The sequence below is a fragment of the Cellulomonas sp. ICMP 17802 genome (genome assembly GCF_041295535.1).
GTDB lineage: Bacteria > Actinomycetota > Actinomycetes > Actinomycetales > Cellulomonadaceae > Cellulomonas.
Genome location: NZ_JBGFQZ010000013.1, coordinates 1 through 55,114 on the forward strand (window position 1 = coordinate 1; position 55,114 = coordinate 55,114).

The following is a 55,114-nucleotide window of genomic DNA, read 5'->3' on the forward strand; positions in this document are numbered from 1 at the left end:
CCCCCAGGCGCCACCCGTCACCCGCCCGACGCGCCGCCGCCGCGGCAGCTGGGTTCCCTACGCGTTCGTCGCTCCCGCGATGGTCGTCCTGGTCGCGTTCGCCGTCCTGCCGATCCTCGTGGCGGGGGTGGTGAGCACCACCGACATGGACATCAGCGGCCTCGCCGACCCGTCGACCGTCTCGTTCGTCGGTCTGGACAACTACCGCCGGCTCGTCTCGGACCCCCAGTTCTGGAACGCGCTGCGTACCACCGGCCTGTTCACGGTCGTCGGCGTGCCGGTCATCGTCCTCGCCTCGCTCGCGGTCGCGCTGCTGCTGCACCGCAGTGGTGGACGGCTCGCCGCGACGCTCCGCGCGTTCTACTTCCTGCCGGCGATCACCGCGATCGTCGCGGTCGCCCTGGTGTGGGGCTACCTCTACAACAGCCAGTTCGGCCTGCTGAACTACCTGCTCTCCCTGGTCGGGCTCGGCCCGGTCCCGTGGTTGTCCGACCCCGGCTGGGCGAGGTTCTCCGTCGGGCTCGTCGCCGTCTGGCGGGCCACCGGCCTGAACATCATCATCTTCCTGGCCGCGCTGCAGGGGATCCCGCACGAGTACGACGAGGCCGCCCAGCTGGACGGGGCCACCGAGCTGCAGCGCACGCGCCGCATCACCGTGCCCCTGCTGCGGTTCGCGATCTTCTTCGTCACCGTCACGACGGTCATCAGCTGGCTGCAGTTCTTCGACGAGCCGTACGTGCTGACCCAGGGCGGTCCGAACGACGCCACCACGTCGATCTCCCTGTACATCTACGAGCAGGGCTTCCGGTACAACCAGTTCGGGTTCGCCTCCGCCGGGTCGCTCGTCCTGTTCGTGATCATCGCCGTGGTGACGGTGGTCCAGCTGCGCCTGCGAGGCTCCGATGACCACTGACACGCGTCCCGTGCAACCGCGGCGGACCACTCGCACCCCGTCCCGGCTGGTCACCAACCTCGTGCTGATCGTCGGTGCCGCGGTGACCGCGCTGCCGTTCTTCTGGATGATCTTCAGCGCGGTCAAGCCCCGCTCCGAGGCCGTCGCCTACCCGCCACGGCTCCTGCCCGCCGAGCCGACCCTCGAGTTCGTGCGCTACCTGTTCACCACGCTCGACTTCGGGCGCTACCTGGTGAACACCCTCGTGGTGGTCGCGATCGGCTTCGTGGGGCTGCTGCTCATGGCGATGGCCGGCTACGCGTTCGCCAAGTTCCAGTTCCGTGGCCGCGGCCTGCTGTTCGCGCTGGTGCTCAGCACGATGATGATCCCGATCCAGGTCACCATGATCCCGACGTACCTGGTCCTGGCCCGGATCGGCCTGACCAACACCCTCGTCGGCATCGCGCTGCCCACGCTGGTCAGCGCGTTCAGCATCTTCCTGTTCCGGCAGTTCATGAGCACGATCCCCGACGAGGTGCTCGAGGCCGCGCGGATCGACGGGGCCGGCGAGGTCCGGATCTTCCTGTCCCTGGTGCTGCCCATGTCCGGCCCGATCCTCGCCGTGCAGACGGTCCTCACGTTCATCGCCGGCTGGAACAGCTTCCTCTGGCCGCTGGTCATCGCCGGCGACCAGTCGCGCTACACGCTGTCCGTGGGTCTGGCGCTGCTCAACCAGCAGGTCGCCACCAACCCGTCCCTGCAGATGGCGGGCGCGGCCGTGATGGTCGTGCCGATCCTCGTCGTGTTCGTCATCTTCCAGCGCTACATCGTGCAGGGCTTCACCTTGTCCGGGCTCAAGTGAGCGCCCCCACCACCTCGTCCGGGAGGACACCCATGACCACGCCCACCCGACGCGGGCCGGCCACCTACGACGGGTTCGTGCGCGCCCGCGGGGGAGCGCTGGTCGACGGCGCCGGCCGGCCTCTGCTGCTGCGCGGCGTGGGTCTCGGCACGTGGCTCCTGCCGGAGGGGTACATGTGGGGTCTCGACGGCGGCCCGCAGTCTCCCCGCGAGATCGAGGCGCTGATGCGGGACCTCGTCGGCCCCGACCGGGCAGAGGAGTTCTGGCGGAGGTTCCGCGACGCCTTCATCACGGAGGCCGACATCGCGACGATCGCCGACGAGGGGTTCGACCACATCCGCCTGCCGATCAACTCCCGGCTCATGCTCGACGACGAGGGCGCCCTGCGCGATGACGCCTTCGCGCTCGTCGACCGCACCATCGCCTGGTGCCGGGCGCACGGCCTCTGGGTGATCCTCGACCTGCACGGCGCGCCCGGCGGCCAGACCGGCACGAACATCGACGACTCCCCGAACAACCGGCCGGAGCTCTTCGAGGACGACCGCTACCGCGCCTGGACCGTCGACCTCTGGCGGGCGATCGCCACCCGCTACGCCGGCGAGACGGTCGTCGCGGGCTACGACCTGCTCAACGAACCCCTGCCCAACGAGTGGCAGGACCTGTATGCGGACCGGCTGGTCGGCCTCTACCTCGACCTGACCGCGGCGATCCGCCAGGTCGACCCGGCGCACCTCCTCATCTACGAGGGCACCCACTGGTCCACGAACTGGGGCATCTTCACCGAGGTCTGGGACGACAACTCGATGCTGCAGTTCCACAAGTACTGGTCCGCCCCCGACTTCCCCAGCATCGAGCGGTTCGTCCGCACGGGTCGCGAGCTCGGCCTGCCGGTGTACATGGGGGAGGGCGGCGAGAACAACCCGGCCTGGCTCGCCACCGCGTTCCAGCTCTACGAGGACCACCGGATCTCGTGGAACTTCTGGACCTGGAAGAAGATCGACACGGCCACGTCGCCGTACTCGATCACGCCGCCGGAGGGCTGGGCCGACGTGGTGGCCTACGCCGCCGGCACGGGTCGCAAGCCCTCGCCCGACCAGGGGTGGTCGACGCTCGAGCAGCTGGTCGACGCGATGCGGCTGGAGTCCTGCGTGCACCGCCCGACCATCGTCAACGCGCTGCTGCGACGCGTGCCGGTCCAGCTGCCTGCGATGGGCTTCTCCTTCCGCGGCCCGGGCATCTCGCACCACGTCCGCGCGCGCACGACGCTGACGGGGCTCCGCGAGGACGACGGCGTGGCCCTGCGGTACGACTCCGACGCCGACCTGCACTTCGACCTGGTCGAGGGGCGGCCCGGCGCCGTCGAGCACGACGTCGTCGTCGACCTGGACGCCGGCGAGTGGGTCGCGTACGACATCCACGTCGACGAGGGCCGCACTGCGACGGTCGAGGTCACGGCCGACGGTTCCGCGCCCGACCTGGACCTCGACGGCGTGTCACTGGGGTCGGCCTCCGCCGCGCCCGGGCGCTGGGAGGGGCTCGCCCTGACGGCGGGTCGCCATGTGCTGCGGGTCCGAGCCACCCGGGAAGCCAGCTCCCTGCGGGGGATCTCCGTCCACTAGCCGAGGGACGACGACCTCTCGTGGGTCGGGCGACCCGAGCGATGCGTGCTGTCCGTGCCTCCGGCAGCACGGGGCGAGGGTGGGGGCCTGCGGACGCCCCCACCCTTTCCCTCGGCGGGGTCAGGACGACGTGCTCGCGAGGGCCGGGACCTCGGTGGTCATCACGCAGTTGCCCTTGCCCTTGGGGCGCTGGTAGGTGAAGCCGAGCTCCTCGTACATCGTCCGCGTGGCGTTGTAGAGGAACGACGCCGAGGTCTTCTTGCCGGGCGGCAGGTCGTGCGGGTACGACTCGACCAGCCCACCTCCCGCTGCGGCGATCAGCGCGAGCGCACCCCGGACCGCGACCGAGGCCATCCCCTTGCGCCGGTAGTCGCGGTCGACGAACAGGCAGGTGATCCGGAAGTCCGGCCGCCGCTGGAGCCCCTGCTCCCACTCCTTGCGGTGGTGGATGTTCTGCAGCTCGTCGACCGTGCCGTACTGGGCCCACGCCACCGCGACGTCGCCGTCGAACACCAGCGCCGCGTGGGCTCGGCCGGCCTCGACGAGCTGGCGCTTGAACTCGCGGTGGCCGAGCGCACGGCGCTCCTCCGTGGGGTCGGGGTACAGGTGGAAGTAGGTGCACCAGCATCCGCCCCAGACGCCGTTGTGCCGTTCCGCCAGGTCCGCGAACGCGTCCCAGGTCGCGGGACTGAGCGGCTCGATCCGATAGCCGTCGACCACGACGTCCCGATCGTCCATCTCGCGACGATAGCGGCGCCGAATCGACCCGACAACGCTGTTCCCGGGCTGACCCACTCGGCGTCCTCGAGGCAGGTCCGCGGTGGGCATGGCGTCCCATACTGGGAGATGTCGGACACCGGACCAGCAAAGGAGCTCGCCATGTCGCACTACTTGCTCATCTACCGGGCGGACCCGGCGGCGATGGCAGCGATGCCGCAGCCGACGCCGGAGCAGATGCAGGAGATGTCGGCCGCGTGGTTCGGCTGGCGGGACCGGGTGGGGTCGGCGATGGTCGACTTCGGCGATCCCACCGAGCCGGCGAGCGCGGACGCCGATCCGACCGTCGGCGGGTACTCGATCATCGAGGCGGACAGCCACGACGCCGCGCAGGCGCTCCTCGCCGGTCACCCGCACACCGCGATGGGCGGCCAGATCGACGTGTACGAGGTCACTCCCTTCGCGATGGGATAGCCGACGAGGCCGCCGTTGCGGCTCCCCGCGGCGCGGGACTCGCAGGCGTGTGGAACGCGTCACACCGGCGCGGAACACTTGTACCTACAACTATTGAAGCGTACGGTTCTTAGTTGTAGGTACAAGTAATCCACACGAGCGAGGAGCAAGACCGTGGCGAGCTTCAGCATCATCGGCACCGGCAGCATGGCGAACGCGATCGGCGGGGTCCTGGCCGACGGCGGCAACGACGTCTCGTACATCACGCGTGAGGACGTCGGTACGGCGTCGCTGGGCGACACCGTGATCCTGGCCGTGCCGTACGGCGCCGTCGATGCGATCGTCGCGAGCTACGGCGACCAGCTCGCCGGCAAGACCGTCGTCGACATCACCAACCCCCTGAACTTCGAGACGTTCGACGCGCTCGTGGTGCCCGCGGGAAGCTCCGCCGCGGCGGAGATCGCCGCGAAGCTCCCGTCGTCGAACGTGCTCAAGGCGTTCAACACCACGTTCGCCGCGACGCTGTCCTCGAAGCAGGTCGGGGGAGCGCGGACGACGGTCCTGGTCGCCGGCGACGACAGAGACGCGAAGTCCGCCCTGATCGCGGCCGTCGAGGCAGGTGGCGTCAAGGCCCTCGACGCCGGCTCGCTCGCCCGCGCGCACGAGCTCGAGGCGATCGGCTTCCAGCAGCTCGTTCTCGCGGTCGGCGAGAAGATCGCGTGGACCGGCGGCTTCGGCGTCCTCTGACCGCCCCGACCGCACCTGACCGACCACCGAGGAGCTCCTGACCGATGAGCACGTTGACCGCAGTCCGCGCGCACGATCGCGCCACGACGGCAGCAGGGACCGTCCTGCTGCTGCACGGGTTCGGCTCGCACGAGCACGATCTCGCAGGACTGGGCGACCTCGTCTCGGACACTCTGCCGTGGGTGTCGCTGCGGGCGCCGCTCGCGCTCTCGCCCCGCGGGTTCGCGTGGTTCCCGGTCGTCACACCCGGCAGCCCGGATCCGGCGTCGGTCGCCACCGCGACCGACGCCATCTGGGCGTGGGTGGACGAGTACCTCGGTGCGGACGCCCCCGTGATCCCGCTCGGCTTCTCCCAGGGTGGCTTGATGGCGACGCAGCTGCTGCGCACGCGTCCCGACCGCGTACGGGCCACGGTCGTCCTCGGCGGCTTCGTCCAGGCGGCCGAGCAGCCCGTCGACGAGGAGCTGGCGCGCAGCCGTCCGCCCGTGTTCTGGGGCCGGGGTGCCGACGACCACGTCATCGCGGAGCACGCCATCGACCGGACCACGCAGTGGCTCCCCGCGCACAGCACGCTCGTCGAGAAGGTCTACCCGGGCCTCGGGCACGGCATCGACGGTCGAGAGCTCGCCGACGTCCGGGCGTTCCTCGCGGAGCGGACCTCGTAGACGCACGAGCACCCGGGTCCCCGGCGCTGAGGAGCGCGCTAGCAGTCCCGATTGCTGCTGCCGCCGGACAAGCCACGACGATGCCCTGGCGTGCGCCCCGGGGAGCCGTTGCCGAGTCGGCGGGCTCAGGACGAGTATGGGGACACTCGTCACGGGATCGAGGCGCAGATGGACATTCCCCCAGAGGTGCTCTCCGCAAAGGAGCTTTTCGAGGGACCGCTCCTGGAGGCCGGGCTGATCACCGGTTGCGACATCGGCGTACGAGACGAAGACGCACCCGACCCCGATGACCTCGCGTTGCGGGTCTTCGTCTTCGATCAGGAGGATGTCCCGGACGCGGTGACCCAGGCCTCGGCCTCGTTCCCGTTTCCGGTGGTCATCATCCAGCGGGTGTTTGAGATCACCGGGTCGCTACCGGACACCGACCGAGAACGGCCCCTCCAAGGGGGCGTCTCGGTGGCCGCGTCACGCTTCCATCTCATGGGCAGCGACTTCGTGGGCACGCTCGGAGCGATCGTCAGCGACGCATCCGATCCCTCCATCTTTTACGGCCTGTCGAACCATCACGTGCTGTGCCATGACATCCTGCGCGCCCAAGGCAACGAGATCGTCCAGCCGCCGCCGGGGCTGCTCGGCGTGCTGCCCGGTGACCCGATAGGCAGGCTCGAGCGGTGGGCATTCCCCGAGACGACCGCGAGCGGGGTCGTCGACGCCGCCATCTGTCGGCTCGACGTGGACTCCGTGCCCGAGATCAAAGAGATCGGTCCGGCATTCGGCACGATGGAGGTGACCCACGCGGTGCATGTGACGAAGCGCGGGGCAACGACGGGGCAGACCTTCGGCTGGGTGTCGGGCACGTTGTTCTCCGTGACTGCCGAGTACGTCGACATGCCCCCCGTAGGCTCCAGCACATCCCGCACGTTGACCGGGCAGCTCCAGGTGCACATCGACTTTCCGCAGACTGTGATCTTCGGCGACAGCGGCGACTCGGGCTCCGTTGTCGTCGCCCAGGACGATGGCGGCTTCACGCGAGTCGTCGGCCTCTACTGGGGGTCGGGCAGCGCGTCACCCGGCGATCCCATCAAGCATGGCGTGTGCACGCCGGCCTCCGTCGTCGAGTCGCAGCTGAACATCAGGTTCTAGTACTCCAATGAGCACCCTGCGCTCGGCGCCATCTTCCGCGGGCCGGGGGCAGTCCTGACGACGAAGGGGTGGATTCGTGCCCGATGTTCCTCAAGTGCGTCGTATCGTCTCGTCGGACGAGACTATAGGGATGGGGTACAACAGTGGCTCCGGCCTTGCCGTAGGCACCGCGCTCGAGGACTTTGACGTCGAGGTCAATGAGTACGCCGCCGCGCAGAAGGTTTTCGCCTCGATCAGCATCGTCAACTCACACGAGGAACTCCTCGACGCCCTGGGGATGTCATTTGAGGCTCAGGGGAGGTATGGATTCTTTCAGGCGTCGGCCAAGGCGGATTTTAGTGAGAGCACGCAGTTCAACTCCACCTCGACGTTTATTGTCGCCAAGTGCATCGTCCGGAACCCGTTCCTGCGCGGAACAAACTTCAAGGTGAGCAAGACAGCGCAGAACCTGCTCGACACCAATCGATTCGACGAATTCACCACGGCATTCGGCGACAGTTTCGTTCGGGGCCAGCAGACAGGCGGCGAGTTCTATACCGTGATCCGGATAACGTCCGTCTCGGTCCAGACGCAGACTGATCTGGCGCTCAGCCTGCAGGCTGAGTACAACGGACTTGCCGTTGCCGGCGAGTTCAAGGGCAAGTTCGCTACCGCCAGCTCCAGCTCGTCGACCAGGTCCGAGTTCCAGGCAACGATGTATCAAGAGGCCGGGAGCGGGCCGACGGTGGCGCCGATCACGAGCGTGGAGGAGCTCATCCCTCGGTTCCGCGACTTTCCGACGATCGCCTTGGCGAGCTCTGCTGCGTACGAGACCGAGGTGGCGACGTATGACACGCTGCCGCTGCCGCTGCCCACCCCCGAGGATCAGGAGAACTTCGAGTTCGCGCTCCGGGACACCCGCGATCAGAAACTTCACTTCACCCAGGTGCGCAACGATCTGACATTTGCGCTCCGCAACCCTCACTTCTTTGACCAGCTACCTTCCGTCGCGGTCCTGCAGGATGCCATCGCCGGGTACACAAAGCTGCTCAACGCCTGCATCAATCATGCGAGCCGGCTCGCCCAGGGTCAGATGAAGCCGGCGCAGACGTTCGACCCGTCTGCGCTCACGCCGCCCCTGGCGGAACCCGCGCCGATCACATTGGTTCGTGCCCCTTCGGGTGCTGTCGCCAGCGTTCCCGTTCCTAGCCTCCTGGACCTGGACTACTGGCGGATAGATTACGCGATGCGTTGTCTTGAGCTCGGCACCGTCGAACAAGCCTTGGCGGGGACGGTCTTGACCGGGGAAGACGATCAACCTGCTCCTATAGAGGTGAGTCACGAGGTGGCTGTCTTTCTCAAGACGTGCATGGCGGTTGGGGTGGGCTTTGACTTCGAGCTGCCGCCCTCGGTCTTTCCAGCGAGCGTCTTCTCGGTCCAGGCCCAGTTCCCGGCCGCTGGGGCTGTGATTGCTCCGCCCGCGAAGCTGATACTGCAGTTCGCCGAACATGAGGTCGTCTGAGCCGGGCCTGCCTCGCCGTCTGAGGACGGGTAGCTGAGCATCGCCCGACCTCCACGCACGAACTGGTCGAGGCTTCGCGCTGCCGTTGGCTGCGGCCTCGACCATGACGACACCGAGGCCGCCGGCCAGACGGATCGCGTCGCGGCAGGACGTCGGTCTCGACCGGGACCAGCGGACTCGGCGGCGGCAACACGCCTCCGATGCCGGCCGGAGGCAGGCGACGGGCCTCGATCCGTGAAAGTCGCGCATGGCGGTCGGATCGGGCTGAGACTGTGCCCATGAGCGACTGGAACCAGCAGATCATCGACGAGTTCCGAGCGAACGGCGGCGTCGTCGCCACCAACGGGTTCGGCAAGGGTCTCGTCCTGCTGCACCATCGCGGCGCCCGGACCGGCACGGAGCGTGTCAGCCCGGTCGCCGGCATCCGCGACGGCGAGGACGCGTGGCTGGTGGCTGCCTCGAAGGGCGGTGCTCCGCAGAACCCGGCCTGGTTCCACAACCTCCTGGCGCACCCGGACGTCGAGATCGAGACTCCGGACGACGGCTCCGTGCCGGTCTACGCGACGCAGCTCACCGGTGCCGAGCGCGACGAGGCCTGGGCCCGATTCACCGCCCGGTCGCCGGGGTTCCGCGCCTACGAGGAGCGCACGTCGCGCACGATCCCCGTGCTGCGCCTCGCGCGGCGGTAGACCTCCGCACCTCTGGCGCGACACGGGTGCACACGGCCGTGGCCGAGCGCCGGACCCGCCCTGTTTCTCCCGTGCTCACCCATTCCTCACCTTCCGGCCATCTTCACCCGGTCGACTCGTCAGGCGACGAGTCGTCGCGGCACGCGACCGACGAGGGTTCGAGGGGATTCAGCCATGGGGATACGAGCACTGCGCCCGCTGGGCGTGGCAGTGGTCAGCGGAGCGCTCCTGCTGGGGGCCGCGACCGGGTGGGCAGCGTCGGGCAGCCTGACGGGGAACGGCGACGCCCGCCGTCTCACCGGTGACCAGACCGCAGCCGTGCGCGACCAGCTGCGTGGCGGGCCGGCGAAGAACGTCATCCTGCTCATCGGCGACGGCATGGGCGACTCCGAGATCACCGTGGCGCGCAACTACGCCCTCGGTGCGGCCGGCCGGTTCGCGGGGATCGACGCCCTGCCCCTGACCGGCCAGTACACGACCTACGCGCTGGACAAGACGGACGGCAAGCCGGACTACGTGACGGACTCCGCGGCCTCGGGCTCGGGGTGGGCCACCGGAACGAAGACCTACAACGGAGCCATCTCGGTCGACGTCGCCGGGACTCCGCAGCGCACGCTGCTCGAGATCGCGCGGGCCAACGGCCTGCGCACGGGCGACGTGAGCACCGCGGAGCTGCAGGACGCGACGCCCGCGGTCCTGGTCTCGCACGTCACGGACCGCGGCTGCTACGCGCCGACGGTGACGACGACGAAGTGCCCGACGAACGCGCTGCAGAACGGCGGCCTGGGCTCGATCACCGAGCAGCTGATCGGCAACCGCCCGGACGTCGCGCTCGGCGGAGGCGCCACCTCGTTCAACGAGACCGCGGTCGCGGGTCCGTGGGCCGGCAAGACGCTGCTGCAGCAGGCCAAGGACCGCGGCTTCCAGGTGGTGACGGACGCCGCCGGGCTCGCCGGTGTCACGCAGGCGAATCAGTCGGCCCCGGTGCTCGGGCTGTTCGCGCCGGGGAACATGGCCACCCGCTGGGTCGGCCCGCTCGCGACGCACACGGGTGGCACCGAGCCGGCCGTCACCTGCACGCCCAACCCGGCGTACGTTCCCACCTCTCCGACCCTGGCGGCGATGACGACCAAGGCGATCGACCTGCTCAAGGGAGGGAAGAAGGGCTTCTTCCTGCAGGTCGAGGGCGCGAGCATCGACAAGCAGGACCACGCCGCGAACCCGTGCGGGCAGATCGGCGAGACCGTGGACCTCGACGAGGCCGTGCAGGCCGCCCTCGCGTTCGCCAAGAAGGACGGCAACACGCTCGTCGTCCTCACCGCCGACCATGGCCATTCGAGCCAGATCGTCTACCCGAACACCCTCACGCCCGGCCTGACCCGCACGCTGCTGACGGCGGACGGCAAGCCGATGACGGTCGCGTACGGCACGGCCGACGTGGGCGGCTCGCAGGACCACACCGGCACCCAGGTGCGCATCGCTGCGTACGGCCCGCGCGCGGGGAACGTCGTCGGCCTCACCGACCAGACGGACCTCTTCTTCACCATCCGCGACGCCCTGCGCCTCGACCCGGCCGCACCCTCGCCGGCTGCCCCCGTCGTCCAGAACGTCAACGTCACCGACGGGGCGGTCCTCAAGGGCCGGCAGACCGTCCGGGTCACCCTCGACACCGAGCCGCGCTACACCTACATCGAGCTCAACCAGGGCGGCACCTGGATCACCGACAACACCAAGGCGCCCGGCAGCACCCAGGCCGGCAAGCGCCCGACGCTCGTCCTCGACACGCGCGACTACCCCAACGGGTCGTACACGCTGAAGATCGACGCCGTCGGGATCGACGGGCAGACGACCGAGAAGCTCGTCGCGGTCACCATCGCGAACCACTGATCTCGCACGAGTGGCGCATCCCGCACCCGGGGATGCGCCACTCGTGCGTGCGCGCAGGCATCATGCCTGCAGCTTCTTCCCGGCTGCTCCTCGACGTCGGCGAGGGGTCAGCCGACCGCCGCGAGCCGGGCGCTCGCAAGCGACGTCGCCCTCGTGCGGCTCGTCGTCGCTCAGCGCAGTCACAGGAGATTCACACGGAAGTCATCCGGACCTTTCCGGAATGTCGGGCACTCGCCTCCTGCGCCGGGTTCGCTCGTCCGCATGAGACGCACCGCAGCACTCTCGGTCCTCGCGGCGGCTGTGACCGCCGCCCTCCTCGCCCCGACGCCGGCCCTGGCCGGTGATCGCGGGGGAGCCGGTCCCGGCCGGCACACCGTCACCCAGCCGACCCTCGTCGCCCGCGCGACGTTGTCGGCCGACTTTCTCGCGCCCGGGCCGCCGTCCGGCGCTCTGGCCACGCCCGCCAACGGGCGGCAGGGTCCGTTCGCCGGCCAGGTGATCCCGGGCTTCTCCGGGGTGGTCGACGCGGGCGACGGCACGTTCTGGGCGCTGCCGGACAACGGGTTCGGCACCAAGGCGAACTCCGCGGACTTCCTGCTGCGCCTGTACCACGTGACCCCTCGCTGGCAGACCGCGGGCGGAGGGGAGGGCGCGATCGGCGTCGGCAAGTTCGTCTCGTTGCGCGACCCGGACCACCGGATCGACTTCCCGATCGTCAACGGCGCGACGCCCGAGCGCCTGCTCACCGGGGCCGACTTCGACGTCGAGTCCGTCGTGCGGGAGAAGGACGGCAGCTTCTGGATCGGCGAGGAGTTCGGACCGTTCCTGCTGCACGTCGACCCGACCGGCAAGCTCCTCGCGGCACCGGTGCCGTTCCCCGCCGGCAAGTCGCCGCAGAACCCGTACCTGCAGGTCGGCGAGACGCCCCGGATCCGGGCGAGCCGCGGGTTCGAGGCCATGGCGGGCTCGCGTGACGGCCGGTACCTGTACCCGATCACCGAGGGTGCGTTCGTCGACGACCCGGTGCAGCGCCGGCGCACGATCTCCGAGTTCGACACGATCGCGGGCACCTACACGGGTCGCACCTGGGCGTACCAGACCCACCAGGACGCGAACGTGGTCGGGGACGCGTTCATGACCGGCAAGCACGAGCTGCTGCTCATCGAGCGCGACGACTTCCAAGGTGCGGCGTCCGTGATGAAGCGCGTCTACCGCATCGACCTCGACAAGGCCGACGCCGACGGGTTCGTGCGCAAGACCCTCGTGCTGGACGCCCTGAAGATCGCGAACCCGGACCACCTCGGCTCCGGCGACGGCTACGGCACCGACGACCCGTTCTCGCTGCCGGTGCAGTCCTTCGAGACGGTCGTGCAGCTGCGCGACGGCCGTCTGCTCATCGCCAACGACAACAACTACCCGGGCAACGCCGCACGCATCCCCGGCACCCCGGACGACACGGAGATGGACGTGGTCGACCTGCGTCAGGTGCGGGCACCGGAGGCGGGCGACGTCACGGTCGTCGGCCACCGCGGCGCCAGCGGCTACCGGCCCGAGCACACCCTCGCGTCCTACGAGACGGCGATCCTGCAGTGCGCCGACTACATCGAGCCGGACCTGGTCTCGACGAAGGACGGGGTGCTCGTCGCCCGGCACGAGAACGAGATCAGCGGGACCACCGACGTGGCCGACCACGCCGAGTTCGCGGCGCGCAAGGCGACCAAGACCATCGACGGGCGCAGCGTGACCGGGTGGTTCACCGAGGACTTCACGCTCGCCGAGCTGAAGACGCTGCGCGCCAAGGAGCGGCTCCCCGCCGTCCGGCCGGCGAACGCCGCCTTCGACAAGCTCTACGAGATCCCGACGTTCGACGAGGTGCTGGACCTCGCGCGGCACTCGCTGACCTGCGACGGGCAGCCGGTCGGTGTCTACCCCGAGACCAAGCACCCGACCTACTTCGACTCGATCGGGCTGTCGCTCGAGGAGCCGCTGCTGGCCCAGCTGCGCGCGAACGGCCTGGACGACAGGCGTGCGCCGGTGTTCATCCAGAGCTTCGAGACCGGCAACCTGCGGCAGCTGGACCGGATGACCTCGGTCCGGCTCGTCCAGCTGGTCGACTGCTCGGGGGCGCCGTACGACCTCGTGGCCGCCGGCGACCCGCGCAGCTACCGCGACCTGGTGACCCGCGCGGGCCTGGCGCAGGTCGCCCGGTACGCGGACGGCGTCGGGCTGTGCAAGGACCTGATGATCCCGCGGAACGCCGACGGCACGCTCGGCGCGCCGACGTCGGTCATCCGCGACGCCCACCGCGTCGGCCTCGAGGTGCACGGCTGGACCTTCCGCCGGGAGAACCAGTTCCTCCCGGCGGACTTCCGCAGCAGCGCCGACCCCAACGCCGTCGGTGACCTCGCCGGGGAGATCCGGGTGTTCGTGGGTGCGGGCATGGACGGCCTGTTCAGCGACAACCCGGACCTCGCCGCAGCCACGGTGGGCTAGGCGCCACGGGGGAGGGCCGGCCCTGACGATCGTCGGGGCCGGCCCTGCTGCCGGTCGGCCATGACGCCCCGCACACCTGGCTACCGAGCGGATCCGACGCCGGCCGCTCGACGCCCTGACCTCAGTCGGCGCGCGTCGGTCACGATCATGGTGATCCCGAGGAACGTGCCCGACGCGAACCCGAGCAGCCAGAGCCGGACGGGTCCGCTCGTGCTGCCACCCGAGAGCTCCCTCGTCCAGCTCCCGCCCGAGTCGTGCCGCCCGACGTTCATGCAGCCGCACCGACGCAAATCCGCTTCGGCTCCGCGCCACCCGGCCCTACGCTGCCAGCGCGTCCGACGCGGGCGCACCCCGCGATCCCGGAGACGACGGTGCTGATCCGACCCGAACACCCAGACGACGTCGACGTCATCGATCGGCTGACCGTCGCCGCCTTCGAGCCGCAGTGGTTCAGCGACGGCTCCGAGGCGCCGATCATCCGACGACTGCGGGCGTCCGGTGACCTGACGCTCTCGCTGGTGGCGGAGGACGACGGCGACGTCGTGGGGCACGTCGCGTTCTCGCCCGTGACGATCGACGGGTCGCACGACGGGTGGTTCGGGCTCGGGCCGATCTCCGTCCGGCTCGACCGGCAGCGGCGGGGGATCGGTCGGGCACTCGTGGCCGAGGGCCTGCGGCGGCTGCAGGAGCTCGGTGCGCGCGGCTGCGCGCTGATCGGCGACCCGGCGATCTACGGCCGGATGGGCTTCACGGGCGACGGGCCGCTGTCGCACCTCGACCTGGACCGCGCCATCGTCCAGCACGTCACCTTCTCGGGCCCCTCGCCGCGCGGCGAGCTGCGGTTCGCGCCCGCGTTCGACGCACCAGGGCACTGAGCGCCGCCTCCCACCGGCGAAGTCGTGCGAGTGACCCTGACACGACGAACCCCGTCGACGTCTGCGGGTCGGGACGTCGTCGAGAAGCTCGAGGACCTCGTCGATCGCTCGTCGTTCATCCGCCAGCGTGCGTGGAGCGATGATCAGCGGAGGTGGACGCCGAACAGAGGACGAACGTCAGGGTTCCCTTGGACGACCCGATGGTGCCAACCTGGACGAGTGCATCACTTCTGGGTCGTCGCGCGCGGCGGCGAGCTCGACGGCGAGGTGGGGCTGCTCGGTCTCGAGAGCCACCCAGCCGGGGAGCACCTCTGGTATCGGGGAGACCACACCGCAGACGTCCCGTACGTCGTGACGGAGGAGACGACCGTGCTGCCCGATGGTCGTCTGGCCTACGTCGCCGAGCGGGAGCGAGGGCGCTCGCGCCAGACAAGCTAGAGATGGTGGTCTGGCCCGGAGGGAACCGTTCACCTTCCTGGTCTATGGTCCGGCGCATGACGAAGCCGCTGGATGTCGAGTGCCCCCGGTGCCATGCGGCGCCGGGCAAGTCCTGCCGCACGGCCGACCGCGTGAAGCGGGACCCCCACCGGCGTCGACGCGAGGCGGCGCAGCGCAAGAGCTGACTGGAGCGACTGGGCAGGCGTCGGGGCGGCGCTCCCTCGGGGCCTGACCGGACTCCACACTGCGCGCACACCCGAGGCCGACGGCGTCGCGTCGTGTTCGCGGTCTCGGCATCCGGTGTTCGTCCCGCGGACCCGGCCGGGCCACTCACGGGCTCGGTCCTTCCGCTGAACTTCACAGGCGCGCCGGCGTCGGCGCCCCACTGAAGGACGGGTGCGAGCGGTGCACATGCTCAGACTGTGTGGCCGCCCCGCGTCGATCGGCTCGACACACCCTCCGGTCCCGCAAGCCGTCCGACCGGCTGGCCGATCTCTTCTCAGCCGTGCAGCGGCGAGGCTCGGTGTCGCCGCCCTGTGTCTGACCGCCGTTCTCGTGCCGACGGCGCCGGCTCAGGCCGACGACGCCCAGATCGAGGGGTCCGGCTCCACGTGGAGCCAGGTGATCTTCGACCAGTGGATCGCCGACGTGGCGCCGCGCGGCATCAGGGTGGCGTACTCGGGCGTCGGGTCGTCCACCGGGCGCAAGGACTTCGCCAACTCCACCACTGACTTCGCCATCTCCGAGGTCCCCTACCAAGGGATCGACGAGCTGGGGAACCCCGACAACGCCAACGGCCGCGAGTACGCCTACGTGCCGATCGTGGCCGGCGGGACGGCGTTCACCTACCACCTGGAGCAGGGCGGCAAGCTGCTCACCGGCATCCGGCTGTCCGGGCCGACCATCGCGAAGATCTTCACCTCGGCGATCACCTCGTGGGCGGACCCGGCCATCGCGGCGGACAACAACGGCCGCTCGTTGCCGGACACCCCGATCATCCCGGTCGTGCGCTCCGACGGAGCCGGTGTGACTCGACAGGTCACAGCCTGGCTCGATGCCGTGTACCCGGACATCTGGCGCCGCGAGGGCCGCACCGGCGCGACCTCGTACTTCCCGACGAGCGGCCGCATGGTGGCGGCGGCCGGTTCGGACCAGGTGATGAACACCGTCGCCAACCCGGCGGGCAACGGGACGATCGGCTACGTCGAGTACTCGTACCCGACGAACAAGGGCTACCCCGTGGTGAAGCTGCTGAACACGGCCGGGTTCTTCGTCGAGCCCACGCAGTACAACGTGGCCGTGGCGCTGACGCAGGTGCAGATCAACCAGGACCAGTCCTCGCCGCTGTACCTCACGCAGGTGCTCACGGGGGTGTACGCCAACGCCGACCCGCGGGCGTACCCGCTCTCGTCGTACAGCTACATGATCCTGCCGGTCGGCTCGGCGGACCGGCGCCTGACCACCGCGAAGCGGCAGGCCTTGGCCGACCTCACCTCCTTCGCCTTGTGCGACGGGCAGTCAGAGGCGGGACCGTACGGGTACTCGCCGCTGCCGCTCAACCTGGTGCAGGCCGGGTTCGACCAGCTGGCCAAGCTCAAGGCCGCAGACCCCGCCGTCGACCTGCAGGGCCGCGACCTGACCCAGTGCCACAACCCGACGTTCGTCGCCGGCGACCTCGCCCGGAACTACCTCGCGGAGATCGCTCCTCTGCCCGCGCCGTGCGATGCCGTCGGTGCAGATCCCTGCGGCGTGCCCACGGCCCCGCTCGGCGGCGTGTCGGTGCACCTCTCCGTCCCGGCGGTCCCGGCCGTCGACGGTCTGACGCTCGGGGTGGGCGCGACGAGCCTGGCCATGGCGGGCACCCGCGGAGCCGCGTCCGTGCACGCGACGGCAGAGCTTGCGGGTCTCACGGTCACCGACACCCGGGCGGACGACCACCTGACGACGTGGCAGGTCAACGTCCAGGCGACGCCTTTCACCGGGCTCCCGGGAGTGATCGATGCGGCCTACCTCGGCTGGCGGCCGGCAGCTCCCTCGAGCACGCTCGACACCGGAAGTCCCCTGACGGTCCACGCCGGCCCGTCAGTGACGTCGATGCTCTCCGACTCCGGCAGCAGCGGGCTGTCGGCAACGCAGCTGCTGGCCGAGGCCGTGGTGCCGGGCCGAGGCACCACGACCCTGGGCGCCACTCTCGATCTTGTCGCGCCGTCGGTGACCTTGGAGGGGACGTACAGCTCGACGCTCACGGTCACGCTGGTGAGTTCCTGACTCGTCGCTTCCCGGCTCACACGCTCCGTCACACGGGTGGGCGGTCTGCTGGTGCCTCGAGCCCGACGACCGGCGTCGGGCCGAGCACCGGAAGGCACGTGCAATGGCCCTGTTCATGGACGCCCACACCATCGAGGGCGGAGTCTCGGCGAGCGACGTCGCCTCGGCCCACCAGGCCGACCTGGCGACCCAAGGCGCCTACGGCGTCAACTACGTGCGGTACTGGGTCGACGAGGCGGCAGGCAAGATCTTCTGCCTCGTCGAGGCACCGGACGCGGAGGCCGCCTCCGCCGTGCACCGCGAGGCCCACGGCCTCGTCGCCGACGAGATCTACTCCGTCGCCGAGGGTGCCTGACCCAGCAGGTCGGCAGCGACGCGGCGTCGTGCCGCGTCGCTGCCCGACTTCCTCTGCCGCGCCCAGACCGGGCGCACGACGACGAAGAAGGCGCACCACCATGGATCACCTGCACGCCGGAGCGACGACTCACGCGCTGACGGCTTCCCGACGCGAGGGACGCCCGGCGCCTCTCCGAGAGGACGTGGCCGCCGTCGCGCTCCCGCAGGACAGCCCTTCCACGCAGCTCCCGAGCGCGGTGCCTGTCCGTCCCGCCTCGGCCGAGCTGGCTGACGTCCTCGACCGGGCGGCGCACCGCGTCGCCGAGCTGGGCACGTCGGCGGAACGCCGGCTGCTCCGGGCCATGTCCGAGGTGGCAGCGCAGTCCGCGCCGGGCGCCGCCGCAGCACTGATCGCCCCGGACGGCACGGAGATCTCCCGCCAGCGCGCGTTCGGTCTGGTGCACACCCACGTCCTGGAGGTGCTCGGCCCGCGCGAGCACGCGTGGCTGCTCGAGCTCGTCGGCGGCGACCCGGGCAGGCCCGGGCGCCCGTCGGGACCGGGCTGATGGCTCGACTCGGCCGGCTTCGACCGACCGATCGAGACCCCGCGCTCCTGAGCCGTGTGCAAGGCTGCTCGGCGTGAGCGCGAGCGCACAGGAGGCGGCTCGGATCCCGCCGTCGACGCTGGTCGTCCAGCTGCTCGGACGGCCGCGCATCGACGTCGACGGCGCACCCGGGTACCGCTTGCGCAGCCGCAAGAGCTGGGCGCTCCTGGCGTTCCTGCTGCTCGGCGACAGGCCGCCCACGCGCAGCCAGCTCGCCACGCTGCTCTTCGCCGAGGCGGACGACCCCCTCGGTGCCCTGCGATGGTGCCTGGCGGAGATCCGGCGCGCGCTCGGCGCGGCGGTCGTCCTCGACGGCGACCCGGTGACGATCTCGCTACCCCTCGGCGCCACCGTGGATGTCGAGGTGCTCGTCCGTGGTCACTGGAGCGCCGCGGTCGAGCTCCCGGGCCTGGGCCACGACCTGCTCGACGGCCTCGCCCTCCAGCACGCCGACGCCTTCGAGTCGTGGTTGCTCTCCGAGCGCCGTCGGATCGCGGCCGCCACGGAGTCGATCCTGCACGAGGCCGCGCTCGGGCACCTCGCCCGTGGGGACCTCGACCGCGCGCGCGACCTGGCCGTCCGGGCTGCCGTGATGAGTCCTCTGGACGAGAACCACCAGGCGCTGCTCATCCGGCTCTACCGCCTGGCAGGCGAGGACGAGGCCGCCCGGCGCCAGTACGACGCCTGGGCCACGGTCGCCGAGCGGGAGCTCGGCTCACGCCCCGGTGCACCCGTGCTGCTCGCGATGCGGGAGGGGCCCCGGCCCGCAGGCGGTGGCGCGGGTGTCTCGATCCAGGCGGTGACCGAGGCCGGTGTCGCCGCCGTCTCCGCCGGCGCGCTGGTGGCCGGTGTGTCGTCGTTCGAGAACGCCGTCGGGCTCGCCGACCTCAGCGGCGTCGACAGCGACCGGATCTCGACGCGACTGGTGCTCGCGGAGGCTCTCATCCACACGCTGGGCGGCCTGGACGAGGCGGGCCTGACGACGTTGACCGAGGCGGAGCGCATCGCCGTCGCTCAGGGTGACCGCGAGGCCATCACCCGGGTCCAGGCGGAGGTGGGCTACGTCGACTTCCTCCGCGCCCGGTACGACCGGGCCGAACGATCGCTGACCCAGGTGCTGGCCGAGGACGCGACGTCGCCCTCGGTCCGGGCCAAGGCATTGACCTACCTCGGGTCCGTGGCCAGCGACCGCGCGGAGTACCAGCGCGCCGTCTCCCTGCTGCAGGGCGCCGTCCAGGCCTCGCGCGGCGTGGACGAGCCCCGGCGGGAGGCTTTCGCCCTGTCGATGCTCGGCCGCGTCAGCCTGCTCCGGGGCGACCTGGCCGAGGCCGCGGAGCACCTTGCCGCCGCCGGTGACCGCGCCGAGCGCGACCACTGGCTCTCGTTCCTGCCCTGGCCCCAGGCCATGCTCGGACAGGCCTGGCTCTCGCTCGGCGACCTCGATGCCGCCGCCCGCGCGCTCGAGCAGTCGTTCGCGCGGGCGTGCCAGATCGGCGACCCCTGCTGGGAGGGGATCTCGGCCCGAGGGCTGGCCATGCTCGCCGAGGCTCTGGGCGAGGTGGACCAGGCGTTCGCGGTGCTCCTGGACGCGCGAGCGCGCGCCACCCGCGTGGCCGACCCGTACGTCTGGCTCGACGTGCACATCCTCGACGCCCTGTGCGAGCTCGGAAGGCGCCACCGGCACCCGCTGACCGCGTCATGGGCGGACGCCATGCTCGACCGTGCCTCGCGGACGGGCATGCGAGAGCTGACCGTGCGGGCGATGCTCCACCAGGCCGCCTCGGGCCTCCGGGGGGACGCCGGAGCGGCCGCGCTGCTGGCGGACGACATCGACAACCCGGTGCTCTCCGCACTGGTGGCGACGGCCGACGAGCGCTGACCATCAGAGCCGGCTCGCGTGCCTCGGGTCGACCCCGATCGGGCACGACAGCACGAAGGCCCCCTCGAGAGGGGGCCCTACCTGCGGTTGTCCTGGCTCCCTCGACTGGACTCGAACCAGTAACCGTCCGATTAACAGTCGGATGCTCTGCCAATTGAGCTACGAGGGATCGTGCGGGAAGAAACTCTAGCAGCCGTCAGAGGGTGCCTCGGACGGTCAGCGGGGGAGTCCGACGGCGTCGCGGACCTCGTCCTCGGCGGCGTCGACGACGGCAGCGACGGCCGGGTCGGACAGGTCGATGGACGCATCCCCGAGGACCTGCGTGAACAGCTCGCCGCCCTCGTCGCGGCGCAGGACCACGCGGGCGCGCTGACCGCCGGGGAGTGTGACGGACAGCGCATGCACGACGGACTGCTGCACGCGCTCGCGGAAGGTCTGGGAGAACGCGAACGACCCCGGCTCCTCGGCGAACGTGAGCCGCTCGGTCTCGCCCCAGACCCAGCGCAGGGTCATGGTGCGCGTGGCGGGGTCCAGCGAGCCGTGGTCGACGTCGGACCACGGGTGGCGCACGGCCGGCCCGTCGGTGCCCAGCAGGTGCAGCGCCCGGCGTGACGCGACCGCCCAGCGTCCGTCGGTGAGCCCGGTGCTCACCAGGATCGCGTCGCCGGCCCGGAGGTCCAGGCGGGTGCGGTCGGCGGCGGGCAGTCGGCGACGGGAGAACGGGGCCACCTGTTCAACGGTACCCGTGCGTTCCGCGCGACCCGTCCGATCCGCCATGATGACAAACCAGGACACAAGTATCAGATTGCCCGGTCGAGGATCTTGGATCTCAGACGCGGCCGCCCCCGACCGCGTTCTCGGAGAGCGACGGATCGAGAGAGGTGCGTCATGAGAGCTACATATCGGGTGCTCGCCTTCCTGGTGGCGGCCGGAGTCTTCATCCAGGCGGGCGCCATCGCGTACGCCTGGTTCACCACCCTCCACGAGATCGAGGACGGCGCCGTCATCGACTCGAACTACGAGGGGAACATCGGGCACTCGCTGCACGGCACGGTCGGCATGATGGTGATCCCGGTCATCGTGCTCGCCCTGCTCATCGTCTCGTTCTTCGCCAAGTTCCCCGGCGCCGTGCGCTACGCCCTGATCCTCTTCGGGCTGGTCGCGCTCCAGATCACGCTCGCGTTCGTCGCGTTCGGGGTGCCGGCTGTGGGTGCCCTGCACGGGCTGAACGCCCTGGCGATCCTCGGGGTCGCCATCACGGCGGGCTCCCGCGTGCCCCGAGGGGTCGCGACCACCGACTCCTCCGCCCCGGCCGCCGCCACCGCCTGACCTCCGTGACCGAGCGGGAGGCGCTGGGCCGACGACGCCGCGTCGTGGCCGGCGTCGTCGCGAGCCTGCTCGTGCTCGGCCCGCTCGCCTGGTTCTGGTGGACCAGCCTGGTCCCGGCGAACGCGTCCGTGATGGACATGGGGTACCCGGACACCGGCGGCGGCCCGACGGCGACGACGGGCCCGCACGGCCACGGGACGACGGACGGGCCGACCGTGAGCGTCGCCGAGCTCACCGGCCCGTCCGCCGGCGTCCCCGACGTCGACGTCACGCTGACCGCCGAGTCCGGGCCGGTCACGGTCGGCGGGCGCACGATGCCGGGGTTCACCCTCAACGGCTCGTCCCCGGGGCCGACGATCGACGCCCAGGTGGGTGACCTCGTCCAGGTGACGCTGGTCAACCGCTCGGTCGCGGACGGCACCACGCTGCACTGGCACGGCGTCGACGTCCCCAACGCCGAGGACGGGGTCGCCGGCGTCACGCAGGACGCCGTCCCGGTGGGCGGCTCGCACGTCTACCGGTTCGTCGTCGACCACCCGGGCACGTACTGGTACCACTCGCACCAGGTCTCGCACGCGCAGGTGCGCGGGGGGCTGTTCGGCGTGCTCGTGGTGCACCCGGTCGCCGACGACCACGCCGCCGAGGTGGTGGCCGCGGTCCACAGGTACGGGTCGACGCCGACGGTCGACGGGTCCACCGACGACCTGCGCACCGACGCGGCGCCGGGTGACCGGGTCCGGGTCCGCGTGGTCAACACGGGCTCCGGGGTGCTGCGGGCGTGGGTGCCGGGCGCGCCGTTCCGGCTGCTCGCCGTCGACGGCCGGGACCTCCACGAGCCCGGGCCGGTGGACGCCCAGGCCGTCGTCCTCGCCGGTGGTGGGCGGGCCGACCTCGAGGTGACGGTGCCCGACGACGGCACCTCGGTCCGCGTCCGCCTCGGGTCGCTCTCGGTGGTCGTCGGGCCGTCCGGCGACGCCCCCGACGGCGACGACCCCCGCACCTACCTGGACCTGCTCTCGTACGGCACACCGACGGACGTGGGGTTCGACCCGCGCGCGGTCGACCGCCGGTTCACGTACGCGATCGGGCGCCGACCCGGATTCGTCGACGGCCGCCCGGGCCTGCAGTGGACCATCAACGGGCACACCTACCCCGACGTGCCGATGTTCGTCGTGAGCGAGGGCGACGTCGTGCGGATGACGCTGCGCAACACCAGCGGCCAGGCCCACCCGATGCACCTGCACGGCCACCACCTCCTCGTCCTGTCGCGCGACGGGACGCCGTCCACGGGCAGCCCGTGGTGGGCCGACTCGCTGGAGCTGGCCGCGGGCCAGACCTACGAGGTCGCGTTCGTCGCCGACAACCCCGGCGTCTGGATGGACCACTGCCACAACCTGCCGCACGCCCAGCAGGGCCTCGTGGCGCACCTGGCGTACACGGGCGTGACCGACCCGTACGTGCTCGGGGGAGAGTCCGACAACGCCCCTGAGTGAGCGTCGGTAGGGTGTGCGGTGCCTCGGGGCAGTAGCTCAGCCGGTCAGAGCAGCGGACTCATAATCCGTGGGTCGTGGGTTCAAGCCCCACCTGCCCCACCATCTCCCGAGCCCTCCGGTCGCCGGACCGCCCGACTCCTGCCACGATCTCGGGCACGGTCATGTGACGGAGGAGCAGACGATGGTCTCGGCGAGCGGAACGGCGAACGCGCAGCGGTCCTGGGAGCTGGCGGCCCGGGCGGGGTACGCGGTCAGCGGCGTCCTGCACGTGCTGATCGGCTTCCTCGCGCTGCGGGTGGCGTTCGGGAGCCCCGGACAGGCGGACCAGTCGGGCGCCCTGAGCACGATCGCGGCGACACCGTTCGGCGGTCTCGTCCTGTGGTTCTCGGTGCTCGCCTTCCTCGCGCTCGGTGCGTGGCAGGTGGCCAAGGCGATCCACGGCGGCTCGCCGACGTCCGCGGGAGGGGGAGGCGGCGGCGCGGGCGACCGGGCGAAGGCCGTGGGGCGCGCGGTGGTCTACCTGGCGCTGGCGTTCGCGGCGCTGAGCTTCGCGCGCGGCGGCGGGACCTCCAGCTCGCAGCAGACCGCCGACCTGACGACGAAGCTCATGGGCGCACCCGGCGGCCGGCTGCTGGTCGGTGCTGTGGGCCTCGCGATCGTCGTCGTGGGCGGGTACCACGTGTACAAGGGCTGGACCAAGAAGTTCCTCGAGGACCTCCACCGGCTGCCCTCGGGGGTGGCCGGCCCGGCGGTCCGTCGCCTCGGCGTCGCCGGGTACGTGCTCAAGGGCGTGGCACTCGGGATCGTCGGAGTGCTGTTCGTCACGGCCGCCGCCAAGGCCGACCCGTCGAAGGCGACGGGGCTCGACGGGGCGCTGCACACCCTGCGTGACCAGCCCGCGGGGGTCGCGCTGCTGGTCATCGTGGCCCTCGGGTTCGTGGCCTATGGCGTGTACTCGTTCGTTCGCGCCCGGTATGGCCGGATATAAATCACCCGTTTGCGCGCGAAACGTGCGGGGGCGGTTGTTGCACGGGTGTCCAGTTTCGGGCATAGTTCCTGTCGTCAGCGAAAACGGCAAACCCGCCGCAAGGTGGGGACGCAAAGCCACGGGACCCATGGGGTCAGCCGAGCTACCGAACGACAGGAGAACAGTCATGGCTGTCACCACCACCGAGGCCCCCCTCTCGCAGGGCGCTCTGCTCACGCCGGGCGAGGTTGCCGTGCTCTTCCGCGTCGACCCGAAGACGGTCACGCGCTGGGCCCAGGCCGGCAAGCTCTCGGCCGTCCGTACCCTGGGCGGCCACCGCCGCTTCCACGAGTCCGAGGTGCGTCAGCTCCTCACCGGCGTTCCCACGCAGCGCGCGGCGGAGTGACCTCAGGTCTCATCCAGCTCACGAGAAGGCCCCTCCCGATGTCGGGAGGGGCCTTTCTCCTGCTCGGCGGGCGCACCTAGAAGACCACCGGGTCGCGCACGATCGGGCAGGTCATGCAGTGCCCGCCTCCGCGCCCGCGGCCCAGCTCGGCGCCGCGGATCTCGATGACCTCGATGCCCGCGGCCCGCAGCAGGGCGTTCGTCGTGGTGTTGCGGTCGTAGGTGAACACGACGCCCGGCTCGACGGCGACCGCGTTGTTGCCGCTGTCCCACTGCTGCCGCTCGGACGCGTAGACGTCGCCGCCCGTCTCGATCACACGCAGCGCCGGCAGACCGAGCGACCGGGCCACCACGTCGACGAACCGGGCGGTGCCCTCGTCGGTGATGTGCACCTGACCGCCGTCGGCCGGCCGCAGCGTGAAGCTGTGGATCGCGTCGACGATCTTCGGGTAGAGCGTCACCACGTCGCGGTCGGCGAAGGTGAAGACCGTGTCCAGGTGCATCGCCGCCCGCAGCCGCGGCATCCCCGCCACGACGACGCGCTCGGCGGCGCCCTGGGCGAACAGGGCGGCGGCCAGCTGGGTGATCCCCTGACGCGACGTGCGCTCGCTCATGCCGACCAGCACGGTGCCGTTGCCGACGGGCATGACGTCCCCGCCCTCGAGGGTCGAGCGGCCCCAGTGCCGCTCCGGGTCGCCCCACCAGACCGTCGAGCCGGTGAAGTCGGGGTGGAACAGGTAGACGGCCTTCATCAGCAGCGTCTCGTCGTGCCGGGCCGGCCAGTACAGCGGGTTGAGCGTCACCCCGCCGTAGAGCCAGCACGTGGTGTCCCGCGTGTACAGCGTGTTGGGCAGGGGCGGCATGACGTACTCGCGCGCGTCGGGGGAGTACTCGGCGAGGGCGAAGTGCGCGTCGTCGAAGCCGCCGGTCACGTCGCCGGTGGCCAGGCCGCCCACGAGGAACTCGGCCAGGCGGCGCGGATCCAGACGCTCCAGGAACTCGCGCGCGTCGTCCACCAGCTCGAGGCCCACCACGTCCGGCACGATCTTGCGGTCCAGCAGCCAGTCCCTCGCGCCGCGCACGGCCATGGTCTGCGCCAGCACCTCGTGCAGCTCGAGCACCTCGACGTCGCGCGCACGCAGCTGGTCGACGAACGCGCGGTGGTCGCGGATCGCGTTCTCCACCCAGAGCACGTCGTCGAACAGCAGGTCGGCCGCGTTGGTGGGGGTCAGGCGCCGGTGCGCGAGGCCGGGCTCGCAGACCAGCACCTTGCGCAGCCGGCCGACCTCGGAGTGCACGCCGTTCGTGAGGACGGTGTTCGGCATCGCGGACCCTTCCGGCTGACGGCGCGTGCCGTCACGCTACCGCCGGGCCGGTCAGCGCACCGTGGCGAGCACCGCGGCGCGGACGTCCTCCAGCGTGCGGTCCGGCTGGAAGACCAGCCACTCCAGGCCCGCCAGCAGCGTGGCGCCGAACAGGGCCGACGCGGTGAGGAACGGGTCGCGCTCGGGCCAGGTCTCGGCCACGACCGCCGCGAACGTGCCCATCGACTCGTCCCGGACCAGCCGGATCGAGTCCTGCCAGCTGCGGCCGGTGCGGAACGTCTCGGCCACCATGAGCTTGGCGAAGTCCGGGTGCGCCCGGATCTGCGTGAGCAGCTCGGTGACCAGCGACTCGAGCGCTTCCCGGCCGTGCAGGCCCTCCGCCGCGCCGCGCAGGGCGGCGGTCAGCCGGCCCACGCCCTCGGTGATGATCGCCTCGAACAGCCCCGACTTGGAGCCGAAGTTGTAGAACACGCTGCCCTTGGCGACGCCGGCCGCGGTGGCGATGTCCTCGACCGACGTGGCCGTGAAGCCGCGGTCGGCGACGAGGGCAAGCGCCGCCTCGACGATGTGCTCCCTGGTGGCCGACGTGCGCATGGGCGTCAGCCTCTCAGATGCTCAGCGCGGGGTGCAGGCGAGCCACGGTCCACGTCCGCAGGCGCCCGGCCTTCCACGACGTCACGGCGAGCGACGCCACGGTCAGCCCCAGCAGGTACGCCACGGCGGTCCAGAGGCGGGCGTCGGGCGTGCCGGTGATGAGGTCGCGCAGGCCCTCGACCGCGTAGGTCATGGGCAGCACCGGGTGGATGGCCTGGAAGAACGCCGGCGTCGTCTCCACGGGGTACGTGCCGCTGGCGGACGTGATCTGCAGCATGAGCAGCGCGATCGTGGCCACCTTGCCCGCGGCGGACCCGAGCACGGCGAGCAGCATCTGCTGGACGGCGAGGAACGTCGCGGCGACCAGCAGCAGGAACGCGACCGTGCCCACCGGGTGCCCGATGTTCAGGCCGAGCCCGATGCCGACCACGCCGAGCAGCAGCGCCACCTGGCCGGCGCCGATCACCAGCGAGGGGAGGTAACCGGCGAGCGCGACGCGCAGGCCCGACGCGGGCGTGGCCAGCGCGCGGGTGGGCAACGGCCGCAGCAGCAGCCACGTGATCAGTCCGCCGACGAACAGGGCCAGCGGGATGAACAGCGGGGCGAACCCCTCCCCGAGGCTCGCGGCGGGGGCCACGTCCTCGTCGTCGATGGCGACCGGCGTGGCCAGCGCGTCCGCCCGGGCGGTGCGCTGCGCGTCGGTGTCGTCGGGGATCTGCGTCGCGCCGTCGGTCAAGCCGTCGGCCAGCTGCTGCGCGCCGCCGCCGAGCGCGCCGGACCCGTCGGCCACCTGGGCGGCGCCGTCCGCGAGCTGCGTGGTGCCGGTCGCCAGCGTGGAGGCGCCCGCGGAGAGGGTGTCGGCGCCCGCGGCGGCCTGCTGCGCCCCGGAGGCGAGCGTGGACGCGCCGGCCGAGAGGTCGGCCGACGAGTCGGCGAGCGTCCCGAGCCCGGCGCTCAGGGCCTGCGCGCCGCCGGCCACCTGGGTCGCGCCGGCGTCGAGCGCGTGCAGCTGCGCGGTCATCGCCGTGACGTCGTCCGCTGACGGCAGGGTCGTGCCCGCCAGCCCGGCCAGGAGCGCGGCCGCGCTGGTGTCGCCGGCGGCGGCGCGCGCCGAGAGGTACGCCGTGACCTGGCTCAGGCCCGTGGAGAGCGCGGGCAGCTGTCCGGTGAGGGCGTCGACCTGCTGGGTGGCCGTGTGGACCCCGTCGGCGACCGACTGCGCGCCGGACGCCAACGAGGTGCTCGAGCCGGCGGCCGTGCGCGCGCCGGCGGAGAGCTGCGACGCGCCCGAGGCCAGCTGCCCCGCGCCGCCGGCCACCTGCCCGACGCCGCTGTCCAGCGTGGCGGCACCCGACGCGAGCCGGGACGCACCGTCGCGGGCGTCGGCGGCACCATCGGCCACCTGCCGGGCACCGTCGCTGAGCCGGGTCGACGCGTCGCGCAGAGAGATGGCGCCGTCGGCGGCCTGCAGCATGCCGTCGCGCGCCGAGCCCAGCCCGATCAGCACCTGGTCGACGGCCTCCTCGCCGGCGGTCGCGGCGACGGCGTCGCGCACGTGGTCCATGGCCGAGCGCCCGAGCGTGGTGCCGATGAAGGAGTTGGCGTCGTTGTAGGTGACGTCGATCTGGGCGGCGGTGGGGTCGTCGCCGCCCGCCGACACGAGGTCGGCCGAGAAGTCGGTCGGGATCGTGACCGCGAAGTAGTAGTCGCCGTCGCGCACGCCCGCGGCCGCGCCGGCGGCGTCGGTGACCACCCAGTCGAGCGCGGCGCCGTCGGTGAGCTCGTCGGTGAGGTCCTGGCCGGCGGTCACGCGCGTGCCGTCGCGGTCCGCGCCGGCGTCGGCGTTGACCAGCGCGACCGGCATGGCGTCCAGGTGCCCGGTGGGGTTCCAGAAGGCCCAGAGGTAGAGCGCGCCGTACAGGAGCGGGACCAGCAGCATCGCGGCGACCGCGAGCCGGGGGAGCCGGCCCCGGCGGAACCGGCGCAGCTCGGTGCCGGACGTGAGGGAGAGCATGACGATCCTTCAGTCGGTGAGGTCGGTGAGGTCGGTGAGGTCGGTCGGGGCCGACACGGGTACGACGGTCCAGGCGGTGCCGGCGGCCTCGTCGGCCGCCGCGCAGGAGGCGACGACCGTCACCCCGGTGGCGGCGATGGCCTCGAGCCGGTCCCAGACGATCCGGCGGCGGGCGCGGTCGTGCACCTGGTCGACGTCGTCGACCACGAGCAGGCCGGGCCGCTGGGCCATCGCGAGCGCGATGCGCAGCAGCAGGGCGTCGACCTCGTCGAGGTGCCAGACGACGGTGCCGGCGTCCGGGACCGGTCGGTCGCCGAACACGGGCGCGAGCACCGCGTCGACCCGGCGCTGGTCGGCGCGGGCGGCCCGGCGGTACCACGGGGCGAGCCACGCGAGCCGCTCGCGAACGTGGTCGCCGACCGTCACGGAGTCGTCGAGCTCGTCGACCCCGGCGAAGCCCGCCACGGCGGCCTCGCGCTGCACCTGCCCGCGGTGCCGGGGCAGCCGGTGCCCGAGCACGACGAGGTCGCAGGACGCGTCCGGGACCATCCGCCCGGCGAGAGTGAGCAGCAGGCTCGTGCGCCCGGCGCCCTGGGGACCCTGGATGAGCGTGAGGGCGCCGGCGGCGAGGTCGAGGTCGACCGGGCCGTAGACCGCGCCCCGGTCGGCGTGCAGCTGCAGCGCGCGGGCGCGCACGGCCGGCGGTGGTGCATCGGCCTGCGGTGCATCGGCCTGCGGTGCGTCCGCCTCGGGGGCGACGATCTCGGGTGCGGCAGTCATCCGTAGAACTCCTTCTTAACTGACCGGTCAGTACAAAGACTAGACCGATCCGACCCTCCCGACCCGTCGGGCGTGGTGTCTCGCTCCTCACACTCGGCGCCCGCGCCGCCCGTCGGGGCCGATGTCCACCTCGTCGGCTCGTCGGCCGTGCGAGGATCGGCGCATGGCGATGCGAGAGATCCGGACTGTCGGAGACCCCGTCCTGCGCACCCCCTGCGACCCGATCACGACGATCGACGACCGCGTGCGCGGACTCGTCGAGGACCTGCTCGAGACCGTGGACACCGACGGGCGCGCCGGCCTGGCCGCGAACCAGATCGGCGTCAGCCTGCGCGCGTTCTCCTGGAACATCGACGACGAGGTGGGCTACGTGCTCAACCCCGTCATCGTCGAGCTGTCCGAGGACGAGTACCAGGACGGCGACGAGGGCTGCCTGTCGGTCCCGGGGCTCTGGTACCCGACGCACCGGTCCTGGTACGCGCGGGTGGTCGGCACGGACCTGGACGGCAAGGAGGTCGTCGTCGAGGGCGTCGAGCTCATGGCCCGCTGCCTGCAGCACGAGGTCGACCACCTCGACGGCATGCTCTACCTCGACCGTCTGGAGCGGTCGGTGCGCAAGAAGGCGATGCGGGCGATCCGCGACACGCTCTAGCCGCTGGCGCTCACCTGGATCGTCGGGCATGCTGTCCCCAGCACGCCGCGAGACCGTTGCGTACTCCTGAGATGTGACTGAGGTCGTTGGGGAAGGCGAACCTCGAGCCCGTTCAGGAGGACGACATGGCAGGTGCGATCACCCGCGGTGTACTTTTCGTGCACTCTGCGCCGCGCGCGCTGTGCCCCCACGTGGAGTGGGCGGCCGGCAACGTGCTGGGCACCCGCGCCACGTTCGACTGGACGGCGCAGCCGGCCGGCCCCGGCTTTTACCGAGCCGAGCACTCGTGGCAGGGGCCGCAGGGCACCGGCGCGCGGCTGGCGTCCGCCCTGCGCGGCTGGGCGCACCTGCGCTACGAGATCACCGAGGAGGCCAGCCACGGCGTCGACGGCTCCCGGTGGAGCCACACGCCCGAGCTGGGGATCTTCCACGCGGCCACCGACGTGCACGGCAACATCGTGGTGCCCGAGGACCGCATCCGGGCCGCGCTCGAGCACGCCGCCGACCCGCTGCGCCTGCGCACCGAGCTGGACCTCGCGCTCGGGCAGGCGTGGGACGACGAGCTCGAGCCGTTCCGCTACGCCGGTGCGGGCGCGCCCGTGCGCTGGCTGCACCGCGTGGGCTGACCGGCCCCCCGGACAGACGAGAGAGCCTCGGTCGCCGTCGTGGCGACCGAGGCTCTCGTCGTTCGCTCAGACCGATGCGACGACCAGCGCCACGTTGTGGCCGCCGAACCCGAACGAGTTGTTCACCGCGGCGATGTCGCCGTCGCGCAGGGCGCGGGGCTTGTCACGCACCAGGTCCAGCACCAGCTCGGGGTCGGGGTTCTCCACGTTGATGGTCGGCGGGGCCTGCCGGTCGTGCAGCGCGAGGACCGTGAAGATCGTCTCCAGCGCGCCCGCGCCGCCCAGCAGGTGGCCGGTCATCGACTTGGTGGCCGAGAGCGCGACGTGGTCGGCCTCGTCGCCCAGCAGGCCACGGATGGACCGCGCCTCGATGAGGTCGCCCACCACGGTCGAGGTGGCGTGCGCGTTGACGTGCACGACGTCGAGCCGGTCGACGCCGGACTCCTCGAGCGCCGCGCGCATGGCGCGGATCTGCCCGTCGCCCGAGGGCTCCGGGGAGGTGATGTGGTAGCCGTCGGCGGACAGGCCGACGCCGGCGATGCGGGCGTAGACGCGCGCGCCGCGGGCGGCGGCGTGCTCGGCGCTCTCGAGCACCACGACGCCGGCCCCCTCGCCGAGGACGAAGCCGTCGCGGTCGACGTCGTAGGGACGCGAGGCGCCCTCGGGGTCGTCGTTGCGCAGCGACAGGGTGCGCGACGCGGCGAACGCGGCGATCGGCATCGGGTGGATCGTGGCCTCGGTGCCGCCGGCGACGACGACGTCGGCGCGGCCCGAGCGGATCATCTCCACGCCGTAGCCGATGGCCTCGGCGCCCGAGGCGCACGCGGACACCAGGGCGTGCGCGCCGGCGCGGGCACCCAGCTCGAGCGAGACGTAGGCCGTGGGGGAGTTGGGCATGAGCATGGGCACGGTCATGGGCAGGATGCGGCGGGCACCCTTCTCCTTGAGCGTGTCCCAGGCGTCCAGGGTGGTCCAGATGCCGCCGATGCCCGACGAGACGACGGCGCCGAGCCGGTCGCCGTCGACCTCGGGGGAGCCCGCGTCGGCCCACGCCTCGCGCGCCGCGATGATCGCGTACTGCGCGGACGGGTCCATCTTCTTGAGCTCGGGCCGCGGGAGCACGTCCTCGGGCTTGACCTTGATGGTCGCCGCGAATGTCACGGGCAGGCCGTAGGTCTCGACCCAGTCGTTGTCGAAGGGCCGGGCGCCGGACTCGCCGGCGAGCGCGGCGGCCCAGGTGCTGGGGACGTCCCCGCCGAGAGGCGTGGTGGCTCCCAGTCCGGTGACGACGACGTCGGGTACGTGGCTCATCGGTGCTCCTGGTCGGGCGGTCGAGAGGGTGGTCGGTCCCGGGCGAAGATGCCCGGGACCGACCCGGCGGTGCAGGCTCAGGCCTGCGCGCCCGTGATGAACGAGACGGCGTCGCCGACGGTCGCGAGGTTCTTGACCTCGTCGTCGGGGATGCGCACGTCGAACTTCTCCTCGGCGAGCGTGACGATCGTCATCATCGACAGGGAGTCGATGTCGAGGTCGTCGGTGAAGGACTTCTCGGGCAGGACGGAGTCGGTGGGCAGCCCGGTCTCCTCGCTGACGATCTCGGCCAGTCCGGCCAGGATCTCCTGCTCGCTGTACGCCATCGGTGTCTCCTCGTGTCGGGTCGTGCTGCTTCGCGGATGAAGCGGTGGGGTCGGACGAACGGTACAACCGGGGGGTCGCACCTCGGTGGTTCAGGGCAGGACGACGACCTGCGCGGCATAGACCAGGCCGGCGCCGAAGCCGATCTGCAGGGCGAGCGCGCCGCTCGCGACCTGGCCCTCGCGGAGCAGGCGCTCGGCGGCCAGCGGGATCGAGGCGGCGGACGTGTTGCCGGTGTCGGCGATGTCGCGGCCGACGACGACCGTGTCCGGGAGCTTGAGCGTCTTGATCATCTGGTCGATGATCCGCATGTTCGCCTGGTGGGGGATGAACGCCTCGATGTCCTCGGCGGTCACCCCGGCGGCGTCCATGGCCTTCTGCGCGACCGGCGCCATCTGCCAGACGGCCCACTTGTAGACGCTGGGGCCCTCCTGACGCAGCGTCGGCCAGCCGGCGCCCTCGTCGCGCGTGGCGAGCCACGAGTGCGTCTGCCGGATCGCCTGCGCCTGGCTGCCGTCGGAACCCCAGATCGTCGGGCCGATGCCGGGGGTGTCGGACGGGCCGATGACGACCGCGCCGGCCCCGTCGCCCAGCAGGAACGAGATCGAGCGGTCGGTGGGGTCGATGAACTCGCTCATCTTCTCCGCGCCGATCACGAGCACGTGCCGGGCGGTCCCGGCGCGGACCAACGCGTCGGCCTGGCCGATCCCGTAGCAGTAGCCCGCGCACGCGGCCGAGATGTCGAACGCGGCCGCCGGGGTGGCGCCGATGCGGTCCGCGATGATCGCGGCGCCGGCGGGCGTCTGGTGGAAGTAGGTGACCGTGGAGAGGATCACGACGTCGATGTCCGCGCCGGTGAGCCCCGCGTTCGCGATCGCCTGCCGCGCGGCGGCCTCGGCGAGGTCGAGCACGTCGGTGCCGGCCTCGGCGCGGCGGCGCGTGATGATCCCGGTGCGCTGCCGGATCCACTCGTCCGAGGAGTCGATGGGTCCGACCAGCTCGTCGTTGGGCACGACGCGCTCGCCGCGGACGCCCCCGAGGCCGAGGATGCGGGTGTGCGCCGGTCCGGTGGCCTGCGTGAGGGTGGGACGGGTCACGACGGGTTCTCCAGGCTGCTCGCGGGGTGGGCGTGCCGACGGACCAGATCACGCGCGGCGTCCAGGTCGGCGGGGGTCTTGACGGCGACGGTCTCGACCCCGGGCAGCGTACGCCGGGCCAGCCCGGTGAGCACGCCTGCCGGGGCGACCTCGAGCAGGCCGGTGACGCCGAGCTCGAGCAGCGTGGCCTGGCACAGGTCCCAGCGGACCGGGTTGGCCACCTGCGCGACGATCAGCTCGAGCGCCCGCGCGCCGGACGGCGTCACGGTCCCGTTGGAGTTGGTCAGCAGGCGCACCTGGGGCTCGCCGGGGCTCACGTCGTCGGCCGCCGCCCGCAGCTCCGCGACCGCGGGCGCCATGTGCTCGGTGTGGAACGCGCCGGCCACCTGCAGGGCCACGACGCGGGCGCGGGCCGGGGGAGCGGCCGCGAACGCGGCGAGCGCGTCGAGCGTGCCCGCGGCGACCACCTGCCCGCCGCCGTTGACGTTCGCGGGGACCAGGCCGTGCGTCGCCAGGGCCGCGAGGACCTCGTCGGCGTCGCCGCCGAGCACCGCGCACATGCCGGTCGGGGTCACGGCGGCGGCGCGCGCCATCGCGGCGCCCCGCACGGCCACCAGGCGCAGTGCCTCGTCATCGGTCAGCACGCCGGCGATCGCCGCCGCGGCCAGCTCGCCGACGGAGTGCCCGGCCGTGACGCCGACCACCCGCTGCGCCGCGTTCGCGAGGGCGTCGTCGGCGTCGAGGTCGAGGACCGCGCGCAGGCTCGCCAGGGCGGAGGCCACGAGCAGCGGCTGCGCCACCGCGGTGTCCCGGATGGTGTCGGCGTCCGACGTGGTGCCGTGGGCGACCAGGTCGAGACCGGTCGTGCGGGACGCCCGCGCGATCGACTCGGCGACGGACGGCAGCTCGAGCCATGGGGCGAGCATGCCGGGGGACTGGGCGCCCTGACCGGGGCAGACGACTGCGAGCACCCGACCACTCTGCCTGGCCGGGCGGTCGCGCCCGGCTCACGGCGTGCACCAACCTTCTCGGACGCCCTTGTGCGACTCCTACAACACCTCAGCGCGCGCTGACGGTCGGCTCCGCCGCCGCGGCGTCCAGCCGACCGAGCGCCAGGGCGGTCTGTAGGACGTAGGACTCGCGGGCGTCGAGGGGGTCCCACCCGGTCACGTCGGACACGCGACGCAGGCGGTAGCGCACCGTGTTCGGGTGCACGTAGAGGGTGCGCGCCGCGGCCTCGAGCGACCGGCCGGTGCCCAGGTACGCCGACAGCGTCTCCAGCAGGGAGCCCGGGCTGGCCGCCAGCGGCGCGTACGCCTGCGCGACGAGCGCCGAGCGCGCGGTCACGTCACCGATGAGCACGCGCTCGGGCAGCAGCTCGTCGGCCTGCACCGGACGGGGCGCCTGCTCCCAGGCGGGAGCCGCCAGCAGCCCCGCCAGCGCGGCGCGCGCCGACCGTGCCGAGTCCGTGAGGTCTCCGACCACGGGCCCGATGACCACGGGCCCGGGGCCGAACCGGGACAGCAGGGTGCTCGCCGCGGCGCGCAGGTCGCCCTCGCCGCCGAGGAACACCACCAGGCGGTCGCCCTGGATGCCCACGAGCGCGTCGTCGGCGGCCCGGCGGGTGGCCCGGCGCAGCTCGGCGGCGCGCACGTCGTCCAGGGCCGAGGTCGTCGTGCCGACCATGACCAGCGTCGATCCCCGCCCGCTCCACCCAAGCGCGGCGATGCGCGAGCGCAGGGCGTCGTCGACGTCGCCCCGTACCAGCGCGTCCACCACGAGCGCCTCGAGGCGGGCGTCCCAGGCGCCGCGCACCTCGGCGGCGCGCGCGTAGACCTCCGCCGCGGAGAACGCGACCTCCCGGGAGTACCGCAGGACGGCCTCCCGCACCTCGCGCTCGTCGCCGGGCGCGGCCAGGCGGTCGCTGTGGGTCTCGACCACGTCGACGACGACGCGCACGAGCTGGAGCGTGTGCTGCAGGGAGATGGACCGGGTCAGCTCGGGGGGCGCGGCCGCGAAGATGTCGCCGACGCCGTGCGGCGGCCGCGTGGGCTCCGCGAACCAGGTGACGAACGCCGTGATGCCGGCCTGGGCCACGAGCCCCACCCATGAGCGGTCCTCGGCCGGCAGCGCGCGGTACCACTCGAGGTCGTCGTCCAGCCGTCGCATCGCCGCCGCGGACAGCAGCCCCGCGCTGTCGCGCACCCGGCGCTGCGTCTCCGGTCCGCCCCGGGCCTCGAGCACGGGTGCCCGTCCGCGCGTCGGTGTCGTCCGCCGCCGGGCCCGGGCGGGGGCCGACGGCGCGTCCGCCTGGTCGGGTGCGGCGGCGGGGGTGGTGCCCGTCCCGTGCGCGGTGCTCGACATGGGGCGAGCATAGAGTCGGGCCTTGTGGGAAGTCGACAAACGCGGCCCTCGCGCGAGCGCACCCGAGGTGTGAGGTATCCCCGGAGCCGGGTGGCTCCGGTCGGTAGCGGATAGGGTCGCGTCATGGCACTCCTGCCCCGACTGCGTCAGCTCATGCGACGGCCGACCTCGGCCTCGCGGGTCGGCGCGCGCCGACCGACGAAGGTCGCACGCCGTGGCGACACGCTCCACGAGGACGCTCTGCGCTCCATGCTCAGCGACGATCCGAACAACGAGCGGGCCTTCGTCGCGCTGGCGGAGATCGTCCGGCGCCGCGCCGCCGACTCGACCGCGCCCGACGGCGACCCGCTCGCCGCGACGCCTGACGACACCGAGCGGCAGCGCGCTGCGGACCTGGCCGTCTGGGCCCTGGGCGAGGAGCTCGCCGGCAACCCGCGCGCCTGGTACCCGCTCATCGAGGTGGCCCGGCTGTCGGTGCACGACGACCACGAGGGCACGCTGCGCCGGCTCACCACGGCCGCCGAGCGGGACCCGTCGGGGCGCGCCCTGGTCGAGGCTCTTGCCCTCCTGCGCAGCGCCGGGCTGCCCGTCGACGCCCTCGGGCTCGGCGTCGGGCACTGGCGCCCCCGCGAGCACGACCCCGAGGTCGCTCGCCAGCTCGTGCTCGCGTCGATCGAGGCCGGGCGCCCCCTCGAGGCCAAGCAGCACATCGCCGCGCTCGACCTCTACCCGGACCAGAAGGCCGTCGCGGACCTCAAGGCCGAGCTCGCCCGGGACGTCGCGCACGCCGAGCAGACCATCACCGGCACCTGACGCCGGGAACGACGAAGGCCCGGGCTCGTGGAGCCCGGGCCTTCGTCGTTCGTCCGTCGGTCAGCTGTCGCCGCCCGCGTTGCCGGAGGTGCCCGCCGTGACGTCGTACAGGCGGTAGCGCTCGATCGCCTGGGCGGGCGCCTCGTGGCTGACCGCACCCGTGCGGGCGAGCTGCTGGAGCACCCGCACGGCCGTGGACGGTCCGTCGATCTTGAAGTGCCGACGAGCCGCCGCGCGGGTGTCCGAGAAGCCGAAGCCGTCGGCGCCCAGCGTGGCGTACGGGCCGGGGATCCACGCGCGCACCTGGTCGGCGACGAGGTGGTCGAAGTCCGTCGTCGCGACGAACGGCCCCTCGGCGCCCTGCAGCTTCTGCGTGAGGTACGGGACCCGCTCCTCCTCGCCCGGGTGCAGGTAGGCCTGCTGGTCCGCGGCGAGACCGTCGCGGCGCAGCTCGTTCCAGCTGGTCACGGACCAGACCGCGGCCTGCACGCCCCAGTCCTCGGCCAGCAGCTTCTTGGCCTCGAGCGCCCACGGCACCGCCACGCCCGACGCGAGGATCTGGGCGCGCGGCCCGTCGCCCTCGGCCGGTGCGACCAGGTGGATGCCGCGCAGGATGCCCTCGACGTCGACGCCCTCGGGCTCCGCCGGCTGCTGCATCGGCTCGTTGTACACGGTGAGGTAGTAGATGACGTCGCGGTCGCGACCGTCGCCCTCGCCGTACATGCGCTCGATGCCGTCCCGCACGATGTGCCGGATCTCGTACCCGTACGCCGGGTCGTAGTGCACGACGTGCGACATGGTGCCGGCCAGTAGCGGCGAGTGACCGTCCGCGTGCTGGAGGCCCTCGCCGGTCAGCGTGGTGCGGCCGGCCGTGGCGCCGATGAGGAAGCCACGGGCCATCTGGTCGCCGGCGGCCCAGAACTGGTCGCCGGTGCGCTGGAACCCGAACATCGAGTAGTAGAAGTAGAACGGGATCAGCGGCTCGCCGTGCGTCGCGTACGACGTGCCGACGGCCTGGAACGCCGACGCCGACCCGGCCTCGTTGATGCCCGTGTGCATGATCTGGCCGGACTCGGACTCCTTGTAGGAGAGCATGAGCTCGCGGTCCACGGCCATGTAGTTCTGGCCGTTCGTGTTGAAGATCTTGGCGCTCGGGAAGATCGAGTCCAGGCCGAAGGTGCGGGCCTCGTCGGGGATGATCGGCACCAGGCGGTGGCCGAACTCCTTGTCCCGCACGAGGTCCTTGAACAGGCGCACCAGCGCCATGGTCGTGGCGACCTCCTGGTGCCCCGAGCCCTTGGCCAGGCCGTCGTACACCTTGGGGTCGGGCAGGGTCAGGGGCTTGTGCGTCGTGCGACGCTCGGGCACGAACCCGCCCAGCTGGCGGCGACGCTCGAGCATGTACTGGATGCCCTCGTCCTCGGCGCCCGGGTGGAAGTACGGCGGGACGTACGGGTTCTCGTCGATCTGCTCGTCCGTGATCGGGATGTGCAGCGAGTCGCGCAGCGTCTTGAGGTCGTCGGACTTCAGCTTCTTCATCTGGTGCGTGGCGTTGCGCCCGGCGAAGCCCGAGCCCAGGCCGTAGCCCTTGATGGTGTGCGCCAGGATGACGGTCGGCTGCCCCGTGTGCTCGCGGGCGGCCTTGTAGGCGGCGTAGATCTTGCGGTAGTCGTGCCCGCCGCGCTTGAGCGCCCAGATCTCGTCGTCCGTCATCTTCTCCACGAGCTGCTTGGTCCGCGGGTCGCGGCCGAAGAAGTTCTCGCGGATGAACGCGCCGTTCTCGGCGCGGTACGTCTGGAAGTCGCCGTCGGGCGTCGTGTTCATCAGGTTGACGAGCGCACGGTCCTTGTCGGCGTTGAGCAGGGCGTCCCACTCGCGGCCCCAGATGACCTTGATGACGTTCCAGCCCGCGCCGCGGAACTGCGCCTCGAGCTCCTGGATGATCTTGCCGTTGCCGCGGACCGGGCCGTCGAGGCGCTGCAGGTTGCAGTTGACCACGAACGTGAGGTTGTCCAGGCCCTGCTGGCCGGCCAGCTGGAGCATGCCGCGCGACTCGGGCTCGTCCATCTCGCCGTCGCCCAGGAACGCCCAGACGTCCTGCTGGCTGGTGTCCTTGATGCCGCGCAGGTGCAGGTAGCGGTTGGTCCAGGCCTGGTAGATGGCCGACGCCGGGCCGAGGCCCATCGAGACGGTCGGGAACTCCCAGAGGTCCGGGGCCAGGCGCGGGTGCGGGTACGACGGCAGGCCGCCGCCGGGGTGCGAGAGCTCCTGCCGGAAGCCGTCCAGCTGGTGGGCGGACAGGCGGCCCTCGAGGAAGGCGCGGGCGTAGACGCCGGGGGAGGCGTGGCCCTGGAAGTAGACCTGGTCACCGCCGCCCGGGTGGTCCTTGCCGCGGAAGAAGTGGTTGAGGCCCACCTCGGTCAGCGTCGCCACCGACGCGTACGAGGAGATGTGCCCGCCGACCCCGATCCCGGGGCGCTGGGCGCGCGTGACCATGACCGCGGCGTTCCACCGGATCCAGGAGCGGTAGCGCCGCTCCAGCACCTCGTCGCCCGGGAAGTAGGGCTCGTCGTGCACCGCGATGGTGTTCACGTAAGGCGTGTTGAGCGAGGCCGGGATGGCCACGTTCCGCTGCCGTGCGTGCCGCAGCATGCTCAGCAGCACGTACCGCGCACGCGGGCCGCCCTTCTCGTCGATGAGTCCGTCGAGGGACTCCACCCACTCGCCGGTCTCCTCCGGATCGATGTCCGGCACCTGGCTGAGCAGGCCGCCGATGAGCGGTCCCGTCTCGTCGATCGAAGCCACCAGCGCTCCTTGCTTCTCGTCCGCGCGCACGAGCCCGGTCGGCATCGGCGGCGCATCTGGCCCGGCCCGTGCTGGGCACGCCTGGGTGGGCGGCTCGACGGGTGCGGGTAGTCGACCCATTCTCGGTCCGCGAGGGCCCGAAAGTCACACCGAGTACCAGGAACGTCCACGTGACGTCCACGACAGTCGGTCGCGAGGGCCGTGACCAGGCCCTCCGGAGAGGTCCTGGCGCGCGCGACACCCGTCATCCGTGCAGGTCTTGCGTGCGCCCGTCCGGGTGCGGTGGGCTAGCGTGTGCGGCAACGAGCAGGCGTCTCCCCGACGGGGTCGCCATGACGGAAGGGAGCGGTCCGGACGTGTCATCCACCGCGGACGAAGGCGTGTCGCAGGCGGCCGCCCGCCTGGGCTTCTCCTCGGGCCAGGTGATCCAGGAGTTCGGCTACGACGACGACGTCGACGACGTGCTGCGCGCCGGCCTCGAGGCCGTGACGGGCGCCGAGCTGGTCGACGAGGAGTACGACGACGTCACCGACGGCGCCGTGATCTGGTTCCGCGACGGCGACGGGGACCTCACCGACGCGCTCGTGGACGCGATGACCGTGCTCGACGACGGGGGCCCCATCTGGGTGCTCACGCCGAAGGCCGGCCGCTCCGGGCACGTCTCGCACAGCGACATCGAGGAGGCCGCGACCACCTCCGGCCTGCACGCGATGAGCACCTTCTCCATCGCCCCGGACTGGTCCGCCACCCGCCTGGGCGCGCGCGGCCGCGGTCGCTGACGGTTCCTCGCCCCCGCGCGCCGCGCTGCGCGCGTTGTTACAGTCCGCGGCATGGAAGACAACGCCCGACCCACGCCCGCGCTCGGTGAGCCCGCTCCCGAGTTCTCGCTGCGCGACACCCACGGCACGCCGGTGACGCTGAGCGGGCTGCGCGGCGGGCCCGTCGTCATCGTGTTCGTCCCCTTCGCGTTCTCCGGCACGTGCACGGGAGAGCTGTGCGAGCTGCGCGACAACATCAGCGAGTTCGAGGAGGCCGGCGTCCACGTGCTCGTCGTGTCCTGCGACCCCGGGCACGCGCTGCGCGCCTGGGCGGCCCAGGAGGGCTTCGGCTTCGACCTGCTCTCCGACTTCTGGCCGCACGGCGAGGTCGCCAAGGCGTACGGCGTCTTCGACGAGGAGAAGGGGTTCGCCGTCCGCGGCAGCTTCCTCGTCGACGCCGAGGGAGTCCTGCAGTGGAGCGTGGTCAACCCTCCGGGGCGCGCCCGCGACTTCTCGTCCTACCGCGCGGCCCTCGCGGACCTCGCCGCCTGACACCGGCGCCGCGCCGGTAGGCTGTGCGCCCGTCGAGACGTCCGCTGGCCGGGCGTCCGTCGGGGCCTGTAGCTCAGCTGGTCAGAGCGCCGCGCTTACACCGCGGAGGTCGCCGGTTCGAAACCGGCCGGGCCCACCCCGTCGTGCTCGCGCACTGCGTCGTCCTCGCGCACCGCGACCTCGCCGTGCTCGCGCGCCGCGACGGGCGGATCCGGGGTCGGGTCCACCGGGCGCGCGGTGCCGCACAGCAGCCACACGGCCGGCACCGCGACCACCACCCAGCCCACCACGACGTCGAGCACCCAGTGGTTCGCGGTGAGCACGACGACCGCCGCGGTGCCCAGGGCGTAGCACGCACCGAGCCAGCGCACCACGCGCCGGCGCGCCGCGACGACGAGCGCCAGGCCGACCCACAGCGACCAGCCGGCGTGCATCGACGGGAACGCCGCCAGCTCGTTGGTGGGCACGGAGCTCGCCCCGCCCGCCGCCGGCCACCACCCGACGTCCGCCGTGCGCTCCAGGATGTCGGTGTACCCGGGCAGCAGCCGGGGCGGTGCCGTCGGCAGCGCGAGGTAGCAGACGAGGGCGATGCCGGTGGCGACGACGAGGGCGCGGCGCAGCGGGCGGTAGGCGTCGGGGTGCCGCAGGTACAGCCAGAGCAGCACCGAGCCGGTCACCAGGAGGTGCAGCGACGCGTACCAGAAGGAGGCGACGACCTCGACGCCCCGGACGCCGGTGACCCAGCGGTCGAGCGACTGCTCGACGTCGACGTGCAGCGCGCGCTCGATCCGCAGGATGCCGAGCGCCGACCCGCGTGCTGCCGCGACGTCGGTCCCGGCCGTGGCACGCACGAGCGTGTAGCCGATCCACAGCACCACCAGCAGTGCGAGCTCGCGCAGCCCGCGCGCCCCGCGGCGGATGAACCTCTGCACCTCGCCAGCCCTTCCCGATGACACGGATGCCCCGAGCACGCGATCGTCCCACGCCGACGACCCGCGCGTCCCCGGATTTCGGCACCGACCCGGGACGGGGGCTCTGCGTTGTTAGGGTCCGCCCATGCCCTTCGTCTCCGCCCTCACCGTCTACCCGGTGAAGTCGCTCGCGGGCAGCCCGCTGGACGCGATGACCGTCGACCCGTCCGGGCCGCGCGGGGACCGCCGGTGGATGCTCGTCGACGCGCACGGCGAGACCATCACCGCGCGCAAGCACCCCGGCATGCTCGGTGCGCGTGCCACGCCCGTCGACGGGGGCGTCCACCTCAGCGCCCCGGGCCGGGAGCCGCTCGTGGTGACCGAGCCCGCGGGCCCGGCCGACGTCCCGGTGCGGATGAGCCGGCTCGAGACCGCCACGCGCGCGGGGGACGAGGCCGACGCGTGGTGCTCGGCCCTGGTCGGGCGTCCCGCGCGCCTGCTGTGGCTCGACGACCCGGCGCGGCGCGGCATGGCCGAGAAGCACGGCGGCACCGAGGCGGACCCGATGTCCCTGAACGACAGCGGGCCGCTGCACGTGACCACGACGGCGTCGCTCGCGCGGCTCGATGCGTGGGCGGCCGAGCTCCACGACGAGCGCGTCGAGCGGGCGCTGACCCGGGGCGAGCCCGCGCCGGCCGCCCGGGAGGCGCTCGACATGCGGCGGTTCCGGCCCAACCTCGTGGTCGACGGCGACCTGGAGGCGTTCGCGGAGGACGGGTGGTCGTCGCTGGCGGTCGGGGACGTCGAGCTGCGGTTCGCGGACCTCTGCGGGCGGTGCGTGATGACGACGATCGACCCCGACACCCAGGTGAAGGGACGCGAGCCGCTCCTGACGCTGGCCCGGCACCGGCGGTGGGACGGCGAGCTGTGGTTCGGGGTCCAGATGGTCCCGGTGCGCACCGGCCGGATCGGCGTCGGCGACCCGGTCGAGGTGCGATGAGCCTCCCGGTAGCGTGCTCGGCGTGAGCGCGCCCCGCCTGGCCGACGTCGTGCACCTGCTCGAGCGTCGCTACCCCCCGTCCACCGCCGAGTCCTGGGACGCGGTCGGCCTGGTCACCGGCGATCCCGACCAGCCTGTGCGGCGGGTGCTGTTCGCGGTCGACCCGGTGGCCGCCGTGGTCGACGAGGCCGTGGCCTGGGGCGCGGACCTCGTCGTGACCCACCACCCCCTGCTGCTGCGGCCGGTCCACTCGATCGCCGCCTCGACGTTCAAGGGCGCGCTGCTGCACCGGCTGGTCCACTCGGGCGTCGCCCTCTTCACCGCGCACACCAACGCCGACGCCGCGGCCGGCGGTGTCGCGGACGCGCTGGCGGCCGCGCTCGGGCTCGTCGGCACCGCGCCCCTGGACGCCGCGCCCGCCGAGCCGCTGGACAAGCACGTGGTGTTCGTCCCGGTCGGCGACGCCGAGCGCCTGGTCGACGCGCTCGCCGCGGCGGGCGCGGGGGCGATCGGGGAGTACACGCGGTGCGCCTGGACATCGACCGGTGAGGGCACCTTCACGCCCGGTCCGGCGGCCACGCCCACGATCGGGTCGGCCGGCGAGGCGTCCCGCGTGGTCGAGGCGCGCGTCGAGATGGTGGCCCCGCGCAGGCTCCGCGCGGCCGTCGTCGCGGCGATGCGGGCCGCGCACCCCTACGAGGAGCCGGCGTTCGACGTGCTCGAGCTGGCGTCCTGGCCGGGCAGCACGGGGATCGGCCGCGTCGGGGCGCTGCCCGAGCCGACGACCCTGCGGGCGTTCGCCGAGGTGGTCGCCGGGGCGCTGCCGCCGACCGCCCAGGGCGTGCGGTTCGCGGGCGACCCGGACGGACGCGTCGAGCGCGTCGCCGTGGTGGGCGGCTCGGGGGACTCGCTGTTCGACGCCGTCCGCGCCGCCGGCGTCGACGCCTACGTGACCGCGGACCTGCGCCACCACCCGGCCTCGGAGCTGCGCGAGCGTGCCGACTTCGACCGGGCCTCGACCCCGTACCTCGTCGACGTCGCGCACTTCGCCTCCGAGTGGCCCTGGCTCCCGCACGCGGCCGCCGCCCTGGAGCAGGATGCCGCCGCCGCGGGGACTACGGTGGAGACGCGCGTCAGCACGCTGAGCACCGACCCGTGGACGGGCCGCGTCGCGAGCCCTGAGCCTGCCGCACCACACACCTCGACCGAAGGACACCCGTGACGACTGCACCCGCAGCGGACCAGCGCCGACTGCTCGACGTCCAGGAGCTCGACACCCGGCTCGACCAGATCGCCCACCGGAGGCGGACGCTCCCCGAGCTCGCGCGGCTCGTCGAGCTGGACTCGCAGGTCACCGATCTGCACACGGCTCTCGTGACGTCGCAGACGGCGGTCAGCGACCTGCGGCGCGAGCTGACCAAGGCGGAGGCCGACGTGGAGCAGGTCCGCTCCCGCGCGGCGCGCGACCAGGCGCGGCTCGACTCCGGCCAGGGCAGCCCCAAGGACCTCCAGGCGCTGCAGAGCGAGCTGGGCGCGCTGGGGCGTCGCCAGGCGGAGCTCGAGGAGGTCGAGCTGGACGTCATGGAGCGGCTCGAGGCGCACGAGACCGCGCTGGCCGAGGTGACCACCGCGCACGAGTCGCTGGCGGACAAGCGGGCCGCGGTCGAGGGCGAGCGCGACGCCGCCTTCGCCGCGCTCGACGCCGACGCCGCGACGGTGCGCGCCGAGCGTGCGGCCGCCGTCGACGGCCTGGACGCGGGCCTGGTGGCGCTCTACGAGAAGCTGCGCGCCCAGCTGGGTGGCAAGGGCGCCGGCGCGCTGCGCGGCCGCCGGTGCGAGAGCTGCCGGCTCGAGCTCAACCCGCTCGACGTCGAGGCGATCGTTGCCGCGCCGGAGAACCAGGTGGTCCGGTGCGAGGAGTGCGGTCGCATCCTGGTGCGTCTCCCGGAGCCCGCCAAGGGCTGACCGCTCGCCAACGGCGCGGCCGACCGCAAGACTGCGGGGGTGACCGATGTCGCCTCGCCCGCCTCGCCAGGCCGCGCCCCCCGACCGTCGGGGGCCGGCGTCCGGTTCGACCAGGAGCAGCCCGTCACGGTGGTGCTCGTCCGGCACGGACAGACGACCATGACCGTGTCGCGCGGGTACTCCGGCTCGGGCGAGCCAGGTCCGCCGCTCGACGAGACGGGGCTCCGGCAGGCGCACGACGCCGCCGACCTGGTGGACCGGGTGGGCCGCGACCTGTGGGGCGACATCCCGTACCCCAGCGAGGTCATCGCGTCCCCGATGGTGCGCACGCAGCAGACCAGCGCGATCATCGCGGCGCGGCTCGGGCTGACCGTCCGGACGGACGCCACGTTCCAGGAGGCCGACTTCGGCGAGTGGCAGGGCCTCACCGCCGAGCAGATCGAGGAGCGCTGGCCGGGGCAGCTGGAGCCGTGGCACACGAAGGCCGACGTGCGGCCCCCCGGGGGCGAGTCGATCGAGGACGTCGGGATCCGGTTGCAGCGCGGGCTCGACGGCCTGCTCGCGGCGGGCGTCGACCGCACGGTCGTCGTGGTCAGCCACGCGGTGTCGATCCGGGCGGCGCTCGGCGTCACGATGGGCGCACAGCCGTCGTCGTGGAGCCAGCTGCGGGTCGCGCCCGCGTCGGTGAGCATCGTGCGGCTGTTCGCCGACCGCCGGGACGAGATCGCCGTGGTCGGGGTGCCGAGCGAGGGCTGGTCCGCGCGCGCCTGACTCAGCCCGCCGCGACGAGCGCGAGCGTGGCCGCGACGACCGCCAGCGGCGCCAGGAGCAGGCCCTGCCGCACGATCGTCCGCGCCTGGACGTCGAGCAGCACCACCCGGCAGCGCTGCCACCAGAGGACGGTCGCCAGCGAGCCCCACGGGGTGACCAGCGGTCCGACCCCCGTCCCGATCAGCAGGGCCGCCACGCGCAGGGGCTCCGCGGCCGTGGCCGGCTCGAGCGCGAGGTAGGCGGGCAGGTTGTTGATCGCGTTGGAGGCCGCCGCCCCCACGGCGGCGAGCCGGAGCAGGTCGCCCGCGGTGCTCCCGGTCCCCGCCGCCTGGGCGAGCAGCGAGCCCAGCCCGTGCGCGTGCGCGGTCTCGACCACCACGAACAGCCCGAGCACGACGAGCAGCGTCCGCCACGGGACCAGGTCGCGCGCCGGGACGGGCAGCTTCTGGTGCCGCAGCAGCGTGGCGGCCAGCAGGACGACCGCGGCGGCGACCGCCGTGCGCGCGGTGGGTGCTCCGACGACGAACGCGATCCCCAGGGCGGCCACCACGACCGCGCACACGGCGAGCAGCACGCGGTCCCGGACCGGTCGCGGCGGGTGCAGGTCGTACCGGCCGTGCAGCGCGCGCCGGTCCCGCACGGCCAGCACGGCGACCGTGACGACGATCGCGGCGAGCGCGGGCGCCCACATCAGCCCGAGGTACCCCACGTGGGCCGCGCGCAGGGTGTGGTCCGCCAGCAGGTTGGTGAGGTTGGAGACGGGCAGGACGAGCGAGGCCGTGTTGGCCAGGGCGAGCACCGCGAGCGCGAAGGGCAGCGGCGGCGTGTGCGTGCGGCGCGCGAGCGCGATGACCACCGGCGTGAGCAGCACCGCGGTGGTGTCGAGGGACAGCACGGCGGTGCTCACGGTCGCCAGCACCACGACCAGTCCCCACAGGGCCCACCGGTGGCCGCGGGCGACGCGCGAGGCGAGGCTGGCGGCGGCGTCGAAGAGCCCGGCGCCCGCGCACATCTCGGCGACCACCGTCAGGGCCGCGACGAACACCAGCACGGGCAGGGTGCGCTCGGCGAGCGCCCGCGCGTCGTCGGCCGGCAACGCGCCGCTGAGCACGGCGAGGGCGCTGACGGCCACGGCGACGAGCCACCACGGCACGTGCCGGCGGCGCGTCATCCCGCCACGACGAGCGAGAGGGTGCGGGCGCCGCGCGCCGGAGGCCCGAGCTCGACGGCGAGCAGCTCGGTGCCGACCAGCTCGCGGGCCACGCGGGCGAGCGACGCGGCGTCGTGCGGCGCGCGGCCGCGGCGGGTGAGCAGGTGCCGCGTGAGCACGCCGCGGGTGTGCTTGGCGTGGTGGGAGACGACCGACCGCTGACCGTCGAGCTCGCGCAGGACGCGCACGGCGACCCAGTCGGCCGAGCGCGGCGGGTGCCACGCCGCGAGGTACGTGGCGGACCGGCAGTCGACCACCAGCTCGCCCTCGGCGCGGCCGGCCAGCTCGGCGCCGAGCGGATCGCGCCACGCCCCGGCCAGCGGTCCGACCCCCGGCAGGTCGGTGCCCATCGACAGCCGGTAGGCGGGGATGTGGTCGTCCGGGGCGACCAGGCCCCAGAGGCCAGACACGATCCGCACGCTCTCGGCGGCCCGCGCCCGCCCGGTCGGGGTCAGGCGGTCCAGGCCGGCCGCGCCGTAGAGCACCCCGGAGTAGACGGTCTTCGCGGGAGCCGTCGGGACCGCACGCAGCCGCGTGTTGCGCGCGACCTCGTCGGCCAGGCTCGCGCCGACCCCCAGCACCCGCATGGCGTCCGGCGACGCGCTGACCTGGATCAACGCGTCGAGCACCTGCTCCCGCACCGGCGTCAGGCCCGGCGCCGAGAGCCGGTCGAGATCGAGCAGGGGGCCGCGGGCGCGCGGCTGCGTCTTGCCCTCGGAGGGCGGCAGGAGGACGAGCACGCCTGAACTGTAGGCTCCGCGCGACGGCCCGGCGCGAGGAGGACCACATGGCGCACGTGAAGATCTACGGCCGGCGCGACGTCTGGCAGGACCGCCGGGGCTCGGTCTCGGACGCGATCCACCGCGTGGTCGTCGGCACCTGGGGACTCCCGCCGGACAAGCGGTTCCACCGCTTCCTGCTGCTCGACCCCGACGACCTGGTGGCTCCGCGCAGCAAGGAGTACCTGGTGGTGGAGATCCTCTGCTTCACCGGGCGCAGCCGCGAGGCGCGCCGCGCGCTCATCGCCGCGTTCTACGACGACGTCGCCCCGACCCTCGGGCTGTCCGCCGACGACCTCGAGGTGATCATCCTCGAGAGCCCGCCGGAGAACTGGGGGATCCGCGGCGTCTCGGGCGACGAGCTGTCGCTGACCTACCGCGTGGACGTCTGAACCGACGGCACCGGCACGTGCATCAGCCGCCGCGCCGTCGGCTCGACCTCGGGCAGCCCCAGGTCCGCCGGGACCAGGCCGCGCGCGCGGCCGACCGCCAGGGCCGACTCGCGGTCGGCGACGTCGAGCTTGGTGTAGATCGAGCGCACCTGCGACTTCACGGTGTTGCGGGTCACGAACAGCGAGGCCGCGATCTCGCTGAGCGTCAGGGGCAGGGCCAGGTGCGCGAGGATCACGCGCTCGCGGCGGGTCAGGCCGGGTGTGATGGTCTCCATGTGCCGGGTTCGGAGCCGACCGGCGCACGGATGGGTTCCCGCTAGGCTGTCTGCGCGGATGAGTCAGTCAGGCGGCCGCGTCGAGCCCTCGGGCTCGCCGAGGAACGTCCGGGCTCCGTAGGGCAGGGTGGTGGGTAACACCCACCCGGGGTGACCCGCGGGACAGTGCCACAGAGAAGAGACCGCCCGACCGGTCCGCCGGTCGGGTAAGGGTGAAACGGTGGTGTAAGAGACCACCAGCGTGCCGGGTGACCGGTGCGGCTAGGTAAACCCCACCCGGAGCAAGGTCAGACAGGGAGCGTTCGAGGGCTGCTCGCCCGAGCTCCTGGGTAGGCCGCTGGAGGCGTACGGCAACGTACGTCGTAGAGGGATGGCCGCCACCCGCGCACGGGGTGACCCAGCGCGGGGACAGAACCCGGCGTATCGACTGACTCATCCGCCCCGCAGATTCCCGCTGCGCCGGGCGCCCGGCTCGGGGCACGATGGCTCCCATGAGCACCCTCGACCAGCTGACGTCCGACCTGACCACCGCCATGAAGGCCCGCGACACCGAGCGCACCGGCATCCTGCGCCAGGTCATCGGCGCGGTCCGGTTCGAGGCCAAGGCCGGCACGGTCGAGAAGGAGCTCTCCGAGGACGAGGTGCTCAAGATCCTGGCGCGCGAGGTGAAGAAGCGTCGTGACTCGGCCCAGATCTACACCGACGCGAACGCGCCCGAGCGGGCCGCCACGGAGACCGCCGAGGCCGACCTCATCGAGACGTACCTGCCGGCGCAGCTGTCCGACGACGAGCTCGCGGCGCTGGTGTCGTCCGTGATCGCGGACGTGGGCGCGACATCGGTGCGCGACATGGGCGCCGTGATGAAGGAGGCCACGGCGCGCGCCGGGGCGGCGGCGGACGGCAAGAAGCTGTCGACGCTCGTGCGCGCCGCGCTCAGCTGACGGCCTGCGCCACCGCGTCGAGGCGCTGGTAGGTCCGGCCCGGCAGCACGGAGGCCACGTCGGACGTCCACGGCAGGGGCGGCTCGGGCATGACGACCAGCCACGAGCCGTCCCGGTCGAAGAACCGCAGGTCGCCGTCGAACGCGTAGGTGTCCCGCACGTGCAGGCCCAGGTCGCTCGCGGTGAAGGCGAGGTTGAACAGCCACGCCGACGGGTCCTGGATCTGCTGGTCGGTGTCGAGGTCCCGCGAGGTCCACATGCGCATCCACGTGACGCTTCGGGACTCGCGGGCCGGCACCACCAGCGGGTGCCCCGGCAGCAGGTCGAGCTCGCCGCCCGCCGGCTCGAGGATGTCGACCTGCGCCGCGCGGTCGGACACGTTCTCGAACCAGAGCGTGAGCGCGGTGCGGAACGCGTACGTCTGGTCGCGGCCCACCTGCAGCTGGCCGGTGACGGGGCGCCAGCGGTCCTGCCCGCCGGCCGTGAGCTGGCACGCCTCGAGGGCGGGGCGGCCGGGCGCTCCCGCGCCGTCGGGGAACGCGCGGGCGACGATACTGGGCGCGAGCGAGTCCAGCCGGGCCTCCTCGAGCATGCGCCGGGTGCGGTCGGTCTCCAGGCGCTGTCGCTCGGCGTCCGAGCGCGCATTCTGCGCCTCCTGCCGTGCCAGGCCGAGGGCCTCGCGGGCGATCGACACCTGCTCGTCGAAGGCCTTGGCCTGCTTGTGCGTCGCGTCCGCCAGCCGCGTGGCCCGGCGGGCTGCCTTGCCCGCCAGGATCCACGCGCCGAGCGCGGCGACGAGCGTCACGACGGAGACCGCGAGCGGGAGCCACTGCTCCCAGTCCTCCCACGAGACGGTGCCGAGGACCGGAAGAACGGCGCTGACCATCTGAGGAACCTAGCGACCGATTCGTCCCAATTCACCCCCGACACGCGACTGTCACCCGTGCGGGCGAAGCCCCGTCAGGACGGTGTGGCCGCGGCCAGCTCCTCGGCGAGCGCGGCAGCGGCCTGCTCGGGGGTGCGCCGCAGTAGGCAGAACTCGTTGCCCTCGGGGTCGGCCAGCACGTGCCACGGGACGTCCTGCTGCCCGATGTCGACGCGGGTCGCGCCCAGCGAGAGCAGCCGCTCGAGCTCGGTGGCCTGGTCGGAGCCGTCGGCCGGCCGCACGTCGACGTGCAGGCGGTTCTTGACTACCTTCTCGTCGGGCACCCGGATGAAGAGCCAGCCCGTGGCGCCGCCGCCCGGGGGGTCGATGGCGATCTCGTCGTCATCGTCGGCGGGCGGCCACACGTACTCCCACCCGAGCACCTCGCGCCACCAGCGGGCGAGGGCGTGGGGGTCGGCACAGTCGATGGTCAGCTGGGACACCGCGATCGTCATGCCCGGCACGCTAGAGGCAGCAGCCGACACGCGCGAGCCCTATTCCGGGTCGAGCCGGACCACGCCCGAGTCGAGGTCGAGGCGGCGGGCGGAGTCGCCCGTCTGCCGGATGTCCAGCTTCTGGCGTTCCTGCTCGGCCGTGAGGTGCACGCGGTTGGGCTGGAACACCTCGATGAAGTCCCCGAGCATGCCGCTGGCGCCGACGCCCTCCGCCGTGCGGCGCTCGCGCGGCCGGCGCCGGTCGAACCACCCGCGGGCGACCATGCGGTCGACGGCGAGCATCAGGAGTGCGACGGCGACGACGCCGCCCGCGACGACCCATCCCATGCCGCTCAGGATCCCACGGCGGCGAGCTGCGCGGCGTGGGCCTGCGCGAGCCAGGGGAGCGCCAGACGCTCGTCCGGACCCGCGGAGCCCGACACCAGGGCGGCCAGGTAGGCGCGGTCGGCGGCCAGCCGGCGCCGCAGCTCGTCGGCACCCCCGACGCGGCCGTGCCCCGGGACGACGACGGTCGCGCCGGTGGACGCCAGGAGGTCGAGCCCCGCGAGGTAGTCGCCGACCGGGTCGTCGGCCGTGAGGTCCAGCAGCGGGATCTCGAGGTCCGAGAGCATGTCGCCGGCCACGAGCACGCCGGCGTCGGGCAGGAACAGGGCGGCGTGCGGGCGGGCGTGCGCGGCGTGCACCAGCACCCGGACGGCGGGTCCGTCCCAGTCGAGCAGGTCGGGCGCGCGCCGCGGGTAGGGGGCCACGAGCGCGGCGATCGGCGCCGGGGCGTCGCCGGTGCGCGCGAGCTCGGGGTCGGCGTCCCGCTCCGCCGCCAGGGTCTCCGGGTCGGTGCTCGCCGCCCCGCCCGACCACCGCGGGAGGCCGGTCAGTCCGGGCCCGTCCAGGACGTGGTCCCAGTGGGCGTGCGTCGACCACACGGCGACCGGCGTCCAGCCGCGCTCCCGCACGGTCGTCGCGAGCCCGTCGACCTCGCGCGCCGTGACGCCGGGGTCGACCACGAGGCAGGACCCGACGGCGCCGACCACGACCGTCGAGGTCGTCGTGTACACCCGGCTCGTCGCGACGTGGACGCCCGGGGCGACCTCGACGAGGTCGCGCACGGGTCAGCCGAGCGCCTCGGCCGCCAGCGCAGCCGCCCCGACGATGCCCGCCGCGTTGCGCAGCTGCGCCGGGACGATCTTGGTGCGCAGGTCGAGCAGCGGGAGGAAGTCGGAGTGGTGCTTGCTCACCCCGCCGCCGACCACGATGAGGTCGGGCCAGAAGAGGTTCTCGACGACGGTGAAGTACCGCTGCAGGCGCTCGGCCCACTGCGCCCAGTCGAGGTCCTCGCGGTCGCGCACGCTCTCGGCGGCGCGCGACTCGGCGTCGTGCCCGTCGATCTCGAGGTGCCCGAGCTCGGTGTTGGGCACCAGGTGGCCGTCGACGATCAGCGCGGAGCCGATGCCCGTACCCAGCGTGACCACGAGGACGACGCCGTCGACGTCCTTGGCCGCGCCGTACAGGACCTCGGCGTACCCGGCCGCGTCGGCGTCGTTGACCGCGAGCACCTTGCGTCCGGTCGACTGGTGCACGGCCTTCTCGACGTCGGTGCCGATCCAGGACTTGTCGACGTTCGCGGCGGACTGGGCGACGCCGTGCAGGATCACCGCCGGGAAGGTGACGCCGATCGGCACCTCCTTGCCCAGGTCGAACGAGTCGACCACCTTGGCCACGGTCTCGGCGACCGCGTCGGGCGTCGAGGGCTGCGGCGTCGGGATGCGCAGCCGGTCCGCGGCGAACTCGCCGTCCTTGAGCGACACGGGGGCGCCCTTGATCCCGCTCCCGCCGATGTCGATGCCGAACGCCGTCTCGGGGGACTTCTTGTGCTTGTGGTCGCTCATGGCAGGGTCAGGATCTCCGCTCCGGTGTCAGTGACCAGCAGGGTGTGCTCGAACTGCGCGCTGCGCCGGCCGTCGGCCGTGAGGACGGTCCAGTCGTCGTCCCACATGACCCAGTCCGGGGTGCCGAGGTTGAGCATCGGCTCGATGGTGAACACCATGCCCGGCTCGATGACGGTGTCGTATGCCGGGGCCGCGTCGTAGTGCGGCACGATCAGGCCGGTGTGGAAGGCGGGGCCGACCCCGTGCCCGGTGTAGTCGCGCACCACGCCGTACCCGAAGCGCGCCGCGTACTTCTCGATGACCCGGCCGACCACGTTGATCTCCCGGCCCGGCACGACGGCCTTGATCGCCCGGTTCAGCGCCTCGCGCGTCCGCTCGACCAGCAGCCGCGACTCCTCGTCGACGTCCCCCGCGAGGAAGGTCGCGTTGTTGTCGCCGTGCACCCCGCCGATGAAGGCCGTGACGTCGATGTTCACGATGTCGCCGTCCTCGACCACCGTGGAGTCGGGGATGCCGTGGCAGATGACCTCGTTGACCGACGTGCACAGCGACTTGGGGAAGCCGCGGTAGCCGAGCGTCGACGGGTACGCGCCGTGGTCGACCAGGAACTCGTGGCCGATCGCGTCGAGCTCGTCGGTGGTGACCCCCGGTGCGACGTGGCTGCCGACCAGCTCGAGCGCCTGGGCGGCGAGGCGCGCGGCGACGCGGACCCGCTCGATCATCTCGGGCTCGAGGACGTTGCTGCCGGTCCAGTGCGCGGGGCCCGGGCGGCCGACGTACTCGGGGCGGGCGATGCCGGCGGGGACAGCCCGGCGGGGGCTCTGCGTGCCCGGGACGAGGGCGGCTCGTGGCGCGTGCACGGTCGACATACCTGGCAGTCTACGGACAGGAGGGCATCGCGGCCGGTCCGGCCGCTGCCCCGGCGAAGGGAGAGCACCGTGGCGGGGAACTTCTGGTTCAACACCGAGACCCACGAGGTCGAGGAGGGCCGGCAGAGCGACTGGACCAAGCTCATGGGGCCGTACGCGAGCCGCGAGGAGGCGACACAGGCGCTCGAGAAGGCCCGCAGGCGGAACCAGGACTGGGACGCGGAGGACGAGGCGCAGTCCTGACGTCAGCGACGCGCCAGCGTCGCGAGGATCGGGCGGTGGTCGCTGCCTCCGGTGCGCGGGAGCACCTGGAAGCCGACCACGCTCCACGCCCGCGCGTCGACGAGCACGTGGTCGATCGGCGCCGCGAGCACGCGGGGCGCCGAGGCGGGCCACGTGCCCAGCTCCGCGGCCCCGGCCGCGCGTGCGGCGTCGACGCACGGGCCCAGCCGCTGCAGGCCCGGGTGGTCCAGGGTCGCGTTGAGGTCGCCGACGACGATCGCGCCCGGCGTCCGCGCGCACGCCTGCGCGACCAGCCGCGTCTCCGCCCGCCACGTGGGCATGGCGCCGCGGCGGCCGGGGGCGAGCGGGTGGGCGGCGACGATCACGGGGGAGCCCGCGGCGTCGGCCGGGGTCGCGCGAAGGGAGCCCAGGCGGGTCGGCAGCGCCTCGGCGACGGGATAGTCGCCGACCCTCGGGGACACCAGCAGCGCGGTCCCGGCGACGGACGGCGTGCTGCCGTCGGCGGTGAGCAGCTGCATCGGGTGCCCGGCCGCGGCGAGCCCCTGGGCGGTCGCCCGCGCGGTGCGCTCGGACGTCTCGGGGAGCACCACGACGTCCGCGCCGTGGTCGAGGACGAGGTCGGCCAGGAGTGCGGCATCCACGGTGTCGAGGGTGTTGAACGACAGGACCTTCACCGTGGCGTCCGGCGAGGCGTCCGCGACCTGCTGCGGGACCGACCGCCCGACGAGCACGGCGCCCTGCGCGACGGCACCGAGCGCGAGCGCCAGCGCGACCGGGAGTACGCGGTGGCGCGTCCAGGGGACCGCCAGCAGCGCGAGGGCGGCGACCCCGGCACCGAGCGCGAGCACCGCTCGGAACGCCACCACCTGGGCGACCGGCCAGACCCCGGCGGCGACGGGCACGGCGAGCGCCACCAGCACCAGGGCGACGCCGGCCGCGACGGTCCAGACGAGGACGCGCGCGGCCCGGCTCACGCGTCGAACTGGTGGTCCGCGTCCGGGAACGTCTTGCCGCGCACCTCGTCGGCGTAGGCCGTGGCCGCGGCCCGCAGCGCGGCACCGACCTCGCCGAACCGCTTGGCGAACCGCGGCGACCAGTCCGTCATCCCCGCCATGTCGACCCAGACGAGCACCTGCCCGTCGCAGTCGGCGCCGGCGCCGATGCCGATGGTCGGGATGTGCAGGATCTCGGTGACGCGCGCGGCCACGGGCGCCGGCACCATCTCGAGCACCACGGCGACGGCACCCGCCTCCTGGATCGCCACCGCGTCCTCGCACAGCAGCTCGGCCGCGAGGTCGCCGCGGCCCTGCACCCGCGGGCCGCCCAGCAGGTTCTCGGACTGCGGGGTGTAGCCGAGGTGCGCGACGACGGGGATGCCCGCGTCGGTCAGGGCCTTGATCTGCGCCGCGACCCGCTTGCCGCCCTCGAACTTCACGGCGGCGACGCCGGTCTCCTTCATCATCCGCACCGAGGTCTCCAGCGCCTGCGCCGGGCCGGCCTCGTACGAGCCGAACGGCAGGTCGGCCACGACGAACGCGCGCTTCGCCGCCCGGGCGACCGCACGGGCCGGGGGGATCAGGTCGTCGACGGTGACGGGCAGCGTCGTGGTGTGGCCGTGCATGGTGTTCCCGATCGAGTCGCCGACGAGCAGCATGTCGATGCCGGCCTCGTCGAAGATCCGCGCGGTCACGGCGTCGTAGGCCGTGAGCATGGTCAGCCGCTCGCCGCGCTCCTTCGCCTCACGCAGGTGGTGCACGCGCACGCGCTTCAGGTTCTGGGTCATGGGTCGTGCTCCTGTCGGGGTGCTCACGGCTCGCGCCAGCGGGTGGTGATGGGCAGCCGGCGGTCGCGGCCGAAGGCCAGGGCGGTCACCTTGGTGCCGGGCGGGTACTGGCGGCGCTTCCACTCGGCGCGGTCGACCAGCGCGAGGACCTTGTCGACGACCGCCGGGTCGAACCCGCGGGCCAGCAGCTCGGCCCGGCCCTCCGCGTGCTCGACGTACGCGTCCAGCACCTCGTCCAGCAGGTCGTACGGCGGCAGCGAGTCCTGGTCGACCTGACCGGGCCGCAGCTCGGCCGACGGGGGCTTGGTGATCGACGACTCCGGGATGGGGGGCAGCTCGTCAGGCCCGAAGACGCCGTCGATCGCCGCGTTGTTGCGCCAGCGGGCCAGCGCCCAGACCCGCGACTTGTCGACGTCCTTGAGGGGCGCGAA

The 55,114-nt window shown here is 72.8% G+C and carries 59 protein-coding genes, 3 tRNA genes, 1 other RNA gene and 1 riboswitch (1 of these 64 cut by a window edge); of the genes, 37 read left to right on the forward strand and 26 right to left on the reverse strand.

Annotation, left to right across the window (positions count from 1 at the left end; genetic code table 11):
• The first annotated feature begins 79 nt into the window (after positions 1–79).
• The 3 genes from AB5970_RS11550 to AB5970_RS11560 are packed head-to-tail and all read left to right on the forward strand — an operon-like array spanning position 80 to position 3,373.
• Positions 80–913 carry a carbohydrate ABC transporter permease gene (locus AB5970_RS11550; RefSeq protein WP_370504172.1) on the forward strand — a complete coding sequence of 278 codons (834 nt, stop codon included), beginning with the start codon at positions 80–82 and terminating at the stop codon, positions 911–913.
• On the forward strand, positions 903–1,754 hold the full coding sequence (locus AB5970_RS11555; RefSeq protein WP_370504093.1) for a carbohydrate ABC transporter permease: 852 nt from the start codon (positions 903–905) through the stop codon (positions 1,752–1,754). The genes AB5970_RS11550 and AB5970_RS11555 overlap by 11 nt, the downstream gene beginning before the upstream one ends.
• Positions 1,755–1,786: 32 nt before the next feature.
• On the forward strand, positions 1,787–3,373 hold the full coding sequence (locus AB5970_RS11560; protein WP_370504094.1) for a cellulase family glycosylhydrolase: 1,587 nt from the start codon (positions 1,787–1,789) through the stop codon (positions 3,371–3,373).
• A 120-nt stretch (positions 3,374–3,493) separates the two neighbouring features.
• Here the strand turns inward: AB5970_RS11560 and AB5970_RS11565 are convergent, their stop codons facing one another.
• Complete coding sequence (locus AB5970_RS11565; protein ID WP_370504095.1) at positions 3,494–4,111, reverse strand: GNAT family N-acetyltransferase; 618 nt, start codon at positions 4,109–4,111, stop codon at positions 3,494–3,496.
• 141 nt (positions 4,112–4,252) lie between these two features.
• Here AB5970_RS11565 and AB5970_RS11570 point away from each other — a divergent pair, with 141 nt between their 5' ends.
• The 15 genes from AB5970_RS11570 (at position 4,253) to AB5970_RS11640 (ending at position 20,069) form a co-directional block, all read left to right on the forward strand.
• On the forward strand, positions 4,253–4,564 hold the full coding sequence (locus AB5970_RS11570; protein ID WP_370504096.1) for a YciI family protein: 312 nt from the start codon (positions 4,253–4,255) through the stop codon (positions 4,562–4,564).
• A 153-nt stretch (positions 4,565–4,717) separates the two neighbouring features.
• Positions 4,718–5,290, forward strand: coding sequence for an NADPH-dependent F420 reductase (locus tag AB5970_RS11575; protein ID WP_370504097.1), 573 nt, complete (start codon positions 4,718–4,720; stop codon positions 5,288–5,290).
• Positions 5,291–5,334: 44 nt separating this feature from the next.
• The gene (locus tag AB5970_RS11580; RefSeq protein ID WP_370504098.1) at positions 5,335–5,955 is read left to right on the forward strand and encodes an alpha/beta hydrolase; all 621 of its coding nucleotides are present in this window, start codon (positions 5,335–5,337) and stop codon (positions 5,953–5,955) included.
• A 168-nt stretch (positions 5,956–6,123) separates the two neighbouring features.
• Entirely contained in the window at positions 6,124–7,098 is a 975-nt protein-coding gene (locus AB5970_RS11585; RefSeq protein ID WP_370504099.1) for a hypothetical protein, read from the forward strand.
• 130 nt (positions 7,099–7,228) lie between these two features.
• Positions 7,229–8,599 carry a hypothetical protein gene (locus AB5970_RS11590; RefSeq protein WP_370504100.1) on the forward strand — a complete coding sequence of 457 codons (1,371 nt, stop codon included), beginning with the start codon at positions 7,229–7,231 and terminating at the stop codon, positions 8,597–8,599.
• A gap of 278 nt (positions 8,600–8,877) precedes the next feature.
• The gene (locus AB5970_RS11595) at positions 8,878–9,288 is read left to right on the forward strand and encodes a nitroreductase/quinone reductase family protein (RefSeq protein ID WP_370504101.1); all 411 of its coding nucleotides are present in this window, start codon (positions 8,878–8,880) and stop codon (positions 9,286–9,288) included.
• A 174-nt stretch (positions 9,289–9,462) separates the two neighbouring features.
• On the forward strand, positions 9,463–11,175 hold the full coding sequence (gene phoA, locus AB5970_RS11600) for an alkaline phosphatase (RefSeq protein ID WP_370504102.1): 1,713 nt from the start codon (positions 9,463–9,465) through the stop codon (positions 11,173–11,175).
• Between the two features lie 261 nt (positions 11,176–11,436).
• Positions 11,437–13,668 carry an esterase-like activity of phytase family protein gene (locus AB5970_RS11605; protein WP_370504103.1) on the forward strand — a complete coding sequence of 744 codons (2,232 nt, stop codon included), beginning with the start codon at positions 11,437–11,439 and terminating at the stop codon, positions 13,666–13,668.
• 371 nt (positions 13,669–14,039) lie between these two features.
• Complete coding sequence (locus AB5970_RS11610; RefSeq protein ID WP_370504104.1) at positions 14,040–14,543, forward strand: GNAT family N-acetyltransferase; 504 nt, start codon at positions 14,040–14,042, stop codon at positions 14,541–14,543.
• A gap of 219 nt (positions 14,544–14,762) precedes the next feature.
• Positions 14,763–14,981: a hypothetical protein gene (locus AB5970_RS11615; protein WP_370504105.1), complete on the forward strand. Its 219-nt coding sequence runs from the start codon at positions 14,763–14,765 to the stop codon at positions 14,979–14,981.
• Between the two features lie 56 nt (positions 14,982–15,037).
• Positions 15,038–15,166 (forward strand): zinc finger domain-containing protein, encoded by a 129-nt coding sequence (locus tag AB5970_RS11620; protein ID WP_370504106.1) that lies wholly within the window; start codon positions 15,038–15,040, stop codon positions 15,164–15,166.
• Positions 15,167–15,536: 370 nt separating this feature from the next.
• Complete coding sequence (locus tag AB5970_RS11625; RefSeq protein WP_370504107.1) at positions 15,537–17,249, forward strand: phosphate ABC transporter substrate-binding protein PstS; 1,713 nt, start codon at positions 15,537–15,539, stop codon at positions 17,247–17,249.
• A gap of 103 nt (positions 17,250–17,352) precedes the next feature.
• On the forward strand, positions 17,353–17,604 hold the full coding sequence (locus tag AB5970_RS11630; protein ID WP_370504108.1) for a DUF4242 domain-containing protein: 252 nt from the start codon (positions 17,353–17,355) through the stop codon (positions 17,602–17,604).
• A gap of 184 nt (positions 17,605–17,788) precedes the next feature.
• Complete coding sequence (locus AB5970_RS11635; protein ID WP_370504109.1) at positions 17,789–18,151, forward strand: hypothetical protein; 363 nt, start codon at positions 17,789–17,791, stop codon at positions 18,149–18,151.
• A 73-nt stretch (positions 18,152–18,224) separates the two neighbouring features.
• Positions 18,225–20,069, forward strand: coding sequence for a BTAD domain-containing putative transcriptional regulator (locus AB5970_RS11640; protein WP_370504110.1), 1,845 nt, complete (start codon positions 18,225–18,227; stop codon positions 20,067–20,069).
• Positions 20,070–20,162: 93 nt separating this feature from the next.
• Here the strand turns inward: AB5970_RS11640 and AB5970_RS11645 are convergent.
• Together AB5970_RS11645 and AB5970_RS11650 are read right to left on the reverse strand one after the other, a co-directional pair.
• A tRNA-Asn gene (locus AB5970_RS11645) sits at positions 20,163–20,238 on the reverse strand.
• Positions 20,239–20,285: 47 nt separating this feature from the next.
• Complete coding sequence (locus AB5970_RS11650) at positions 20,286–20,798, reverse strand: hypothetical protein (RefSeq protein WP_370504111.1); 513 nt, start codon at positions 20,796–20,798, stop codon at positions 20,286–20,288.
• Positions 20,799–20,957: 159 nt separating this feature from the next.
• Between AB5970_RS11650 and AB5970_RS11655 the strand changes: the two genes are divergently transcribed.
• The 5 genes from AB5970_RS11655 to AB5970_RS11675 all read left to right on the forward strand — a co-directional run bounded on the left by AB5970_RS11655 (position 20,958) and on the right by AB5970_RS11675 (position 24,264).
• On the forward strand, positions 20,958–21,398 hold the full coding sequence (locus AB5970_RS11655; protein ID WP_370504112.1) for a hypothetical protein: 441 nt from the start codon (positions 20,958–20,960) through the stop codon (positions 21,396–21,398).
• Positions 21,399–21,403: 5 nt separating this feature from the next.
• Positions 21,404–22,891, forward strand: a complete 1,488-nt coding sequence (locus tag AB5970_RS11660; RefSeq protein ID WP_370504113.1) for a multicopper oxidase family protein — start codon at positions 21,404–21,406, stop codon at positions 22,889–22,891.
• Positions 22,892–22,916: 25 nt separating this feature from the next.
• Positions 22,917–22,993: transfer RNA gene (locus AB5970_RS11665), tRNA-Ile, on the forward strand.
• Positions 22,994–23,072: 79 nt separating this feature from the next.
• Positions 23,073–23,879, forward strand: a complete 807-nt coding sequence (locus tag AB5970_RS11670; RefSeq protein ID WP_370504114.1) for a DUF1206 domain-containing protein — start codon at positions 23,073–23,075, stop codon at positions 23,877–23,879.
• A gap of 75 nt (positions 23,880–23,954) precedes the next feature.
• Positions 23,955–24,029, forward strand: a riboswitch (cyclic di-GMP riboswitch).
• A 16-nt stretch (positions 24,030–24,045) separates the two neighbouring features.
• Entirely contained in the window at positions 24,046–24,264 is a 219-nt protein-coding gene (locus AB5970_RS11675) for a BldC family transcriptional regulator (protein WP_370504115.1), read from the forward strand.
• Between the two features lie 76 nt (positions 24,265–24,340).
• On the opposite strand, the gene AB5970_RS11680 is transcribed toward AB5970_RS11675, so the two are convergent.
• The 4 genes from AB5970_RS11680 to AB5970_RS11695 are packed head-to-tail and all read right to left on the reverse strand — an operon-like array spanning position 24,341 to position 28,976.
• Complete coding sequence (locus AB5970_RS11680) at positions 24,341–25,588, reverse strand: arginine deiminase (RefSeq protein ID WP_370504116.1); 1,248 nt, start codon at positions 25,586–25,588, stop codon at positions 24,341–24,343.
• A gap of 51 nt (positions 25,589–25,639) precedes the next feature.
• Positions 25,640–26,182, reverse strand: coding sequence for a TetR/AcrR family transcriptional regulator (locus AB5970_RS11685; protein ID WP_370504117.1), 543 nt, complete (start codon positions 26,180–26,182; stop codon positions 25,640–25,642).
• A 13-nt stretch (positions 26,183–26,195) separates the two neighbouring features.
• Positions 26,196–28,196 (reverse strand): YhgE/Pip family protein, encoded by a 2,001-nt coding sequence (locus AB5970_RS11690; RefSeq protein WP_370504118.1) that lies wholly within the window; start codon positions 28,194–28,196, stop codon positions 26,196–26,198.
• Between the two features lie 9 nt (positions 28,197–28,205).
• A complete protein-coding gene (locus AB5970_RS11695; protein ID WP_370504119.1) occupies positions 28,206–28,976 on the reverse strand; it encodes an ATP-binding cassette domain-containing protein in 771 nt (256 codons plus the stop codon).
• Positions 28,977–29,139: 163 nt separating this feature from the next.
• On the opposite strand from AB5970_RS11695, the gene def reads away from it, so the two are divergent.
• On the forward strand, positions 29,140–29,628 hold the full coding sequence (gene def, locus AB5970_RS11700; protein ID WP_370504120.1) for a peptide deformylase: 489 nt from the start codon (positions 29,140–29,142) through the stop codon (positions 29,626–29,628).
• A 125-nt stretch (positions 29,629–29,753) separates the two neighbouring features.
• Positions 29,754–30,254: a DUF3145 domain-containing protein gene (locus tag AB5970_RS11705; protein WP_208211229.1), complete on the forward strand. Its 501-nt coding sequence runs from the start codon at positions 29,754–29,756 to the stop codon at positions 30,252–30,254.
• A 66-nt stretch (positions 30,255–30,320) separates the two neighbouring features.
• Here the strand turns inward: AB5970_RS11705 and AB5970_RS11710 are convergent, their stop codons facing one another.
• The 5 genes from AB5970_RS11710 to AB5970_RS11730 form a co-directional block, all read right to left on the reverse strand.
• Positions 30,321–31,565 carry a beta-ketoacyl-[acyl-carrier-protein] synthase family protein gene (locus tag AB5970_RS11710; protein WP_370504121.1) on the reverse strand — a complete coding sequence of 415 codons (1,245 nt, stop codon included), beginning with the start codon at positions 31,563–31,565 and terminating at the stop codon, positions 30,321–30,323.
• A 77-nt stretch (positions 31,566–31,642) separates the two neighbouring features.
• Positions 31,643–31,891 carry an acyl carrier protein gene (locus AB5970_RS11715; RefSeq protein ID WP_056090400.1) on the reverse strand — a complete coding sequence of 83 codons (249 nt, stop codon included), beginning with the start codon at positions 31,889–31,891 and terminating at the stop codon, positions 31,643–31,645.
• Positions 31,892–31,981: 90 nt separating this feature from the next.
• Positions 31,982–32,986: a beta-ketoacyl-ACP synthase III gene (locus tag AB5970_RS11720; protein ID WP_370504122.1), complete on the reverse strand. Its 1,005-nt coding sequence runs from the start codon at positions 32,984–32,986 to the stop codon at positions 31,982–31,984.
• Positions 32,983–33,957: an ACP S-malonyltransferase gene (locus tag AB5970_RS11725; RefSeq protein ID WP_370504123.1), complete on the reverse strand. Its 975-nt coding sequence runs from the start codon at positions 33,955–33,957 to the stop codon at positions 32,983–32,985. The genes AB5970_RS11720 and AB5970_RS11725 overlap by 4 nt, the downstream gene beginning before the upstream one ends.
• Before the next feature lie 88 nt (positions 33,958–34,045).
• A complete protein-coding gene (locus AB5970_RS11730) occupies positions 34,046–35,350 on the reverse strand; it encodes a PucR family transcriptional regulator (protein WP_370504124.1) in 1,305 nt (434 codons plus the stop codon).
• Positions 35,351–35,473: 123 nt separating this feature from the next.
• Between AB5970_RS11730 and AB5970_RS11735 the strand changes: the two genes are divergently transcribed.
• The gene (locus AB5970_RS11735) at positions 35,474–36,163 is read left to right on the forward strand and encodes a hypothetical protein (RefSeq protein ID WP_370504125.1); all 690 of its coding nucleotides are present in this window, start codon (positions 35,474–35,476) and stop codon (positions 36,161–36,163) included.
• A gap of 60 nt (positions 36,164–36,223) precedes the next feature.
• Here AB5970_RS11735 and aceE read toward each other — a convergent pair whose 3' ends face one another.
• Complete coding sequence (aceE, locus tag AB5970_RS11740) at positions 36,224–38,968, reverse strand: pyruvate dehydrogenase (acetyl-transferring), homodimeric type (RefSeq protein WP_370504126.1); 2,745 nt, start codon at positions 38,966–38,968, stop codon at positions 36,224–36,226.
• Positions 38,969–39,300: 332 nt separating this feature from the next.
• Here aceE and AB5970_RS11745 point away from each other — a divergent pair, with 332 nt between their 5' ends.
• From AB5970_RS11745 to AB5970_RS11755, 3 genes are all read left to right on the forward strand, one after another.
• Positions 39,301–39,747, forward strand: coding sequence for a DUF3052 domain-containing protein (locus AB5970_RS11745; protein WP_370504127.1), 447 nt, complete (start codon positions 39,301–39,303; stop codon positions 39,745–39,747).
• A gap of 51 nt (positions 39,748–39,798) precedes the next feature.
• Positions 39,799–40,278, forward strand: a complete 480-nt coding sequence (locus AB5970_RS11750) for a peroxiredoxin (RefSeq protein ID WP_370504128.1) — start codon at positions 39,799–39,801, stop codon at positions 40,276–40,278.
• Between the two features lie 62 nt (positions 40,279–40,340).
• Positions 40,341–40,414 (forward strand) — tRNA-Val (locus AB5970_RS11755).
• Here the strand turns inward: AB5970_RS11755 and AB5970_RS11760 are convergent.
• Positions 40,374–41,249, reverse strand: a complete 876-nt coding sequence (locus AB5970_RS11760) for a phosphatase PAP2 family protein (protein ID WP_370504173.1) — start codon at positions 41,247–41,249, stop codon at positions 40,374–40,376. The two genes, AB5970_RS11755 and AB5970_RS11760, sit on opposite strands and share 41 nt — an antisense overlap.
• A gap of 85 nt (positions 41,250–41,334) precedes the next feature.
• Between AB5970_RS11760 and AB5970_RS11765 the strand changes: the two genes are divergently transcribed.
• From AB5970_RS11765 to AB5970_RS11780, 4 genes are read left to right on the forward strand one after another with little or no spacing between them, the layout of a single operon-like run.
• Positions 41,335–42,189 (forward strand): MOSC domain-containing protein, encoded by an 855-nt coding sequence (locus AB5970_RS11765; protein WP_370504129.1) that lies wholly within the window; start codon positions 41,335–41,337, stop codon positions 42,187–42,189.
• A 22-nt stretch (positions 42,190–42,211) separates the two neighbouring features.
• On the forward strand, positions 42,212–43,411 hold the full coding sequence (locus AB5970_RS11770) for a Nif3-like dinuclear metal center hexameric protein (RefSeq protein ID WP_370504130.1): 1,200 nt from the start codon (positions 42,212–42,214) through the stop codon (positions 43,409–43,411).
• Positions 43,408–44,154, forward strand: a complete 747-nt coding sequence (locus AB5970_RS11775) for a zinc ribbon domain-containing protein (protein ID WP_370504131.1) — start codon at positions 43,408–43,410, stop codon at positions 44,152–44,154. The genes AB5970_RS11770 and AB5970_RS11775 overlap by 4 nt, the downstream gene beginning before the upstream one ends.
• 39 nt (positions 44,155–44,193) lie before the next feature.
• Positions 44,194–44,925 carry a histidine phosphatase family protein gene (locus AB5970_RS11780; protein WP_370504132.1) on the forward strand — a complete coding sequence of 244 codons (732 nt, stop codon included), beginning with the start codon at positions 44,194–44,196 and terminating at the stop codon, positions 44,923–44,925.
• Position 44,926: 1 nt separating this feature from the next.
• On the opposite strand, the gene AB5970_RS11785 is transcribed toward AB5970_RS11780, so the two are convergent.
• Together AB5970_RS11785 and AB5970_RS11790 are read right to left on the reverse strand one after the other, a co-directional pair.
• Complete coding sequence (locus AB5970_RS11785; RefSeq protein ID WP_370504133.1) at positions 44,927–46,096, reverse strand: SLC13 family permease; 1,170 nt, start codon at positions 46,094–46,096, stop codon at positions 44,927–44,929.
• Positions 46,093–46,875, reverse strand: a complete 783-nt coding sequence (locus AB5970_RS11790) for a YaaA family protein (RefSeq protein ID WP_370504134.1) — start codon at positions 46,873–46,875, stop codon at positions 46,093–46,095. Before AB5970_RS11790 ends, AB5970_RS11785 begins: the two co-directional genes overlap by 4 nt.
• Before the next feature lie 47 nt (positions 46,876–46,922).
• Here AB5970_RS11790 and AB5970_RS11795 point away from each other — a divergent pair, with 47 nt between their 5' ends.
• Positions 46,923–47,306, forward strand: coding sequence for a tautomerase family protein (locus AB5970_RS11795; protein WP_370504135.1), 384 nt, complete (start codon positions 46,923–46,925; stop codon positions 47,304–47,306).
• Here the strand turns inward: AB5970_RS11795 and AB5970_RS11800 are convergent.
• Positions 47,288–47,581, reverse strand: coding sequence for a LuxR C-terminal-related transcriptional regulator (locus AB5970_RS11800; protein WP_370504136.1), 294 nt, complete (start codon positions 47,579–47,581; stop codon positions 47,288–47,290). The genes AB5970_RS11795 and AB5970_RS11800 overlap by 19 nt on opposite strands.
• Positions 47,582–47,640: 59 nt before the next feature.
• On the opposite strand from AB5970_RS11800, the gene rnpB reads away from it, so the two are divergent.
• An RNA gene (gene rnpB / locus AB5970_RS11805) (RNase P RNA component class A) lies at positions 47,641–48,020 on the forward strand.
• 52 nt (positions 48,021–48,072) lie between these two features.
• Positions 48,073–48,522, forward strand: a complete 450-nt coding sequence (locus tag AB5970_RS11810; RefSeq protein ID WP_370504137.1) for a GatB/YqeY domain-containing protein — start codon at positions 48,073–48,075, stop codon at positions 48,520–48,522.
• Here the strand turns inward: AB5970_RS11810 and AB5970_RS11815 are convergent.
• The 6 genes from AB5970_RS11815 to map form a co-directional block, all read right to left on the reverse strand.
• A complete protein-coding gene (locus AB5970_RS11815; RefSeq protein ID WP_370504138.1) occupies positions 48,515–49,408 on the reverse strand; it encodes a hypothetical protein in 894 nt (297 codons plus the stop codon). The genes AB5970_RS11810 and AB5970_RS11815 overlap by 8 nt on opposite strands.
• A 74-nt stretch (positions 49,409–49,482) precedes the next feature.
• Positions 49,483–49,902 (reverse strand): VOC family protein, encoded by a 420-nt coding sequence (locus tag AB5970_RS11820; RefSeq protein ID WP_370504139.1) that lies wholly within the window; start codon positions 49,900–49,902, stop codon positions 49,483–49,485.
• A gap of 39 nt (positions 49,903–49,941) precedes the next feature.
• Entirely contained in the window at positions 49,942–50,229 is a 288-nt protein-coding gene (locus tag AB5970_RS11825) for a DUF6191 domain-containing protein (RefSeq protein WP_370504140.1), read from the reverse strand.
• Positions 50,230–50,234: 5 nt separating this feature from the next.
• Positions 50,235–51,008: an MBL fold metallo-hydrolase gene (locus tag AB5970_RS11830; protein WP_370504141.1), complete on the reverse strand. Its 774-nt coding sequence runs from the start codon at positions 51,006–51,008 to the stop codon at positions 50,235–50,237.
• A gap of 3 nt (positions 51,009–51,011) precedes the next feature.
• Positions 51,012–51,788 carry a polyphosphate--glucose phosphotransferase gene (gene ppgK / locus AB5970_RS11835; RefSeq protein WP_370504142.1) on the reverse strand — a complete coding sequence of 259 codons (777 nt, stop codon included), beginning with the start codon at positions 51,786–51,788 and terminating at the stop codon, positions 51,012–51,014.
• Positions 51,785–52,657, reverse strand: a complete 873-nt coding sequence (map, locus tag AB5970_RS11840) for a type I methionyl aminopeptidase (RefSeq protein ID WP_370504143.1) — start codon at positions 52,655–52,657, stop codon at positions 51,785–51,787. Before map ends, ppgK begins: the two co-directional genes overlap by 4 nt.
• A 69-nt stretch (positions 52,658–52,726) precedes the next feature.
• On the opposite strand from map, the gene AB5970_RS11845 reads away from it, so the two are divergent.
• Positions 52,727–52,900 (forward strand): SPOR domain-containing protein, encoded by a 174-nt coding sequence (locus tag AB5970_RS11845; RefSeq protein ID WP_370504144.1) that lies wholly within the window; start codon positions 52,727–52,729, stop codon positions 52,898–52,900.
• A 2-nt stretch (positions 52,901–52,902) separates the two neighbouring features.
• Here AB5970_RS11845 and AB5970_RS11850 read toward each other — a convergent pair whose 3' ends face one another.
• The 3 genes in view from AB5970_RS11850 to AB5970_RS11860 are tightly spaced (at most 23 nt apart) and all read right to left on the reverse strand, a layout consistent with a single transcriptional unit that may run on beyond the window.
• A complete protein-coding gene (locus AB5970_RS11850; RefSeq protein WP_370504145.1) occupies positions 52,903–53,874 on the reverse strand; it encodes an endonuclease/exonuclease/phosphatase family protein in 972 nt (323 codons plus the stop codon).
• Positions 53,871–54,683, reverse strand: a complete 813-nt coding sequence (panB, locus tag AB5970_RS11855) for a 3-methyl-2-oxobutanoate hydroxymethyltransferase (RefSeq protein ID WP_370504146.1) — start codon at positions 54,681–54,683, stop codon at positions 53,871–53,873. The genes AB5970_RS11850 and panB overlap by 4 nt, the downstream gene beginning before the upstream one ends.
• Positions 54,684–54,706: 23 nt before the next feature.
• On the reverse strand, positions 54,707–55,114 hold the end of the coding sequence (locus AB5970_RS11860; RefSeq protein ID WP_370504147.1) for an NAD+ synthase. The gene runs 1,281 nt beyond the window's last position; 408 of the gene's 1,689 nt are visible here — the last part of the coding sequence; its start codon lies beyond the right edge, outside the window; it ends in the stop codon at positions 54,707–54,709.

Coding starts and splice junctions, on each gene's coding strand:
- AB5970_RS11820 (WP_370504139.1), bottom strand. CDS start 49,902: ATGACGATCGCGGTGTCCCAGCTGACCATCGACTGTGCCGACCCCCAC.
- AB5970_RS11735 (WP_370504125.1), top strand. CDS start 35,474: ATGGCACTCCTGCCCCGACTGCGTCAGCTCATGCGACGGCCGACCTCG.
- AB5970_RS11785 (WP_370504133.1), bottom strand. CDS start 46,096: ATGACGCGCCGCCGGCACGTGCCGTGGTGGCTCGTCGCCGTGGCCGTC.
- AB5970_RS11795 (WP_370504135.1), top strand. CDS start 46,923: ATGGCGCACGTGAAGATCTACGGCCGGCGCGACGTCTGGCAGGACCGC.
- AB5970_RS11560 (WP_370504094.1), top strand. CDS start 1,787: ATGACCACGCCCACCCGACGCGGGCCGGCCACCTACGACGGGTTCGTG.
- AB5970_RS11605 (WP_370504103.1), top strand. CDS start 11,437: ATGAGACGCACCGCAGCACTCTCGGTCCTCGCGGCGGCTGTGACCGCC.
- map (WP_370504143.1), bottom strand. CDS start 52,657: ATGTCGACCGTGCACGCGCCACGAGCCGCCCTCGTCCCGGGCACGCAG.
- panB (WP_370504146.1), bottom strand. CDS start 54,683: ATGACCCAGAACCTGAAGCGCGTGCGCGTGCACCACCTGCGTGAGGCG.
- AB5970_RS11585 (WP_370504099.1), top strand. CDS start 6,124: ATGGACATTCCCCCAGAGGTGCTCTCCGCAAAGGAGCTTTTCGAGGGA.
- AB5970_RS11655 (WP_370504112.1), top strand. CDS start 20,958: ATGAGAGCTACATATCGGGTGCTCGCCTTCCTGGTGGCGGCCGGAGTC.
- AB5970_RS11745 (WP_370504127.1), top strand. CDS start 39,301: ATGACGGAAGGGAGCGGTCCGGACGTGTCATCCACCGCGGACGAAGGC.
- AB5970_RS11570 (WP_370504096.1), top strand. CDS start 4,253: ATGTCGCACTACTTGCTCATCTACCGGGCGGACCCGGCGGCGATGGCA.
- AB5970_RS11670 (WP_370504114.1), top strand. CDS start 23,073: ATGGTCTCGGCGAGCGGAACGGCGAACGCGCAGCGGTCCTGGGAGCTG.
- AB5970_RS11750 (WP_370504128.1), top strand. CDS start 39,799: ATGGAAGACAACGCCCGACCCACGCCCGCGCTCGGTGAGCCCGCTCCC.
- AB5970_RS11715 (WP_056090400.1), bottom strand. CDS start 31,891: ATGGCGTACAGCGAGCAGGAGATCCTGGCCGGACTGGCCGAGATCGTC.
- AB5970_RS11800 (WP_370504136.1), bottom strand. CDS start 47,581: ATGGAGACCATCACACCCGGCCTGACCCGCCGCGAGCGCGTGATCCTC.
- AB5970_RS11675 (WP_370504115.1), top strand. CDS start 24,046: ATGGCTGTCACCACCACCGAGGCCCCCCTCTCGCAGGGCGCTCTGCTC.
- AB5970_RS11680 (WP_370504116.1), bottom strand. CDS start 25,588: ATGCCGAACACCGTCCTCACGAACGGCGTGCACTCCGAGGTCGGCCGG.
- AB5970_RS11595 (WP_370504101.1), top strand. CDS start 8,878: ATGAGCGACTGGAACCAGCAGATCATCGACGAGTTCCGAGCGAACGGC.
- AB5970_RS11730 (WP_370504124.1), bottom strand. CDS start 35,350: ATGTCGAGCACCGCGCACGGGACGGGCACCACCCCCGCCGCCGCACCC.
- ppgK (WP_370504142.1), bottom strand. CDS start 51,788: ATGAGCGACCACAAGCACAAGAAGTCCCCCGAGACGGCGTTCGGCATC.
- AB5970_RS11565 (WP_370504095.1), bottom strand. CDS start 4,111: ATGGACGATCGGGACGTCGTGGTCGACGGCTATCGGATCGAGCCGCTC.
- AB5970_RS11555 (WP_370504093.1), top strand. CDS start 903: ATGACCACTGACACGCGTCCCGTGCAACCGCGGCGGACCACTCGCACC.
- AB5970_RS11825 (WP_370504140.1), bottom strand. CDS start 50,229: ATGGGATGGGTCGTCGCGGGCGGCGTCGTCGCCGTCGCACTCCTGATG.
- AB5970_RS11710 (WP_370504121.1), bottom strand. CDS start 31,565: ATGAGCCACGTACCCGACGTCGTCGTCACCGGACTGGGAGCCACCACG.
- def (WP_370504120.1), top strand. CDS start 29,140: ATGGCGATGCGAGAGATCCGGACTGTCGGAGACCCCGTCCTGCGCACC.
- AB5970_RS11620 (WP_370504106.1), top strand. CDS start 15,038: ATGACGAAGCCGCTGGATGTCGAGTGCCCCCGGTGCCATGCGGCGCCG.
- AB5970_RS11550 (WP_370504172.1), top strand. CDS start 80: ATGGTCGTCCTGGTCGCGTTCGCCGTCCTGCCGATCCTCGTGGCGGGG.
- AB5970_RS11580 (WP_370504098.1), top strand. CDS start 5,335: ATGAGCACGTTGACCGCAGTCCGCGCGCACGATCGCGCCACGACGGCA.
- AB5970_RS11685 (WP_370504117.1), bottom strand. CDS start 26,182: ATGCGCACGTCGGCCACCAGGGAGCACATCGTCGAGGCGGCGCTTGCC.
- AB5970_RS11815 (WP_370504138.1), bottom strand. CDS start 49,408: ATGGTCAGCGCCGTTCTTCCGGTCCTCGGCACCGTCTCGTGGGAGGAC.
- AB5970_RS11695 (WP_370504119.1), bottom strand. CDS start 28,976: ATGACTGCCGCACCCGAGATCGTCGCCCCCGAGGCGGACGCACCGCAG.
- AB5970_RS11765 (WP_370504129.1), top strand. CDS start 41,335: ATGCCCTTCGTCTCCGCCCTCACCGTCTACCCGGTGAAGTCGCTCGCG.
- AB5970_RS11810 (WP_370504137.1), top strand. CDS start 48,073: ATGAGCACCCTCGACCAGCTGACGTCCGACCTGACCACCGCCATGAAG.
- AB5970_RS11690 (WP_370504118.1), bottom strand. CDS start 28,196: ATGCTCTCCCTCACGTCCGGCACCGAGCTGCGCCGGTTCCGCCGGGGC.
- phoA (WP_370504102.1), top strand. CDS start 9,463: ATGGGGATACGAGCACTGCGCCCGCTGGGCGTGGCAGTGGTCAGCGGA.
- AB5970_RS11590 (WP_370504100.1), top strand. CDS start 7,229: ATGGGGTACAACAGTGGCTCCGGCCTTGCCGTAGGCACCGCGCTCGAG.
- AB5970_RS11630 (WP_370504108.1), top strand. CDS start 17,353: ATGGCCCTGTTCATGGACGCCCACACCATCGAGGGCGGAGTCTCGGCG.
- AB5970_RS11705 (WP_208211229.1), top strand. CDS start 29,754: ATGGCAGGTGCGATCACCCGCGGTGTACTTTTCGTGCACTCTGCGCCG.